The sequence below is a fragment of the Martelella sp. FLE1502 genome (assembly GCF_053484255.1).
Genome location: NZ_JBAKFQ010000002.1, coordinates 230,687 through 288,357, shown reverse-complemented (window position 1 = coordinate 288,357; position 57,671 = coordinate 230,687). Strand labels below are relative to the sequence as shown.

The window sequence follows — 57,671 nt, the reverse complement described above, 5'->3', positions numbered from 1 at the left end:
GCGTCGCCGCGCGTCTCGATGTCATGATCATTTCCGATGTCGTCGCCGTTCTCGACGCCGAGACCTTCGACAGGCCGATCTATGCCGGCAATGCGATCCAGACGGTGAAGTCGCGCGATCCGGTGCGGGTCGTGACTGTCCGCACGTCCGGTTTCGAAGCGGCGGGTGAGGGCAGTGCGGCACCCGTCGAGACGGTGAGCGCACCGGATGCGGCGCTTGCGTCCGAATGGGTTGCCGACAAGGTGGCCGAAAGCGACCGGCCGGAGCTGACCTCGGCCCGCATCGTGGTTTCCGGCGGGCGCGGCGTCGGTTCGTCCGAACAGTTCGCGATCATCGAAAAGCTGGCCGACAAGCTGGGTGCGGCCGTTGGCGCCTCGCGCGCCGCCGTCGACTCCGGCTATGCGCCAAACGACTGGCAGGTCGGTCAGACCGGCAAGGTGGTGGCCCCGGATCTCTATATCGCCTGCGGCATCTCCGGCGCGATCCAGCATCTGGCCGGCATGAAGGACAGCAAGGTGATCGTCGCGATCAACAAGGACGAGGAAGCGCCGATCTTCCAGATCGCGGATTACGGCCTCGTCGCCGATCTCTTCAGCGCGGTTCCGGAACTGACCGAAAAGCTCTGAGTTACGCCAGGCGGGGCCGGCTGGAACGATGGTTCCGGCCGGCTCTCAGAGCCGCGCGCAAGCAGTGCGATATTCAGCATCGAACCGGTCAACGAGCGCTGCCACCGTCGGGATGTCGTCAATCGCGCCAATCCCCTGGCCGGCAGACCATACCGCCTTCCAGGCCTTCGCCTCGGAGGCGAGGTTCATGGCCTTATGCGGCGGCAGATTGTCCGGGTCGAGCCCGGCGGCCATGATGCTGGGTCTCAGGAAATTGGCCGGAACGCCCGAGATCGCTGGCGTGTAGACGATATCGGCGGCGCGCCCTTCAACGATCATCTGCTTGTGCGCGTCTGGGGCCATCGCTTCGCTTGTCGCCAGAAAACGGGTGCCGATATAGGCGAAATCGGCCCCGAGCGCGCGCGCTGCCGCAATATGCGCGCCGGTCGAGATTGCGCCCGAGAGCGCCAGCGGGCCGGAAAAGAACGAGCGGATTTCCGACACCAGCGCAAACGGGCTCAGCGTGCCGGCATGACCGCCGGCCCCGGCCGCGACCGCGATGATGCCGTCGACGCCGGCCTCGACCGCCTTTTCCGCGTGCCTCCGATTCGTGACGTCATGGAAGACCAGCCCGCCATAGGAATGGACGGCGTCCACCACTGCCTTGACCGCGCCGAGCGAGGTGATCACCAGCGGCACTTTGTGCGCGACCACGATCTTCAGGTCGGCCTCAAGGCGGGCATTGCTCTTGTGAACGATCAGATTGACGCCGAAGGGGGCAGGGTTGTCGTCATCGGCGAGGTCCGCCTCGATCGCGCGCAGCCAGTCGGCGAAACCGTCGCTGGTGCGCTGGTTGAGGGCGGGAAAGGTGCCGCAGATGCCGGCGCGGCAGCAGGCGGTCACGAGCTCTGGTCCTGAGGCCAGAAACATCGGGGCGGCGATCACAGGCAGGCGCAGGCGCGCCGAAAGCGATGTCGGGTTCAGCATTGTTTCCTCCTCCTCGGACAGGTCATCCGACCCGCGTGTCTTGCGCGTTTACGCCCTCTGCGCTGCGCGCCCTTGCCCGTTCCTCCGGCGACATCAGCAGCGCGCAGGCTTCCGGTAGCGGCGGGCTTTCCGGCAGCGGGCCGAGCGGGGAGAGCATTTCCGTCGCGGGCAGCTTTCGGCCATCCTTCAGCATCACCGCGCGCACTGTCGCCGTCACCGCGACTTCACCCTTGTGCCGGCCGCTGAGAGGGATGATCTTGTGCTCCATGAACAGCGAGTTCTCCGTCCACCCGGCAACCCTGGTTTCGAGCCGGAACCGCTGAAACACGCCAAGCGAGCGCCGGTAACGGGCGTTCACCCCGGTCAGAACAGGCTGCCATTTCTCGCGCAAGACCTGTGCGCCGAGCCCGGATCGTGCCAGCAGATCGAACCGGCCGATATCCATGAAGGCCAGATATCTGCCATTGTTGACGTGCATATTGATGTCGAGGTCCTGGGGCCAGACCCTCAAAGTAATCGAGGAGATATCTTCAGGCGGGTGGATCGTCGGTGCGAATTTCGCTTTGATCATGGCCCTGATCAGTCGTCCCCAGACATACATGTTGTTCCCCAAACCCTTCTGGAACCATGGAAATACGCCGTTTTCCAGATCTCTGCCGGATCCGTCAACATCGGCCTTGAATAATATGACGTATACGTTTATAGGGTATCGTAATGGTCATGTCGAAGGAAAATTGTGCGGACAGAAGCCTTGAGGAGGGTGTTCGCGCAAGAAGGAGGAGGCGTGCAAGAGGATTTCGATACTGCAGTCCCGAGCGAGGGAGCAAAGCCGCTCAACAGCGCTGAGGCCGGCGCGGCCAACGACGCCATGAACCTGAGCGCTGGCACGCTAACGGCTTTTCTGGCTGAATCGGTCGCGCGCTTCGCCGATAAAACGGCCGTCGAATTCTTTGATCGAACCTGGACATATGGCGAGATCGATGCCCTGTCCGACCGGTTTGCCGCGGGGCTTGCCTCCATTGGCGTTCGCAAGGGCACGCGCGTCGGGCTCTGCCTTCCCAATTCTCCCTATTCGGTCATTGGTTTCTTCGCCGTGCTGAAGGCGGGCGGCATCGTCGTCAACTTCAACCCTCTCTACACCAGCCGCGAGATTCGCGATCAGATTCGTGATTCCGGAACCGAGTTCATGATCACGCTCGATCTGGAGGCGGTTTACAAGAATCTGGGGCCCATCATCGGCGAGACGGATCTGAAGCGGGTGATCGTCTGCCCGATGGCAAAGGTTCTGCCGCCGCTGAAGGGGTTGCTGTTCCGCCTGTTCAAGCGCTCCGACCTGGCGCGCATTCCCGAGGATCAGAAACATTTGCGGTTCGATGCGCTGATCCGGGATGCTGAAAACGCGCCCGTTCCGGCAATCGAAACCGTCCCCTCCGATATCGCCGTCCTGCAATATACCGGCGGCACGACCGGGGTGCCGAAAGGCGCGATGTTGTCGCATGGCGCGCTGGTCGCCAATGCGCGCCAGCTGGTTCACCAGGGCGACCAGTGCGGTCTGCTGGTGGAAGGCGAAGAGATGGTGATGTGCGTGCTGCCCTTCTTCCACGTCTTCGCCATGACCGTCTGCATGCTCTATGCGGTTGAGATCGGCGCCTCAATGCTTCTGGTGCCCCGTTTCAACCGCGATGAACTGATCCCGCTGATGGAGCGGCGCAAGCCGACGCTGTTCCCTGCCGTTCCGACAATCTATGGCGCGATCAATGCCGTTGCGCTGACGCGCAAGGTGAATCTCAGTTCGCTCAAACTGTGCATCTCGGGCGGCGCGCCGCTGCCCAACGAAGTGCGCGTCGATTTCGAAAAGCTGACCGGCTGCCGGCTCGCGGAAGGTTATGGCCTGACGGAATGCTCGCCGGTCGTCTCCGTCAATCCGCTGGACGGCAGTTCGGGCCGTCCGGGGTCCGCCGGTCTTCCCATGGCCGGGACGACGCTGGAAATCCGGGATTCCGAAAATCCGGCCGTGCTGCTGCCGAAAGGCGTCAAGGGCGAGCTCTGGGTGCGCGGTCCGCAGGTCATGTCGGGCTACTGGAACCGTCCGGATGAGACTGCCCATGTGCTGCGCGACGGGGCGCTTCGAACCGGCGATGTCGGCTATCTCGATGAGGACGGCTATCTCTATCTCGTCGACCGGCTGAAGGACCTGATCATCTGCTCGGGCTACAACGTCTATCCCCGCGTCATCGAGGAGGCGCTTTACGAGCATGATGCGGTGGCCGAAGCGATCGTCATCGGCGTTTATGACGCCTATCGTGGCGAGCGGCCGAAGGCTTTCGTTTCGTTGCGCAAGGATGCGCAGGTCACGGTCGAGGAACTGCATGAATTCCTGGTTCCGCGCCTCTCCAAGATCGAGTTGCCGCGCGACATCGAAATCCGCGACTCGCTGCCGCGAACCATGATCGGCAAGCTTTCGAAAAAGGAATTGATCGAGGAAGAACGTCGTGCCTCTCATGACGGCGAAAAGGCCAAGGCCGGGGAGGCAGACAGTCATGTTGACGCGTAGGTCAGGGGGCCGCTATGGTGAATCGTTCAAGAAAGAGAAAGTTTTACGTGGCGGATCAGTTTTTTACCGTGACCCAGTTGGCGGAAGAGCTCGGGCTCACGCCGCGGGCCTTGCGGTTCTACGAGACCAAGGGATTGATAACTCCGGGGCGAGCCGGCAAGACGCGCATCTATACGCAGCGCGACCGTGCGCGCCTGATCCTGATTCTGCGCGGCAAGCGGCTCGGCTTCTCGCTCGAGGAGATCAAGGAGTTTCTGGACCTTTACAAGGTCGATCATACCCAGCAGGAGCAACTGACGGCGCTTTTGCGGGCGGTGCACGAGCGCATCCAGCTTCTGGAAGAACAGAAGGTCGCGATCGATCTTACCCTGTCGGAGCTGAAGGCTGTGGTGAGCGAAACCGAAGAGCGGCTGTCGCAAAAGGCGGGCAAACTCGCCAGCTGATCGGCTCAGGCTGCGCCAGAGCGCCGGGCGGTCATATGGCCGCCGGTTCTTCCGTCCCTTTCAAACGGATGCCGGCGTTCCTGTTTTCTGAAATCACTGCCGCGGTTTCACGGCCGGTTGCCCGCTCATGGGGAACCGGCGGACACCGCATTGTGCCTGGCGGCCGAAAGGCGCGGGCTTTTGCGGATCGATTTTCAAATCAAAACATCACCTTTCTTGGGAGTATGCCATGACCAACGTCGTCATCGCGGGCTATCAGCGCTCGCCGTTTTCTCTTGCCACAAAGGGCGAACTGGCCCGTGTCCGTCCGGATGATCTGGCTGCCCAGGTGGTGCGCGGGCTGGTCGAAAAGACCGGGGTGAAGGTTGAGGATATCGAGGACCTGATTCTCGGTTGCGCCTTTCCGGAAGCCGAGCAGGGCTTCAACCTCGGCCGTCTCGTCGTGCTGATGGCGGACCTGCCGCAGACGGTCGGCGGCGTCACGGTCAACCGCTTCTGCGGCTCGTCGATGCAGTCGATCCATATGGCCGCCGGTCAGATCCAGCTCGGCGCCGGCGACGTGTTCATCTGCGCGGGCGTGGAAAGCATGAGCCGGGTGCCGATGACCGGCTTCAACCCGCTGCCGAACCCGGCACTCTATGCCAAGACCCCGGGCGCCTATATCGGCATGGGCGACACGGCGGAAAACGTGGCGACCAAATGGCAGATTTCGCGCGAGCAACAGGAAGCCTTTGCCGTGAAGAGCCAGGAAAAGGCCACGGCAGCCCGCAGCGAAGGCCGGCTGAAGGACGAGATCGTGCCGATCAGCGTGAAGGGCGGAACGGTTTCGGAAGACGGCTGCATCCGTCCCGAAACCACGGCCGAGGCGCTGGCCGGCCTGAAACCGGCCTTTTCGGCGGACGGCACTGTCACCGCCGGCACCTCCTCGCCGCTGACGGACGGCGCTTCGGCCGTTCTGGTGTGCTCGGAGGATTATGCGATGAAAAACGGCCTGACGCCGCTCGCCCGCCTGACCTCCGTCGGCATCAGCGGCTGCGCGCCGGAAATCATGGGCATCGGCCCGGTCGGCGCCAGCCGCAAGGCGCTGGAGCGCGCGGGCCTCGATGCCGGCGCCATGGATGTGATCGAACTCAACGAAGCCTTCGCCAGCCAGTCGCTGGCCTGCATCCGCGATCTCGGCCTTGCCGAAGACCGGATCAATATCGATGGCGGGGCGATCGCGCTTGGCCATCCGCTCGGCGCCACCGGCGCGCGCATTGTCGGCAAGGCGGCATCGCTGTTGCAGCGCGAGGGCGGCAAATATGCGCTTGCCACCCAGTGCATCGGCGGCGGCCAGGGCATCGCAACCATACTGGAGCGCATCTGATGTCTGATACCGAATTCAAGATCAACACGGTCGCCGTCATCGGCTCCGGCGTGATGGGATCGGGCATTGCCGCCCAGGTCGCCAATGCCGGTCACAAGGTGCTGCTGCTGGATATCGTGCCGGAGGGCGCGGCCAACCGTAACGTGATCGCGGAAACCGCGCTCGCCAGGATGAAGAAGGCCGATCCCGCGCCGTTCATGTCGAAACGGGCCGCGAAACTGGTGGAAACCGGCAATATCGAGGACGATCTCGAAAAGCTCGCTGGCGTCGACTGGATCATCGAGGTCGTGGTCGAGAAGCTCGACGTCAAACAGACGCTCTACCGGCGGATCGACGCCGTGCGCAAGCCGGGCACGGCGATTTCGTCGAACACCTCGACCATTCCGCTCGCCCGCCTTGTCGAGGGCATGCCGGAGGCATTCGTCCGTGATTTCATGATCACCCACTTCTTCAATCCGCCGCGCTACATGCGGCTGATGGAACTGGTGACGGGGCCTGATACGAACGAAGCGCTCGCCGCCGCCATGACCGATTTTGCAGACCGCAAGCTCGGCAAGAGCGTCGTCGTCTGCAACGACCGTCCCGGCTTCGTCGCCAACCGCCTCGGCGTCACCTGGATCCAGCTCGGCGTGCTGAAGGCGATCGAAGAGGGGCTGACGGTGGAGGAGGCCGACGCCGTGATGGGCAAGCCCTTCGGCATTCCCAAGACCGGCATTTTCGGCCTGATCGATCTCGTCGGCCTCGACCTGATGCCGCATATCGGCGCAAGTCTGAAGAGCGCGTTGCCGGAGGGCGACATGTTCCACGCGACCAATCGCGACCTGCCGCTGGTCAACCAGATGATCGCCGACGGCTATACCGGCCGCAAGGGCAAGGGCGGCTTCTACCGGCTGAACCGCGAGGGCGGCCGGAAGGTCAAGGAGGCGATCGATCTCGGCAGCGGCCGCTACAGCACGTCCGCAAAGGTCGAGAGCCCCGAACTGAAGGCGGCGCGCAAGCCGCGCCAGGTGATGGAGATCGACGGGCCGCTTGGCCGCTACGCCTTCGGCGTCATGGCCAACACGCTGTCCTATGCCGCAAGCCTTGTCGGCGACGCCGCCGATGATATCGCCGCGATCGACGAGGTCATGCGGCTTGGTTACAACTGGCGCTGGGGACCGTTCGAACTGATCGACATGATCGGCGCGCCGTGGCTCGTCTCTCGCATGCGTGAGGAAAATATTCCTGTCCCGGAACTCCTCGAAAAGGTCGGCGAGCGCACCTTCTACCGCATCGAGGACGGAAAGCGTCAGGCCCTCCAGCCGGACGGCAGCTATCGCGATATCGAGCGGCCCGAGGGCGTGTTGATGCTCGAGGATATCAAGCGCGTCAGCAAGCCGCTTCTGAAGAACGGTTCGGCATCGGCCTGGGATATCGGCGACGGCGTCGTCTGCTTCGAGTTCACCTCGAAGGCCAATGCCATGGACGATCAGATCATGACGCTGCTCGACAAGACCATCGGGCTTGTGAAGAAGAACTACAAGGCGCTGGTGATCTATAATGAGGGCACCAATTTTTCGGTCGGCGCCAATCTCGGCCTCGCGCTGTTTGCCGCCAATATCGCCGCCTGGGGCGAGATCGAGAAGCTGGTCAGCAACGGTCAGGCCACCTATCGCAAGATGAAATATGCGCCGTTCCCCGTGGTCGCCGCGCCCTCCGGCATGGCGCTTGGCGGCGGCTGCGAGATCGTGCTGCATTCCGATGCGGTGCAGGCGTATGCCGAAACCTATATCGGCCTCGTGGAATGCGGCGTCGGCCTGGTGCCGGCCTGGGGCGGATGCCGGGAAATGCTGACCCGGTGGCAGAACAATCCGGCAGCCCCGAAGGGCCCGATGCCGGCAACGGCCAAGGTCTTCGAAATGCTGTCGACCGCGACCGTCGCCAAGTCGGCCGAGGAGGCCCGCGAGCTCCTGTTCCTCGGCAAGGATGACGGCGTGACCATGAACCGCTACCGGCTTCTGGCCGATGCCAAGACAAGGGCGCTTGCCATGGTCGAAGGCTATCAGCCGCCGGAACCGCAGGAGATCGTTCTGCCCGGCCCATCTGGCAAGATCGCTCTGGAAATGGCCGCCGAGGGCTTTGCCCGGCGCGGGATCGCCACGCCGCACGACCTGACGGTGGCGCGCGAGCTTGCGACCGTCTTGACCGGCGGCGACACCGACATCATCGATCCGGTCGATGAGGACACAATTCTCGAACTGGAACTCGACAGTTTCATGCGTCTCGTGAAGACCAAGAAGACTCTCGACCGGTTCGAGAGCGTCATCGAAACCGGCAAACCCTTGAGAAACTAGGAAAGAGGACGAAAACCATGCAAGTCTATAATGCGCCCATCCGGGACATGCGTTTCGTTCTGCAGGAACTGATCGGCATCGGAGACTATCCCGATATCCCCGGTCTCGAAGAGGTCACGCCGGACCTGGCTGACGCGATCCTGGAAGAATCCGGCAAGTTCTGCACCGAAGTGCTGCTGCCGCTGAACGCGACCGGCGACGAGGAAGGCTGCGTGCTGGAAAACGGCGTCGTGCGCACGCCCAAGGGCTTCAAGGAAGCCTACAAGGCGTTTGCCGAAAGCGGCTGGACCGCGATGGCCTCGGCTCCGGAATGGGGCGGGCAGGGTCTGCCGGAATCCATCAACAAGCTGGTGGAGGAGATGAGCTGCGCGGCCAATCTCTCCTTCGGCCTCTATCCGGGCCTCACCCACGGCGCCTATCAGGCGATCGTCGATCATGCCAGCGAGGAACTGAAGCAGACCTATCTGCCGAAAATGGTCGAGGGCACATGGTCCGGCACGATGTGCCTGACGGAGGCCCATTGCGGTACCGATCTCGGCCTGCTGAGGACCCGTGCGGAGCCGCAGGATGACGGTTCCTACAAGGTCACCGGCTCCAAGATTTTCATCTCCGCCGGCGAGCATGACCTTACCGAAAACATCATCCATCTGGTGCTGGCGCGCCTTCCCGATGCGCCCAAGGGCGTCAAGGGCATCAGCCTGTTTCTGGTGCCGAAATTCCTGCCCAATGCCGATGGCACGCCGGGCCAGCGCAATGGCGTGACCTGCTCGGGCATCGAGCACAAGATGGGCATCAAGGCGTCCGCCACCTGCCAGATGTCGTTCGACGAGGCCACCGGCTGGCTGGTCGGCGAGCCGCACAAGGGCATGCGCGCCATGTTTACGATGATGAACAGCGAGCGGCTGTCGGTCGGCATCCAGGGTCTCGGTGCGGCGGAAGCGGCCTATCAGGGCGCCGTCGCCTATGCCAGGGAGCGGCTGCAGGGCCGCTCGCTTGCCGGCGCCAAACACCCCGACAAGCCCGCCGATCCGATCATCGTCCACCCCGATGTGCGCCGCATGCTGATGACCATGCGCGCCAATGTCGAAGGTTGCCGCGCGCTCGGCGGCTGGGTGGCGCGCAATCTCGACATGATGAAGCATCACCCCGATCCGGAAACGCGCAAGGAAGCGGAAGACTTCACCGCGCTGATGACCCCGATCGTCAAGGCGCTGTTCACCGATCTCGGTTTCGAGACCGCGTCGATCGGCATGCAGGTCTATGGCGGCCACGGCTTCATCCGCGATCACGGCATGGAGCAATATGTCCGCGACAGCCGCATCTCGATGATCTACGAGGGCACCAACGGCGTGCAGGCGCTCGATCTCGTCGGCCGCAAGATGCCGGCGCATATGGGCCGCTATCTGCGCGCGTTCTTCCATCCCGCACTCGCGGAAATCGATGCCGCGATCGATGACGACCGGCTTTCCGATCTGGTTCAGCCGCTCTCGAAGGCCTTTGGCGGGCTGCAGCTCTGCACCGCCGAGATCGCCCAGAAGAGCCTGAGGGACCCGGAGGAGGCCGGTGCGGCCGCGACCGAGTATCTGCGGCTCTTCGGCCTCGTCGCGCTCGGCGTGATGTGGCTGCGGACGGCCAAGGTCGCCCATGCCGCGCTTGACGGCGAATGCGACGATCCCGCGTTCTACAAGGCCAAGCTCGTCACCGCGGACTTCTACATGACCCGCATCCTGCCGCAGGCGGCCGGCCTCGTCGCCGCGATCCGCTCCGGCAAGTCCGCGATGATGGCGCTCGACGAGATGGCGTTTTGATGCGGCGGAGCGTCGAACAGGAAAGGAACGACAATGGCTGAGATCGGCGCGCTTATCGCTGCAATGGAAGCAAAGTCCAATGCGCTGGAGGAACTGGGCTACCGGGTCCGCTTCGACATGAAGGATGCCGGGTCGATTTTGCTCGATGCCAAGGACGGCGATGTCGAGATCGAAGAGGATGAGAGCGGAGAGGCCGAGGCCGACACCGTACTCATTCTCACGTCGGACAATCTCGAAAAGCTGATCAAGGGGAAGCTGAACCCGATGCTGGCCTTTTCCACCGGCCGCCTGAAGGTGCGAGGCTCGCAGGGCGTGGCGCTGAAACTCGCGGGGCTTCTGGAGGAGGCCTCCTAAGGCAGCCTGAAACACGAGAAGCAGCGCCTGTTCCGGGCGCTGCCTCCGGGTTGCTGACAAAGCCACAGCTTCGGAGATTGTCACGCACGCCAACCCACCCACTGGAGTCATGCTCGGACTTGATCCGAGCATCCAGGCGGCTTGGAGCGTCGGGCGAAAAAGTGGAATCCGGTTTTTCGTTAACCCGACGCGTCAAAAAAAGAATCTAGAGCATCAGGCGATGCCGACTAATCGTCTTCTGCTCTAAGTTACTGAATTTGCAAAGATTTATAACGAGACTTTGCCGGGCGGCCTGGATCCTCGGGTCAAGCCCGAGGATGACCCGGAATGTGGGGGACGTTTGTCAACAAACTAAAGGCAGCGTCTGTTTGGGGCGCTGCCTCGTTCTTGCTTGACCGGCATGCCATGTGCGGCCGGTCGCGTCTTTTCGATATATCCTACTTCGTCCGGCGCCAGGTCTGGCTCTTGCAAATCACGCCGCCCATGATGCAGCCGGAGAGCTTCAGCGTGTTGGGGTCTGTCAGCTCCATCTTGCCGGTATAGGTCTTGCCGTTCTCGAAATTGTAGAGCTTGCCTTTCCACGCATTGTCGCCATCGGCCGAAAGGCCTGAGAGCATCTCAGTCCCGACGAGTGGGCGGCTGCGCTTTGCGGCGTCGGGGTTCTTGACGTCGTTCGACGGCGTTTTCTGCCAGACGATTGTGCCGCAGTAATTGCCGCCGCAAGGCGTGATCTGAACTTGGGTCTTGCCGCTTTCCGTCAGCCATTTGCCCTCCGGCGAGGCGGCGGCGGCCATCGAGGCCGTCATCAGGCTTGCTGCGAGTGCAGCGCCGAGAACTTTTCTGATCATGAAACTCCTCCCGTTTCGTGTGTCCGGACCATCGGCCGGTGCGGCGCATTCCTCCTCAGGATCCGCCACAGGCCGTGCCGCCCCCGGTTTCAGCCGGGAGCGGCGCTATCTCTTTGTTTTTACGCAATTCCGGACGGGTGAAACGGTGTCCACTTCACCTGGAATTGCTGCAAGCCTCAGAAGCGATAGCGCAGGCTGGCCGATACGATATTGACGTTCGCATCTACGTCGCCGAAGAAGGCGAGGCCCGCGTAATGCGGATTGTTGGCGTCGAGCTGGATGTCGGTGTCGCCGGTTGTGAAGATGTGCTCATAGGCGAAGTCGAGCGAAAGCTTGTCGTTCCAGCTATAGGTGCCGCCGATCGAGGCATGAACGCGATCGCTGTCGGGCAGGCGCAGGTCGCGGTTGGTGGTCGAGATCGGCGACCATTCATAGCCGACGCCGCCGCGAACCGTGAACCGTTCGTTCATGGCATATTCGAGGCCGACGGAAAGGTAGTAGCCGTCATCATATTCGAACGGCAGGTCGGTAAGCTGCATGCCATTGGTGAAACCGGACGTGCCGTAGACCGGGAAATTGTCGAAGACGCTCCAGTGGGTCCACTCGAAGCCGGCATTCAGGGTCAACTGGTCGGTAAGCCTCTGGCTGAGGCCGACCGTGATCTGATCGGGCAGGGTGAGGTCGGACTTCACCGGATAGGAGCCGGGCGGAAGCGGCCCCATCATGGCGCCGAGATCGAGGTGACCTTCGAGGTTCTGCTTGATCTGCGAGCGATAGCCGACGCCGATCACCGTGCCGTCCATCGGCGTCAGCGTGAAGCCGAGCGTGAAGCCGACGCCCCAGGAATCGCCTTCAAGTTCGGCCGAGGGCGCGCCCGGGAACGGGCTCATCGCCTGCGTCAGCCGGGTCTTGAAATACATCGCCTCGATGCCGCCGCCGATCGCCAGCCAGTCATTGACCTGCCAGGCAATGGTCGGGTTGATGTCATAGCTGAGAACTTCCGAGGTGCGGGCGTAAATCTGGCCGGAATAGTTGAACGGATTCTTCGTCTCGAGACCGAAGGGCGTGTTGAGGCCCAGGCCTATCCAGACATCGTCGCTGACCTGATAGCTCACATAGCCGGCCGGAAGCGCCGCATCGAGCGCCATATCGCCGGTCGAACCGGTGCCGCCCAGCATCAGAAGCGTCGGCGCGGTCCCGCTTGTCGGGGTGATGTCGGAATAGGGGAAGATGCCCGAAAGGTCGACTTCGACCTGAAACCCTTCAAAAGCGGCCATCGTCGCCGGGTTCCAGTACATCGAGCCGAGGCCGGCCTGTCCGGCAGCGGCGCCTGCAAAGGCCTGTCCTTGGCCGACCGCGCTCTGTTCACGCAACGCGAACGAGCCGGCGGATGCCGTTCCCGCTATCAGTACCGTGGCTGCGCCCAGCATCAGAAAATGTATTCGGCTGGTTTTGTTCATCGCTTGCTCCTCCTCACGCTAAACCGGAACGCTCTTCGCTCCTCGTCCCAATGGAAAGATATATGACGTTAAGGTAATCTAGTATCCTAATAAGGAAGGGGGCGCGAAAATTTCCCAGCCTGTGGCCGAATCGTCACACATCAAATGAGATGCTTCCTGCCTTCGGTGGAGGAATCGGTCCCTGCGATGTTGGCGGCGAACGTGCTTATCGTTGCGCGGGCCCGGCATGCGTGTGAGAGACAGAAGAGGCGGCGGGAGCAAAGCTTGCGCGGATCATCGCCAGGTAGGGGGAAGAATACCGTCATCCGCGCAAACGGTCTCACTCCCTCCGGGCCTATAAATAATTCATCGGCACGGCGGTGGTGTATTTCAGCTCTTCCATGCCGATAAACGAAGAAATGTCGGTGAAATCGAGCCGGGCGATCAGCTGTTTGTAGACCGCGTCGTAGACCTCGACATCCGGCACCACCAGTCTGAGCAGGTAGTCCATGTCTCCGGTAAGGCGATAGGCCTCAACGATTTCGGGTATGTCGCTGATCGCGCGCCGAAAGCTCTCCAGCCAGTCCATGGAATGGCGCGAGGTTCGCACGGCGACAAAGACCGTCATGCCGACATTCGCCTTCCGGCGGTCGACGATCGCCACCTTGCGCGCGATCAGGCCGGTTTCCTCGAGATTCTTGATCCGGCGCCAGCATGCCGATGCCGATAGCCCGACGGTGTCGGCGATATCGGTGACCGGCATATCGGCATTCTGTTGAAGAAGGTCGACGATCTTGCGGTCGCGGTGATCAAGCATGAGATACCAATCGCGTGGAATTATCTTTGAATGAAAAATAATCGCATAAAATTGGGTCAATACAAGAAATTATGGCAGTTCTCGGCCGTTTTCCTGCGATCTTCGATCTCATTTTGCAGCGCAACTAAGCTATCTTGCTTCAAAAGCATGAGGAGCAAGACCTTGAGAAAGACAATAGGCCTGATCGGCGGCATGAGCTGGGAGTCGACCGCAGTTTACTATAAGGAGATCAATGAACTTGTGCGGAAGCGATTTGGCGGCCTGGTCTCGGCCGACATTCTTATGCACTCGGTGGATTTCTCGGAAATCGTGGCCTGGCAGAAGGCTGGACAATGGGGCAAGGCGAGCGCCTATCTCGGCGAGATCGGTCGCAACCTTCAAAGCGGCGGCGCGGATTGCGTGCTGATCTGCACAAATACGATGCACATGATTGCAAATGAAGTTTCTGCGCATTTTGATATTCCGCTCATCCACATCGTTGATGTGACCGGGCGCGCGCTGAACGCGGCGGGCATGAAGCGCCCGCTGCTGCTCGCCACCCGCTACACGATGGAAGAGGGGTTTTATCGGGATCGTCTTGAATCCGCCCACGGCATTTCGGCCATGGTACCGGACGCAGCGGACCGTCAGGCTGTGCACGATATCATTTTCGACGAGCTTTGCTGCGGCATCGTGCAGGATGCATCGCGAGAGGTCTATCGCGGTGCGATCGAAAAGGCGAAGGCTGCCGGCTGCGACAGCGTTATTCTGGGGTGCACGGAGATCGGACTGCTGATCGGGCCTGCCGATACCGATCTTCCGGTGTTCGACTCGACGAAGCTCCATGCCGCCGCGGCCGTCGATTTCGCCTGCGCGGAAGATCAGGACCGATTGCGTGAACCGGCCTGACGGCTAAACGCCAATGGCATGTAACTTGCTTTATCAATCCGTCAGGCAGGGTGCTGAACACGGCCTGCGATTTGGCAAAAGTTTCTAAAGAACGGAGGCATCGCGCAAACCGCTTTCTCATTTCAGGGGGCAAAGACTGCTAGCTGCTATCGACATCGCATCACAGCAAGGCAGGTGTCACTTGACCAACGATCTTTCACGAAAAAACAAAAGAAAGACCACAGAGGAGAACGACATGAATGGACTTCGAAAATCGGTACTGGCCCTTTCCGCCGGCATAGCGGCTTCGGCGCTTGCGACGGGATTTTCGTTTGCTGCAGACGGTGATCCGATCAAGGTCGGCTATCAACTGCCGCTGACGGGCTCTACCGCGCAATACGGCAAGGATTTCCAGACGGCTGCGGAAATCGCGCTGGAAAAATTCAATGCGTCCGGCGAACTGCCGGTGCCGGTGGAAATCATCTATGAGGACTCGCGTTCGGATGCCAAGGAAGGCGTGACGATCGCGCGCAAATTTGCCGACAATGACGAAATCGTCGCGGTGCTGGGGGATTTCACCTCGGGCGTTTCGATGGCATCGGCCCAGGTCTACCAGCGCGAAGGCGTGCCGCAGCTTTCCCAGACGGCATCGCATCCCGACTATACGAAGATCTCGCCCTATCAGTTCCGCAACATCACCACCCAGGCCCAGGAAGGCCCCTTCAACGCCGACTGGATGAATGAAGAAGGCTACAAGAAGATCGCCGTCATTTCCGAGCAGACGGATTGGGGTCAGACCGTGGTCGACAACTTCGCCGAAGAGGTGAAGGCCAACGGCGGCGAGATTGTCTTCTCGGAATATTTCAATCGCGGCCTGCCGGATTTCCGCTCGATCATCACCAAGATCGAGCGCGCCGAGCCCGACGCGATCTATACCGGCTTCTTCTACGAAGACGGCGCCAACTTCCTGAAGCAGGCCAAGCAGCTCGGCCTCGACATTCCGATCTTTTCCACCTCGGCGGCCTATAGCCCGCAGCTTATCGAGCTTGCCGGCACGGATGCCGACGGCCTGCACCTGACGGCGACCTTCATGCCGAACGACGATCGCCCGGAAGTGCAGGAGTTCGTGGCCGCCTGGGAAGAAGAGCGCGGCGACCTGCCGGGCCAGTTCCCAGCCCAGGCCTATGACGCCGTCAATATCATGCTCGACGCGATCGTCAGGGCCTATCCCGACGTCACCCGCGACAGCGTGCGCGATGCGCTTGCCGGAACGACCGATTTTCCGGGCGTGACGGGCGTGACGACCTTCGGCCCGGATCGCGAGCCGCAGAAGGAACTCACCAAGGCCGTTGTCGAAGGCGGTGAATTCACCCCGGTCTCCAACTGAGATCGACGGGGCCCGGCGGTCGCTTGATCCGCCGGGCGCTCCCGCTTTTCCGGAAACGCGCTATACCTGCGTTCTCCGGTCAGCGCCTCTGTGTCCGGACCGGCCCCTCATGCGGAGTTACGCATCTTGCTTGATCCATATTATCTGCAACAACTGCTCATCGGCCTCTCGCTCGGCGTCACCTACGCCTTGATGGCGATCGGGTTCACGCTGATCTTCGGCGTTCTCAACGTCGTCAACTTTGCCCATGGCGAGGTCTATACGATCGGAGCCTTCGCCGGGCTGCTGGTGATCACGGCGTTCGCGCCGCCACTGCTGATCGTGCTGTTCATAGCGCTTGCGGTCGGCGCGCTCGCCGGTTTCGGTCTCGAGCGGATCGCGTTTCGTCCGTTCCGGCGGTTTTCCGATGAGGCGTCGCTGAAATCGCGCGCCATGCGGGAAGCGACGCTGATGTCGTCGCTTGCGGTGTCGATCGTCGTGCGCGAAGCGCTCGAGCTGATCTTCGGGTCGCAGATGCAGGCGGTGCCGTTCGATTACATGATCAACAAGCCGATTCAGCTCGGAGCGGTGACGATTTCCAATGGCGATATCATCATTCTGGTAGTCGCGATCATCATGCTGGGCGGACTGCAATATGTCCTGAAGCGCACCCGGATTGGTCTCGCCATCCGTGCCGTATCCAACAACGCGCTGGGCGCGAAATATGTCGGCATCAACACCGACATGACGATTGTCTCGACCTTTGTCGTCGGCTCGATGATGGGCGCGGCCGCCGGTCTGCTTGTCGGGCTCTATTACGGCGCGATCTTCCCGGCCATGGGTTTTGTACCCGGCATCAAGGCGTTCGTCGCGATGATCATGGGCGGCCTGACATCGATCCCCGGGGCGGTGATCTGCGCCCTGCTGCTCGGCCTCTCGGAGGGACTTGCCACGACCTTCATCTCGTCCAACTGGTCGGACATGGTGGCCTATGGCTTCCTGATCGTCACCCTCATCTTCTTCCCGCGCGGCCTGTTCGGGGCAAGGAGGGAGCGTGTTTAAGCTACCGTCCTCCCACCTGTTCTCCGTCGGTCTGCCGCTCTTGCTGCTGTTCATCATCGTGCCGGCGGCTCTCTACGGCTTCGATCGCGGCTATTTCTATCAGATCGCGAGCCTTGTCCTGATCTTCGTTCTGCTGTCGGCGTCGCTCAACATGGTCTCCGGCACCTCCGGCCTGCTGCATCTCGGCCATGCCGCGTTTTACGGCGTCGGCGCCTATACCGCGGCCTTGCTCGGCTCCGACTACGGCGTGGGCTTTACCCTGGGGCTCCCGCTCGCCGGGCTTGTCGCCGCGCTGATCGCCTTTCTGGTGGCGCTGCCGACCATGCGGCTGGTGTCGATCTATTTCGCCGTGGCAACGCTTGCGATCGGGCAGATGCTCTATCTCATCATGCTGAACTGGGTCGGCTTCACCAAGGGGCCGAATGGCGTCATGCTGTTTGACGGCATGAGCGTGTTCGGCTTCTCCATCACCTCCGACACGGGAATCTATTTCGTCGTGGCGGTTGTCGTCACGGTTTCGATCTTCCTTATCCACCGTATCAGCCACTCCTATTACGGCAATGGGCTCAGGGCGCTGCGCGAGGATGACCAGTGCACCGATGCGATGGGCGTCAACACCGTGCGGCTGAAGATCGAGGTCTTCACGCTTTCGGCCTTTTTCGCGGGCCTTGCCGGTGCGCTCTGGGCCTATACGACGGGCTATATTTCGCCGAAGGACTTCGATTTCTCGGTGTCGATCCAGATCCTGGCGATGGTGGTCGTCGGCGGGCTCGGCTCGCTGCCGGGCGCGATCATCGGCGCGGCGCTGCTGATCCTGCTGCCGGAGGTGCTGCGCGATGTCGGCGACTTCCGCAACATCGCGGTCGGCCTCGTCATGTTCCTTGCCATCCTGTTCCTGCCCAAGGGGCTCTTCGGCGAGGTGCCGGCGCTTTCCCTGGTCCGCCGCCAGTTTGGCGACCGCTGGGCTGCGGCGCCGGACGACAAGAAGGTGGGCTGGCGATGAACGTGCTCGAAATTCAAAACCTCTCGCGCCATTTCGGCGGGCTGAAGGCGGTGGACGACATCACGACCCATGTCGGCGAAGGCGAACTCGTCGGCCTGATCGGGCCGAACGGCGCGGGCAAGACCACGCTGTTCAACCTGATCTCCGGCTTCACGCCGGTCTCGGGCGGAAAGGTCCGGTTCAAGGGCGAGGACATCACCGGCCAGAAGCCGTTTGCGATCGCCAAGCGCGGCATGTCGCGCACCTTCCAGAATTTGCGCATCTTTCCCAACATGACCGTGTTCGACAATGTTTCGGTCGGCGCGCTCGGCGCCACCGGCATGAATTTCTTCCAGTCGATTGCAGGCGGCAGGAAACGCGCCGAGACCATTTCGGAGGCAAGCTGGAAGGCGCTGGAGATGACGGGCCTGACCGAGGTCGCCGACGATCTTGCCGCCAACCTTTCCTATGGCCGCCGCAAATATCTGGAAATCGCCCGCGCGCTGGCGATGGATCCGCAATTCCTGATCCTCGACGAGCCGGCGGCGGGCCTGAACGACACGGAAACGGCGGAGCTCGCGACCTTCGTCAAGCAGCTCAACGCCGACGGCCTGCCGATCATGCTTGTCGAACACGACATGAACCTTGTCATGAGCATCTGCGAACGGGTCGTCGTCATCGCGTCGGGCCGCAAGATCGCGGATGATGTGCCTTCCGTGGTTCGCAGTGATCCGGTTGTTCTGGAAGCTTACCTTGGAGGTGACGAATGAGCGCGGTACTCGAAGTCGAAAACCTCACCGTTTCCATGGGCGTGCAGCAGATCCTCCATGGCGTTTCGCTGAGCGTCGAGGAGAAGGGCATTTATGGCGTGCTGGGCTCCAATGGCGTTGGCAAGACCACGCTGATGCGCGCCATTTCCGGCATCTACAAGCCGGATGGTGGCACGATCCGCTTCAAGGGCGAGGTGGTCAGCGGACTGCCGAGCCACGCCATCGTCAAGGCGGGGATTTCGCAGGCCCCGGAGGGCCGCCAGATTTTCTCCAACATGACGGTGCGCGAAAACCTGCTGATTGGCGGGGGGCGGCACGGCCTTTCCGAACTCGACCATGTCGCCAGCCTGTTTCCGATCCTGAAGGAGCGCCTCAACCAGGAGGCCGGCTCGCTTTCCGGCGGCGAGCAGCAGATGCTCTGCATCGGCCGGGCCCTGATGGGAAAACCGGAAATCCTGCTGCTGGACGAACCCTCGCTCGGCCTTGCGCCGAAAATCGTCAAGGCGATCTTCGATCTTATCGAGAGGATCCGGAGCGAAGGCCTGTCGATCCTGATCGTCGAGCAGAACGCCAAGTCGGTTCTGCGGATCGCGGATCAGGCCGCGGTGATGGAAGGCGGCAAGATCGTTCTGCAGGGCGACGCAAAGGAACTCGCCGCCGATCCCCGCGTCGCGGAGGCCTATCTCGGGGGGCACGCGCATGTCTGAGCCGCGCCGTATCCCGATCATCGAGCAGCGCCGCATTGAGGCCAATGTTCTGGCAAGCGTCTACGAGGAGCTGAAGGCGCGCCGGGGCGAGGCCGAGGCGCGTTCCGTGATTGACGATGCGGTGACGCGGGCGGCGATCCGGCAGGGCGAAAGCTTCGCCGACGAACTCGACCACCCTGCGGATTTCACCGATTTTTCCGCGATCCTTCCCAACTGGACGGCTGGCGGCGCGCTGGAAATGACGGTGCTGGAGGCGGGGCCGAAAACGCTCTCCTTCAACGTCACCCGCTGCCGGTATGCGGAAATGTATCGGGCAATGGGGCTCGGCGATATCGGCGATCTCCTGTCATGCAATCGCGACGGCGCGTTTTGCGAGGGCTTCAATCCGAAAATGAAGCTCAAACGCAGCCAGACGATCATGTCCGGCGCAAGCCACTGCGATTTTCGCTACTCCATGGAAGACGAGGCGGCGCAATGACGCCGGCCAACAGGGAAGCTGAACAGAGATGCCTACATCCTTGAAGATATCCGACGCGTCGCAGGAAGGGCGTGCTGGGCTTGCCTCACTTGAAGCGCGCGTGAAAGACGACCTTGCCGTCCTCAAGCTCCCGCCGGAGGACTGGACGGCCAGGAAGACCGCCGCAGATGGCGCGCCGCTTTATGACGTCATCATTGTCGGCGCCGGCATGTTCGGGCTTTCGGCCGCCGGAAGCCTGATGTTCAAGGGTATCCGCAACATCAAACTGCTGGATCGCGCGCCCGCGGGCAAGGAAGGGCCGTGGGTAACCTATGCGCGGATGCTGACGCTCCGGTCGAAAAAGGATCTGCCCGGCTCGCCCTTCGGCATCCCCACGCTCACCTTCCGCTCGTGGTATGTCGCTGCCTTCGGCGACGATGCCTGGGAGGCGCTCTATAAAATTCCGAACTCGGTGTGGCAGGACTATCTGATCTGGCTCAGAAACGTGCTGGAACTGCCGGTCGACAATGACTGCGATGTCGTCGGCATCGCTCCCTATCCGGACCATGTGGCGCTCACGGCCGCGGATGGACGGGTATTCAGGGCCAAGCGCGTTGTGATCGCCACCGGCCGTCCGGGGGCGGGCGGCTTCACCCGTCCTCCGGGCGTGGTGGGCGATCTCTGGCCGGATCTGGCGGCCCATACCTGCGAGACGATCGATTTCGGCCGCCTTCAGGGCAAGTCCGTCGCCGTCATCGGCGCGGGCTCATCGGCCTGGGATAACGCCGCGACGGCGCTGGAGACCGGGGCAGGGCGGGTCGACATGTTCTGCCGCCGAAAGGCACTACCGCAGTTGAACAAGGGGCGCGCCAACGCCAATCCCGGTTTCTTCGCCGGCTGGCGCGGTCTTTCCGATGCGAAACGCTGGGAAATGGCGGTCTATCTGGAACGCGTCCAGACCCCGCCGCCGCATGAAACCGTGCTCAGAACCATTGCACACGACAATTTCGAGGTGCATTTCGGCAAGCCGTTCAAAGCGATAACGCGCGCCGGCGAGCGGGTCGAGATCGCCTTTTCGGACGGCGAGATCAGGCAATTCGACTTCCTGATTCTTGGTACCGGTTTTTCCGTCGATCTTGCCCGGGAGCCGATGTTCTCCGCGCTGAAGGACCGCATCCTCACCTGGGGCGATCGCTACCAGCCGCCGCAGGAGATGGCCAATGCCGGTCTCGCCCGCATGCCTTATCTCGGCGAGGGTTTCGAGCTCATGGAACGCGGCGTTGAAAAAAGCGCGCTTGAACGCGTCCACATCTTCAACACCGGCTCATACCTAAGCTTCGGCACGCTCTCGCTCGATGTGCCGAGCGTCAATCCGGCCGGCGAGCACCTGGCCTCGCACATTGCCAGCCATCTCTTTGTCGACGACTTCGACGTTCTGTTCGAGCGTCTGAAAGACTGGGAAGAAGAACACGAACTGGCCCCGACGCCCTTCTATGCGCCGGATTATGTCAACCGCGCATAAAGGCAAAGCGCTGCCCAGGACGTTCGGCTCAGGCTCTACGAAGCGGATGCTCCAGTCGTGCCGGATAGGTTCGCGTTGACCACGCTTGACGGATTATGTACCGATCGGTATATTTCTGATCATGACGCAACCGATGCCCACAAGAGCCGTACTGCTCGACCGCGCCCTTCACCTCTTTTCCGCCTATGGTTATGAAGGCGTGGGGGTTCAGCAGATCTGTAATGATGCCGGCGTGGGAAAGCCGACGCTCTATCATTATTTCGGCTCGAAGCTCGGTCTTCTGGAAACCCTGCTGAGGGAACGGCTTGCGCCCCTGCATGAAGCGCTGGAGCGGGCCTGTGCGGTAACGCCGTTCGATCATGCGCTCGTTGCGCTTGCTGAGGCGACATTCGAATTCGCCCGGGAGGAGCCTCAGCTTTACCGCTTTTATCTGACGCTCTGGTTCGCGCCGGTCGAAAGCGAGGCGCGGCAGGCGGCCGAAGAGCATCACCAGCGCCATTTCGAGGCGTTCGACGCCTGTTTCCGCGCTCATGAGCAGGCTTCCGGTCACGGGCTGACGGGGCGACACAGGTTGCTGGCGGCCTCTTTCCTCGGCCTGGTCAACAATCATATCGGCATCGCACTCAACAGCTTCGCCACGCTGAATGCGCGCTCGGCCGCCGACACGGCTGCCATGTTCCTGAACGGCGCCCTGCCGCCGGCTTCTTCCGACGGAGAGTAATCGAGCAATGTACCATCCAGTACATAATGCGGGACGCGCCATGCCCCCATGGATCGAACACGCGGTTTTCTGGCACCTTTACCCGCTCGGCTTCACCGGCGCGCCCATCCGGCCGCAGACAGCCCCGCCGCTCGTCCACCGGCTGAATCACCTGACGGGATGGCTCGACTATGCCGTCGAACTTGGCGCCTCCGCCCTGTTGCTGGGTCCGATCTTTGCGTCCGCCACCCATGGCTACGACACCACCGACCATTTCCGCATCGATCCGCGGCTCGGCGATGCGACGGATTTCGACAGGCTGATCGAACAGGCGCGCGCACGCGGACTGCGGGTCGTGCTCGACGGCGTGTTCAATCATGTCGGGCGCAGCCACCCCTTTGTCCGCGACGTGCAGGCACACGGCGGATCGTCGCCGAAAGCATCATGGTTTCGCTACACCCCGGAGGGCGAGCTTGCCACCTTCGAGGGGCACCATGGTCTCGTGGCGCTCAACGGCGAAAATCCCGAGGTCGAGGCCTATGTCCGCACGATCATGCTGCACTGGCTCGATCGCGGCGCTTCCGGCTGGCGGCTCGATGCGGCCTATGCGATGGCGCCGGATTTCTGGGCGCGGGTTCTGCCCGGCGTTCGCCAGCGGCATCCCGATGCCTTCATTTTCGCGGAGCTCATCCATGGCGACTATGCCGGTTTCGTCCAGGCGAGCGGCGTCGACAGTGTGACCCAGTACGAACTCTGGAAAGCCATCTGGAGCGCGCTCAACGACCGCAATTTCTTCGAGCTGGGCTGGGCGCTCGACCGGCATAACGGCTTTCTCGATCGCTTCATTCCGCAGACCTTTGTTGGCAATCACGACGTCACCCGGCTGGCGAGCCGCCTTGAGGATGCCGACACGCTGGAGCACGCGCTTGCGGTGCTGTTTGCGGTCGGCGGCATCCCTTCGGTCTATGCCGGCGACGAGCAGGCCTTTCATGGCATCAAGACGGAAGGGGAGGGCGGCGACGACGCGGTTCGCCCGGCCTTTCCTGAAAGCCCGCAGGGGCTCTGGCCGGATGGCTGGCCGGTCTATCGCCGCCATCAGGAGCTGATCGGGGTGAGACGCCGCCACCCTTGGCTGGTGCGGGCACGCGCAAGGGCGCTTCGGCTTGAAAACACCCGGCTCCTCCTCGAACTGGCCGATCACGGGAAACGGCTCTTCCTGGCGCTCAATCTCGATGGGCCGGCATCCTTTGCCGTGCCGGATGCGAAGGCAGTGCTCGCGGGACGCGATGCGCATCTGACCGGCGAGGGATCCCTGCATCTGGGGGCAAAGGGCTGGGCCATTCTGTCCACCGCACAGTGTTGATGCGAAATGCGATTCACGAAAGATCAGAAAGTCAGAAGCCATGAAACCCACCGGCATTGCAACATGGACAGCCCTGGCGGTTGCCGCCTGCCTCTACGCGACGATGACACTCTGGACCTTGCCGGAAATCGCCCAGGCCGCCGGCGGGCTTCCGCCTTTCGACATGCGTCCGGGCGGCTATGATTTTGATGAAGCGCAAGCCTTCCTGTCGGCGCTTTCGGAAAAGGGACGGACGCTCTATCTCGGTCCGCAGCAGCGTCTCGATCTTGTCTTTCCGGCAGCGCTCGCCCTCGGGCTTGGCCTCGCGCTCTATCGCCTTGCGCCCCTCAACCGGTTCTGGAGGCTGTGCTTGGCAGCAATACCGTTGGCCGGCATGGTGTTCGACTATCTGGAAAACGCCGCTGTCAGGGCCATGCTTGTGACAGGCCCCTCGGCCCTTCAGCCCGAACAGGTCGAAACCGCCAGCCGATTTACGACGGCCAAGGCCGTATTCGACAGTGCCGCCTACGCTCTCCTTCTCCTGTTTTTAGTCCTGTGGGCGGTGCGACGATGGCGCAGCGCGTCTCAGCCGTAACGGAACAGGCGTAGCGGCCGGAGAGGGGTGCCGTCACGCTATGCCGGCATATTCGCCGATGGCGTTGGCTTTCAGATAGAAATCCTTCGGGCGGCGGATATGGCTTTCGATGATGCGCCACAGCCGGTCGGCGTCGCCGATGGCGAGCGCATCGATCATTTCGAAATGCTCGGCAATCGCCACCTCGCGGATCTCGCCGCTGGTAAAAGCGCGGGTGCGGATGGGATGGGTTGCGAAGGTGTAATGCTGAATGGCATCGGCAAGCTGGCGGTTACCGCATGCCCGGTAGAGCGTCTCGTGAAACCTGTTATTGAGTTCGAAAACCGCGCCGAACTGCTGCTTGCGGGATGCCTCGCGGTGGCGGCCGGCAATTTCGGTCAACGCTTCGATCGTGTCAGTGGAGGCCGGCTCGCTGAAGTGCCGGGCCGCCTGCCGCTCCAGGCATTCCCGGATTTCATATAGCTCCTCGATTTCGCGGATCGAATAGTCGCGCACATGCACTCCCTTGTTGCGCTCGCGTACCACGAGGCCGGTCTTTTCCAGCTCAGAGAAGGCGAGTCGGACGGCGTGGCGGGTGGCGCCGGTCCGCGCGATGATCTCATCCTCCACCAGCCGCTCGCGCGGATGGCGCTGACCGGAAATGATCTCGCGCTGCAGTTCGCGGTGCACATCCTCCCAGTTTTTTGCTTGTTCCGTCACGTTTTGCGCACTCCCGACCCGATTCACAGATTTGCCGCGACATTAGCATATCTCAAATGGAAGACAATTATCGTTGACATTATCGATAATAATGCCGATAAAGCCGGAAACGGGAGGACGATGTGTATCGGATAGGCAGTGGAGCGGGCTTTTCAGGCGATCGGGCGGATGCCGCCATCGCCGTCGTTGCGGCGATCGCCGCGGCGGGGGAGGGCGGCGCGATCATGTTCGAGACGCTCGGCGAACGCACGCTCGCGCTCGGCCAGATTGCCCGGCGCAAGGATGCCGCGCGCGGCTACGAGCCGCTGCTCGAAGACATGCTCGCTCCGATTCTGCGGCCGGCCTACGAAGCCGGCATCACCATCGTCGGCAATTTCGGCGCGGCCAATCCCCCCGCCGCCGCCGCCGCGATCCGCGCGCTCGCCGACAGGCAGGGCCTTGCCGGGTTGAAGATCGCCATCGTCACCGGCGACGATCTCCATGGCCGCATGGACATCGCCACCGCCGAACGCTGGGACGGCGACGGACGCCTTCGGGAATTCACCGGCGAGATCGTCGCCGTCAACGCCTATATCGGCGCCCGCGCCATCGCAGACGCGATCACATCCGGCGCCGATATGGTGGTTACCGGCCGTGTGGCCGATCCGGCGTTGGCGCTTGGGCCTCTCGTTGCCCATTTCGGCTGGGACTGGAACGACCTCGACCGGATCGCCGCCGGCACGCTCGCCGGCCACCTGCTGGAATGCGGCGCGCAGGTCACCGGCGGCTATTTTGCCGATCCGGGTTTCAAGGACGTGCCGCGTCCGGCCGAGATCGGCTTTCCGATCGCCGAGGTGGATGCCGATGGCGGCTTCGTCATCACCAAGCCCGCTGGCACCGGCGGTCTCGTCAGCGAGCGCACGGTCAAGGAACAGCTTCTCTATGAAATTCACGATCCGGCCGCCTATCTGACGCCCGATGTCACGCTCGACATCAGCGGGGTCACGGTGCGCCAGGTCGGTAACGACCGGGTCCGGGTCGAGGGCGCGCGGGGCAGGGCGGCGCCGGAAAAGCTCAAGGTGACGGTCAGCTATCACGGCGACTACTTCGGCGAGGCCGAGATTTCCTATGCCGGCCCCAACGCGCTCAATCGCGCGCGTTTGGCCCAACAGACGATCCGCGATCGGATCGATCTTCTGGAGCTCGATGTGCGGATGCGCTCGGACATTTTCGGCACGGTCAGCGCTTTCGACGCCGATTCCGGCGTGATGCTTTCACAGTTTGCCGGCGGACCGGATGGCGACTACCGCGTCCGCTTCGCCTTTGACGGCGAGGACCGCACGGCGGTCGAACGCGCCGTCGCCGACGTCAACGCGCTTTATTGCTGCGGTCCAGCCGGCGGTGGCGGCGTGCGCCAGAGCGTGCGCCCCCGCGTGCGCACGCTTTCCTATCTGGCACCGCGATCGCTGGTGACGCCGTCATTTTTCTTTCTCGGCGAGGAGACCGCATGACCCCCGGCAAGACGGTTCTGCTGCATCAGATCGCCCATGGCCGTTCCGGCGACAAAGGCAACCGGTTGAATGTTAACGTAATTGCCTATGAACCACGGCACTGGGACGTGCTTCTGGAACAGGTCACCGAGGAACGGGTTGCGGCCCTTTTCGCCCATCGCGGCGCAACCCGGGTAAAGCGTTACGAACTTCCGCGCCTCAACGCGCTGAACTTCGTCATCGACGATGCGCTGGAGGGCGGCGTCAATGCAAGCCTTTCGACAGACACGCACGGAAAATGCCTGTCGTTTCTGGTGCTGGGGCTCGAGATCCGGCTGCCGGCCGAAACGGCGCCGGCATAGCAATTTAACGGCCCGCGAAGGGCAAAGGGAGGAGAACCGAAATGGCATTCTGGACAAAAACCACCAAGACGCTGCTGCTGTGCGGCGTTGCCGCCGGCGTCGGCATTGCCGGCGCTAACGCTCAGGACTATCCGCAGGGCGGGACGCTGCGCGCCGCGATCTCGCAGATGGCGCCGTCGCCGGACCCCGTGGTCACCACTTTCGGCGTCAACTGGATGACCGCCACCATCGCATGCGAAGGGCTTTTCGCGATTGACGAGAGCTGGACGCCGCAGCCGATGCTGGCCGACAGTTTCGAATATAGCGACGACGGCAAGACGCTGACGGTTACGCTGCGTCCCGAGCTGAAGTTCCACTCCGGCGCGCCGGTCACATCGGCCGATGTCGTCGCCTCGCTCAATCGTTATCGTGACTCAGCCGGCATTGGCGCCGCCCTGAAGAACGCCACCGCATCGATCGAAGCAGTCGATGACATGACCATCCGCTTCAACCTCAACACCCCGACCGCCATCGTGCCCGGCCTGATCGCCAGCGCCCAGGCCGCGATCATGTCGGCGCAGTCGCTGGAAGGCGCGTCCGCCACGCAGGCAACCACCGGGCTCGATTGCACCGGCCCCTACGAACTGACGAGCTATCAGCCCGATCGCGGCGCGGTGCTGAACCGCTGGGATGACTACCAGGCGCGCGAGGAACCGTCCTCGGCCTTCACCGGCAAGAAGCACGCCTATGCCGACGAGATCGATCTGATGCTAATGCCGGAGCCATCGGTGCGCCGCGATGCGCTGCTGACCGGCCAGATCGACATCGCCTATGAACTGCCGACCGATTTCTATGACGCGCTGCAGGCCGATACCGGCACTGAGGCCGTGGTCGTGCCCAACAACCAGTCGCTCACCGTGGTGTTTAACACCAAGGAGGGGCCGGCGGCCGACATCAATCTGCGCCGCGCGATCTATTATGCGCTGGAAATGGACCCGATCATGCTCGCCTCGGTCGGCAATCCGGAATTCTACACGCTCGATCCGAGCTGGATCCCCGATCCGAACTCGTTCTGGTACACCAAGGCCGGCGTGCCCGACGGTTTCGGAACGCCGAAGCCGGATCTTGTGCAGCAGTATCTTGATGCGTCCGACTATGATGGCGAACCCATCCGCTGGCTGGTCGCCGCAGAGCAGTACCAGAAGCACTTTCTGACCGCCGTCGTCGCCCAGCAGCAGCTCGCCGATTACGGCATCAATGTCGAGCTCGTGGAAAGCCCGATGGCCAACTATATCCAGTCGCGCGCAAACCCGGAAGACATGGATGCGTTCTCGAGCTTCCTCCCCACCTATGTCGACCCGACCTCGATCGCCTATCTCAACCCGAGCTATCCGGGCTTCTGGACCGATCCGGAAAAGATGGAACTGATGGATGAGATCGCATCGACAATCGATCCCGATGAGCGCAAGGCGATCTTCGAGAAGATCCATACGCTGATCTATGATCAGTTCCCGTTCATCAAATACGGAACGGAAGCCAATATGTACGGCATCCGCAGCGGCGTCGGCAATGCGCCGGCCGTGCCGAGCCGCGGCTACGACCTCTACAACGTCGCACCGCCGCAGGGCTAAGATGAGCGTGACCGAGACCGATACCAACGGGCCGGGCATTGGCGAGCGTGAAACGTTCGCCAGCGCCAACAGGAGCGTGTGGCTGAGACTGGCAACCAACCCGACAGCGGTGATCTCGATCGCGCTTCTGGTGTTGATCAGCCTCAGCGCCATCCTCGCGCCTGTGATCGCGCCCGGCAATCCGATGCGCATCAATCCGGTGGACCGGTTCCAGCCGCCGGGTTTCGCCCATCCCTTCGGTACAGACAATCTCGGTCGCGACATGTTCAAGATGGTGCTTTACGGGGGGCGGACCTCGCTCCTCGTGGGCCTGATCGTCACCGCGATCTCGATGAGCATCGCGGTGATATTCGGCGCAATCTCCGGCTTCTATCACAAGGTCGACATGGTGCTCATGCGCTTTGTCGACGGGCTGATGGCGTTTCCGGGCATCGTGCTGGCAACGGCGGCCGCGGCGATCCTCGGGCCATCGAGCCGCACCGTCATTATCTCGCTGTCGATCGTGCTGATCGCGCCATCGCTGCGAGTGGTCAGGGGGCAGGTTCTGGTGGTGCGCGAATTACAGATGATAGAGGCGGCGCGGGCCGTGGGCGTTCCCACATTGCGGCTGTTCACCCGCTATATCCTGCCGGCCGTCAGTTCGCCGATCCTGGTGCAGGCGTCCTTCATCTTCTCCGCCGCCGTGCTCGGCGAGGCGGCGCTCAGCTTCATCGGCGTCGGTATCGGCCCGCGCGAGTTGAGTTGGGGCAACGCGCTGACGGAGGCCCGCAACTATATTGCCGCTGCGCCATGGATCGTGGTGTTTCCCGGGCTGGCGCTGATGCTGACGATCCTCGCGCTCAATCTTCTTGGCGACAGTCTGCGCGATATTCTCGACCCACGTCTGGCACGGAGGCGCTGACATGCTGCGATATCTGGCAAAACGCTTCCTGATGATCCTGCCGACGATCTTCGTGCCGTTGATCCTCGTCTTTCTTCTACTCCGGCTGTCGCCGGGCGATCCGGCAGGCATGATGCTCGGCGATCAGGCGACGCCCGAACAGATCGCGGCGCTGAGGGCCGAGCTCGGGCTCGACCAGCCGATCTGGACCCAGTTCTTTATCTGGCTGAAGGATATCCTGACGCTCAATCTCGGCGATTCCATCTTCTTCCGCAAACCGGTGATGGAGGTGATCCCGCCCTATGCCGCCGTGACCATCCAGCTTGCCGCGGTCGGTCTGGTACTGGCCATCATGTTCGGCGTCACGCTTGGCACGCTGTCGGCGATGAAGCGCAACAGGCCGGTCGATCGCGCCGTGGTCACCTCCGCCGTGCTCGGCATCTCGCTGCCGGAGTTCTGGTTCGCTCTGCTGTTGATCTTCGTCTTTGCGGTCACGTTGCGCTGGTTTCCGGTCGCGGGCTACAATCCGCCGTCGGCCGGGCTGATCGCCTTTGCCTCGACCATCTTCCTGCCGGCGTTGGCGCTCGGCATCCGCCAGTCGGCGTTGATGACCCGGATGATGCGCTCCTCCATGCTTGACGTTCTGAACGAGCCCTACATCACCACCGCCCGCGCCCAGGGCCTGCCGGAAAGCAAGGTCATCGGCCAGTATGCGATGCGCACGGCCTCGATCCCGGTGGTGACCGTTGCCGGGCTTTCGGCGGGTTACATGCTCGGCGGCGCGGTGGCGATCGAGATCATCTTCGCGCTGCCCGGCCTCGGGCGGATGCTGGTGGAGGCCGTGGGCCGGCGCGACTATCCGCTGGTCGAAGGCGGCGTGCTGACGATCTCGCTGGTGCTCGCCGTCCTCAACCTGGCGATCGACATCGTCTATGCCTGGCTCGACCCGCGGATACGCTACCAATGACCGAGACAACACCACCCGTCGTCCTCGATGTCGAGGGCCTCAACCTGTCCTTCCGCACCTCGAACGGCCTGCTGCCGATCATCACGGACGTTTCCTTCAATGTCCGTCAGGGCGAGGCGGTGGCGCTGGTCGGCGAATCCGGCTGCGGCAAATCGGTCACCGCCAGCGCGGTCATGGGGATCGCGCCCGACAATGCCGTGATCAGCGGCCGGATCACGCTCAACGGAAAGGTAATTTCCGACCTGCCGCCGAAGAAGCGCCGCGCGCTCTGCGGCCGGCATATGGGCTTTATCTTCCAGGAGCCGATGACGGCGCTGCATCCGACGCTCACCATCGGAAGGCAGATGACGGATTCCATCCGGCACAATCTCGGCCTTGGCCGTGCGGCCGCGACCGACCGTGCCGCCGAACTGCTGGACCGCGTCGGCATTCCCCGCCCGCGCGAAATCCTGAAGGGCTATGTCCACCAGCTTTCCGGCGGCATGCGCCAGCGGGTGATGATCGCACTGGCGATTTCCTGCGGGCCCTCGCTGGTAATCGCCGACGAGCCGACGACGGCGCTCGACGTCACCATCCAGGCGCAGGTGCTGGACCTGCTCGACGACATGCGCCGCGAGCTTTCGCTCGGCATGCTGTTCATCACCCACGACCTCGAAGTGGTGGGCGATTTCTGCGACCGGGCGGTGGTGATGTATGCCGGCGATGTTGCCGAGCGGGGCAGGGCGGCCGACATTGTCCGCCGGCCCGAGCATCCCTATACCAGCGGCCTGCTCGCCGCCGTGCCCGCCGATGACGATCTCCGCGACCGGCTGACGCCCATTCCCGGCAGTGTGCCGCCGGTCGGCCAGTGGCCGAAAGGCTGTCGCTTCGCGCCGCGCTGCGCGCGCGCCGACGCGGCCTGTCGCGATCGGCCCTTGCTTGAACCCAAACGACAGACCGAAGCCCGGTGCTGGCATCCGATGGAGGAACAGGCATGAGCGAACCTCTCCTGAACGTCACCGGCCTTTCGAAAAGTTTCAGCGCGGTTCAGGCTGTGCGCGGCGTTGACCTTGCCATCCCCAGGGGCAGCACCTTCGGCCTTGTCGGCGAATCCGGCTCCGGCAAGTCGACCACCGCCCGGCTGGTGCTCCGGCTGATCGAGCCGACGGCCGGCGAAATCCGCTTTCGCGGGCGCGACCTGTCGAAACTCGGCGCGGCCGCGCTGCGCGCCGAACGACGGCATATGCAGATGATCTTCCAGGATCCGTTTGGCTCGCTCAATCCGCGCATGTCGGTGCGCGAGACGCTGGTTGAGCCGCAGCTCGTCCACGGCGTCGGCACGCCGGCTGAACGCGTGCGCACTGCAGCCCGCCTGCTGGACGAGGTGAGCCTGCCACAGGCCGCCCTTGACCGGTTTCCGCACGAGTTTTCCGGGGGGCAGCGCCAGCGTATCGCGATCGCCCGCGCGCTTGCCACCAATCCCGAGCTGATCGTCGCCGACGAGCCGGTATCCGCGCTCGACGTTTCTGTTCAGGCGCAGGTGCTGAACCTGATGCGCGATCTTCAGGACCGCCACAACACCACCATGCTGTTCATCTCCCACGATCTGAGGGTGGTGCGCTTCATGTGCGACGAGATCGCGGTGATGTATCTCGGCGAGATCGTGGAACAGGGCCCGAGCGCTCGCATTTACAGCGCACCGGCGCATCCCTATACGAAGGCGCTGCTCGATTCCGTGCCCGGCAAGGGCCAGGAACGGCGTGCGCGGCTTTCCGGCGAGATTCCGAGCGCGCATGCCATTCCCTCGGGCTGCGCCTTTCGCACGCGCTGTCCGCTCGCCTTCGACCGCTGCGCCCGTGAAGCGCCGGCGATGCACGAAACCGGCGGCGGGCAGCGCGCGGCCTGTCATCTTCTGGAAGAGAGGGCGGCATGAGCGCTTTTGAGGAGATTGCCGCAAAGAGCCGAAAAGCGACCTATCACGGGCTTTCAGACGGGAAAACGGCGCGGTTCATGAATATCCGTTATGCCGCGCCGCCGCTTGGGCCCTTGCGATTCCGCCTGCCGCAACGCATCGAAAACGAGGGCGATATCGATGCACGAAAACCCGGCTTCGCTCCGCCGCAGCAGCGCAGTGATCCGCCCGCCTGGGCGCCGCGCGGCGCGGGTTTTGAAACCGGCGAGGATTGTCTCAACCTTAATATCTGGACGCCGGCGGTCGACGGGGCAAAGCGGCCGGTGATCGTCCACGCCTTCGGTGGCGGATTCCAGACGGGGTCAGGGCAGGGGACCTTTCATGACGAGCCCGGCTTCGTCGCCCGCGGCGATGTCGTTCTGGTGCGCCCCAATATGCGGGTCGGCGCGCCGGGCTTCCTGCATCTCGCCAAAGCCTTCGGCCCGGATTACGCGGCCGCCAATCGCGGCATGCTGGATTTCATCGCGGCTCTTGAATGGGTGCGCGACAACATCGCGACCTTTGGCGGCGATCCGGACAATGTCACGCTGGCCGGCATGTCGTCGGGAGCGTTCACCATTTCGGCGCTGTTCGGCGTCGATGGCGTAGCCGAACTGTTTCGCCGCGTCTGGGTGATGAGCGGACCGGCGAGCCGGATCATCGACGCGAACACCGCCACCGACATGGCCGCCGATTTCCTCGACCGGGCCGGCATTGCGCCGGGCGACGAAGCCGCCCTTGGGGCGATCGGCTTCGACGATATACTGCGCCTGCAGGGCGCGGTGTTGGCCACCCATCTCGGCGAGCGAAACGCGCCGGGCGGGCGGACATTCGGCATCGTGCTCGATGGCGCGAGTCTCGCTCGCCACCCGATGGACGGCCTCGCCACGGGCCGCTTCAAGGATTACGGCATCGTTGCCGGCTGGACCCGCGACGAGGCGCGGATGTGGTATGCCATGGGCGTGATGCCGGAGGTCAAGGATCGCGCCGGCGTGCTGCGCACCATCCGGCTGTTCTTTCCCGACGACGCAGACGCGAGGCTCGCCGCGCTGGAAAAGGAACAGCCGGGTAGAGGCTTTAGCGCATACGAGGAAGTCTTCCTGTCGCGCACCATCTACCGCGATCCGGCGCTCGCCATGCTCGCCGCCCACCGCGCCACCGGCGGAACCGGCTATGGCTACGAATTTCGCTGGTCCCCGCCCGGCGAAAACGCCCGCCTCGGCGCCGCCCACGGCTTCGACGAACCCTTTGCTTTCGATAGCATCGACCGTTTCCCGCTTGTTCGTGGGGACGAGGATGCCCCCGCTCTCGCCCGCGCCATGTCTCGCGCCCTTTTCAGCTATGCGCGCAACGGCGATCCGGGATGGCCATGTTTCGGCGCGGAGGCTTTCCGCAAATCATGGGACAGCCCATACGGCGACTGAACCACCGAACCACCGAACCGCCGCCAAGGAGGCCCGCCACACATTCTCTTGCGTGTGGCGGCGCACGCATGCTGGCCATCAGTCAGGCCGGTTCCGACCATTCGGACGGGAGCTCAATCACCAGACGCTGCCGGACATCGCCGGCATTGGCGGCCACGAGAAGCGCGTAGCGGCCGGCGGGCGCGATCCAGCTCTGGCGTTCGACATCGAAATAGGCGAGATCGCGCGGCGTGATCTGCAGACGGGCCTCCCCGCTCTCGCCCGGTTTGAGCGCGAGACGCGCGAAGGCGCGCAGTTCCTTTTCCGGGCGGGCGACGGGCACGTCTTCCACCATCGTCTCCGGATGCACATAGAGCTGCACAACCTCGACCCCATCCATCGATCCGGCATTCTCTAGCGGCACGGTGACCGCGATGCCTGTCTCCGTCATGATGCCGGTGTCGGCGCTTGCCTCGCCCCAGCCCATCTGCGTGTATCCGAGGCCGAAACCGAAGGGAAAGAGCGGCGGCACATCATGGCTGTCGTGATGGCGATAGCCGACGAAAACGCCTTCATCGTAGCGCACATGCCCGTCCTTGCCGGGATAGGTGAGCGCGTCGTCGCTCCAGGCTGAATTGTCCTTCATGCGCTTGGGGAAGGTTTGCGGCAGCCTTCCGCCGGGACAGGCGGCGCCGCTCAGCACATCGGCAATCGCATTGCCGACCTCCTGGCCCGGATACCAGAACTGGACGACCGACTTCACCTTGTCGAGCCAGGGCATCTCCACCGGCCCGCCGGTCTGCAGAACCACGACCGTGTTCGGGTTGACGGCGGCAACGGCCTCGATCAGCGCATTCTGCCGGCCGGGCAAGGCCATGTCCGGCAGATCGTACCCTTCGCTGTCCCATTCCTCCTGGCGGCCGACGAACAGCACCGCCATGTCCTGCTCGCCCGCAAGTCGGACGGCATCGTCGATTTCCCGCTGCCCCATCGTCTTCTCGATCCCGAACCGGAGCGCGCGAACGGTGATGCCGCGCTCGGCGGTTTCCGGAGAGCGGTATTCAATCACGAGCTGATAGGTGGTTCCGGCCTGAAGCTCGACCTCAGCCAGCCTTTCGTCATTGGCGGTCCCGAAGAAGTTCTGACCCGGCTTCCAGTCGCTCTCGCCGTCGACCAGCAGTTCGCCATCGAGATAGGCGCGCGCAAGACCGGCATTGGTCATCCCGGCGCGAAACGTCCCGCTTTCCTCTGCGGTGAAGCTGGCAACCGCGCGCACGGAAAAGTCGTTCGGGTCCAGCTCCGGGACGGGCAGGTCGAACCAGAAGCAGTCGAGCGTATCCTGGGTCTCGGTGTGGACGGGCGCGCCTTCAAGGCGGCGGCCATGGAAATAGCGGAGTTCGATATCGCCCTGCAAGGCCTGCGTCAGCCGGCTGTTTGTGCAGCCCTTGGCATGGGAAACACGATTGTCGCCGAAGGCGGTCTTCAGTCCTTCGACCGGCGTAACCCGATAGGGCGCGTTGATCTGCGCCGATCCGCCGCCCATCAGCCGCGCCACGGCCGCATTGGGGCCGAGGGCCGCAATCGACACGCTCTTGTCCAGCGGCAGCAGATTGCCTTCGTTCTTCAAGAGCACCGCGCCCTCCGCGCCAAGGCGGCGGATCAGCGCGCGGGTCTCGGGCGCATCCCGCGATCTTTCCGGCTCGGGTCCGTTGCTGTCGAAAGCGCCGACACGGTCGAACAGGACGAGCAGGCGGCGCGTGGCGGCGCGGATCGTTTCCGGGGCGACCGCGCCGGCCTTTACGGCTTCCAAAAGCTTGGCGCCGCGATAGCGCGTCGGCCCCGGCATTTCGAGATCATGTCCGGCATTCACAGAGTCCGCGACCGAGTTCGTGCCGAACCAGTCCGACATGAAGATGCCGTCATAGCCGAACTCACCGCGCATCACGTCCTGCAGCGCCCATTTGTGGCTGTCCATATGGACGCCGTTGAGACGGTTATAGCCGGTCATCACGGCCCAGACGCCCGCCTTTTTCACCGCGGCCTCGAATGGCGGCAGGTAGATTTCGCGCAGCGTCCGCTCATCGACATCGGACGAGATCGTCTGCCGGTCGATTTCGGAATCATTGGCGACGAAATGCTTGATCGTCGCCGCGACGCCATTGTCCTGCAGGCCCTTGATATAGGCGACCGCGAGCATGGAGGTCAGAAACGGGTCTTCCGAATAGCACTCGAAATTGCGCCCGTTCAGCCCCGAACGATGCATGTTGACCGTCGGCGCCAGCAGCACCCGCGCTCCTTTCGAGCGCGCCTCGGCAGCCAGCGTCGCCCCCATTTCATAAGCCGCGTCGCTGTTCCAGCTTGCGCCAAGCGAAATGGCGCAGGGAAAGGCGGCGGCCGGCGTTCCATTGGTCAGGCCTCCAGCGCCGCGCGCGCCATTCGGGCCATCTGAAACCTTCACGGCCGGGATGCCGAGGCGCGGGATCGGGACGGTGGTCCAGAAATCCGCGCCCGCCATCAGCGATACCTGCTCCTCCAGCGTCAATTCGTCCAGAAGCTGGTCGATATTGATGGCCGCGCCGCCAGTCTGATCGCTGTTCATACTCGCCTCCCTTGATTTCCGGCATGCTCGTTCTTGACCGACAACCGCCTGATCGGTTCGGCGTCGAGCACTGTCGCGACACGAAATCACAAAAAGCTACCAATTACTAGGTTTTTAAATCGGGCGCGTTTCATGTATTCTGGAAGCCGAATGGAGACGCCAGCGCATGCCTACGAAAGACCCGATGCAACCAGCCCCTCAAAAGACGGAGAGCCGTGCGCGCGGTCCCTATGGAAAGGGCCGGCAGCGGCGCGCGGAAATCGTGAAGGCGGCCGTTCGGGTGTTCAGCCGGTCGGGCTACCAGAATGCGGCCATTGCCACCGTCGCCGCGGAAGTGGGACTGACGCTTCCCGGCCTGCTGCATTATTTTCCAAGCAAGACCGATCTGCTGCTGGCGGTTCTGGAACAGCGGGATGCGATCACCGCCGACATGTTGCCGAATGAGGACGCCGGCTGGCGGGCTTTCCTTGGCTCGCTTGCGGATATCGTCCGGTATAACGAGACGATCCCGGGCGTGATCCGCGCCTTCGCGCTTCTCTCGGTGGAAAGCCTGTCGGCGGATCACCCGGCAGCAAGCTGGTTTGCGGAACGGTCGACAAAGACGCACGCCATGATCGCCGAAGCGCTCAGATCCGGCCAGGCCGAAGGCTCGTTCGATCCGGCAGCCGATGTCGACAAACTCGCTTTCGAGATCATCGCCATGATGGACGGCCTGCAGGAGCAATGGCTGCGCTCCGGTGAAACGCTCGACATGGCCGGCATTTTCGAGACCTATCTCGACCGCCTGGTGCGCCAGCACGGCCGGTAAAGGCGGTTGCGGCCACCACGGGCCGGTTCTCGGTCGAGTGCGTCTACAGCGAAGACACCAGATGACCGCCGTCGACCGGCAGGTCGATACCGGTGATGTGGCGGCCCGCGTCGGAGGCAAGCAGGAGCAGCGGGCCTTCGAGGTCGGAAATCCTGCCGATCTTCTTCATCGGCGTCCTTGCGATCAAGGCGAGGCCTTCGGGCGTCTCAAAGAAGCCCGCATTCATCTCCGTCTCGACATAGCCCGGACAAAGCGCGTTGACGCGAATGCCGTGAGCGGCCCAGTCGAGCGCCAGACATTTGGTGAGGTGCGAGGCGCCAGCCTTCGACGCCGAGTAGGCGGCCAGGCCGCGCGAGGCCCGAAGCGCGGTAATCGATGAGATATTCACGATCGACCCGCCGGTCCCTTCCCGTTCCATGCGGCGCGCGACGGCCTGGGCGACCAGAAACAGACCGCGCAGATTGGTATCAAGCGTCTTGTCCCAGTCGCTGGCGGAGATTTCAAGTGATCTGCCGAAGGTCGCCACGCCGGCGTTGTTCACCAGAATATCGATGCCGGGCGCGACGGCGTTGACCGCGGCCTCGACGGCGTTCTCGTCCGTGACATCGAGCTCGACGACCTGAACATCGGCGCCGCCTTCAATGAGCTTGCGCTTCAGAGCCTCGAGCTTTTCCACGCGCCGGGCGGCCAGCGCGAGCCTTGCCCCATGCCGCGCGAATATTTCTGCGAAGCCCGCGCCAAGGCCGCTCGATGCGCCCGTTATCAAGACTGTTTTGTGTTTCAGATCCTCAAACATTCCGTCCCCCCGGCCAGCCTCAGACGACAACCAAAATCAGCCATTCGCAGACCAGTGCCGGTTTGTCCTCGTGTTCGATATCGACGGCGACGTCGAGCGTCAGTTGCCACTGGCCCGGCTTTCGCGCGACAAGGTCCTTGAGAACAAAGCGGCCTCTTATTCTTGAGCCGGCCTTGACCGGCGAGACCATGCGCACCGCGTTGAAGCCGTAATTCACCGACATCGAGACCCCCTCGATGGTTCCGACGGCATCGTCGAAAAGGGCCGAGAGCAGGGAGAGCGACAGAAAACCATGCGCGATCGTCCCGCCAAACGGCGATTTGCGGGCGCGATCCGGGTCGACGTGGATAAACTGATGGTCGTCGGTCGCCTCCGCGAACCGATCGATGCGGTCTTGCGTGACCTCCCGCCAGTCGGAATACCCGATCTCGCGGCCGATTCTGGACCGCAGCGCGTCCAGACTGATCGATCCATGCGCCATCAAAGAACCTCGAACAGCCCGGCCGCGCCCATGCCGCCGCCGACGCACATGGTGACGACGACATATCTGACGCCGCGACGTTTGCCCTCGATCAGGGCATGGCCGACCATGCGCGCGCCCGACATGCCATAAGGGTGGCCGATGGAAATCGCGCCGCCATCGACATTGAGACGATCATCGGGAATGCCGAGCGTGTCGCGGCAATAAAGCACCTGAACGGCAAACGCCTCGTTGAGCTCCCAAAGGCCGATATCGTCGACCTTGAGATCAAAGCGTTCGAGCAGTTTGGGCACGGCGAAGACCGGGCCGATGCCCATTTCATCCGGCTTCGTGCCCGCGACCGCCATGCCCACATAGCGCCCGAGCGGCGAAAGACCGCGCCGTTCGGCAAGACCGGCCTCCATGACGATAGCGGCCGAGGCGCCATCGGAAAGCTGGCTGGCATTGCCCGCCGTGATGACGCCGTTGTCGCGCACGGTCTTCAGCCCCGCCAGGCCCTCGGCGGTGGTCTCCGGCCGGTTGCCTTCATCCTTTGTCAACGTCACCTGGCGCTGCGACACCGCGCCGGTCGCCTTGTCGACGACATTCATCACCGCTGTCACCGGGATGATTTCGGCGTCGTAGCGGCCCGCCGCCTGTGCTGTAGCCGTCCGTTGTTGGGATTGCAGCGCGTAGGCGTCCTGCGCCGCGCGGCCAATCCCGTAACGCTTGGTCACGATCTCGGCGGTATCGATCATCGGCATGAAGGTGTCGTCGTGCATGGCGACGAGCTCGGCATCCATATCGACCCGCTGGTGTTCGGTCTGCACCGTGGAAATGGATTCGACGCCGCCGGCGAGAACGACATCCATGCGGTCGATAATCACCTGCTTTGCCGCCGTGGCGATTGCCATCAGGCCGGAAGAGCACTGCCGGTCGATCGTCATGCCGGGCACCGTGACGGGCAATCCGGCCCTCAGCGCAGCGGTGCGGCCGATCGTGTGCTGATAGCCCTGCGGCAGAGCCGAGCCGATAATGCAATCGTCAATCTCGCCGGCGTCGACTTGAGCGCGCTCCACTGCCGCCTTGATGGCGTGCGCGGCGAGGCTGGGTGCCGGCAGATTGTTGAAAGCGCCACGATAGGCCTTGCCGATCGGCGTGCGCGCCGTGGAAACGATAACCGCGTCGCGCATTCAGGCCCCCTGCCCTGCCGAAAAACCGGCATTTTCCAATTCGAGCGCGCCCTGGGCCGATCCGTTTTCGGGCACCAGCATTTCGTCGGCATCGCCAAGCTCTTCCAGTCTGGCGAGGATCTGCTCGGCCACATCATCGCCGCTGCCAAGATAGCGCCCCTTGGACAGGGTGATCCGGGCCGTCTCAAAACTTCCGGCACCGGCGCACAGAATGGTCTTCGTCGGGGCTTCATTGGCCACGAGCGCCAGCACCGCGGGACTGACCCTGGCAGGATCGAGCGCGGCCAGCACATCATCCGGCATCAGGCCTTCGAGCATGCGCGTTCCGGCCGTCGGGGCCAGGCAATTGACCTTGACGTCGTATTTCGCGCCTTCGAGCGCCAGTGTGTTCATCAGACCGACCAGCGCGAGCTTGGCCGCGCCGTAATTGGCCTGACCGAAATTGCCGTAGAGACCGGTTGAGGACGTGGTCAGCACGATGCGGCCGAAACCGCGGCTGCGCATGCCGTCCCAGACGGCCTTCACGCAATTGACGGATCCCATCAGATGCACGTCCAGCACCAGCCGGAAGTCGGCGAGGTCCATCTTGGCAAAGGTCTTGTCCCGGAGGATCCCCGCATTCGCCACCAGAATGTCGACCTGGCCCCAACGCGCCTCGGCATCGGCGACCATCGCCTGCACCTGGCCGAAATCGGTGACATCGGCGCCATTGGCCACCGCCGCGCCGCCCGCGGCCGTAATTTCCTCGACAACCCTTGTCGCGGCCTCGGTCGAGCCGCCCGAGCCATCGACCGCGCCGCCGAAATCATTGACGACGACGCTTGCGCCGCGCCGCGCCAGCAACAGCGCGTGCTCCCGCCCGAGACCGCCGCCCGCGCCGGTCACGATTGCCACCTTGCCGGTCAAGTCAATTGCCATCTGCCACCTCCTCCAGAAATCCGAATATGGGCCACGCGGATGGTGGCCGAGGGATATTCACGATGGATCACAGATACCCGTCGCTCGGGGGAGTGTCAAATTTTTTGTTTATTTGTACTGTTTTCTGGAAGACTCCAGTGACGCCCCTCGACGAGAGCGGTCAGATCGCGACGGAACTCCTGGCTGACATGCGCCAGATCCGATGTCGCCGTTCCCATGCAGGTGATACGGATATGTTTGCCGATAAACAGAAATTGCGCCATGAACGCAGCCGGAGACGTTTGCTCGACCTGCATGATGGAGAAGATGCGCGTCCAGGCCTGCCCCTGATCGCGTATTGCCTCCCACACTCTGACGCGCAGTTCGGGCTCACGCGCGGCCTTGAGCCAGATGCCGTAGCTGGCGAGGTTGTAACGACCGAATTCGGTCACTTCTCGCAAAAACACCGCCGCTGTCAGGTCCACCAGACGCGGAAGATCGAGCGCCTTGAAGTCGACGCCTGTCATCACTGTCCGGTAGCGCTCTTTCGACTTCTCGAACAGTGCATTCTGGGCCTCGCGCAGCAGTTCGGACGGCTTTGAGAAATAGTAGGCCGGCGCCGCCGGCGTCAGGCCGGCCTCTCTTGCGACGCGTTTGTAGCTGACGGCGCCGGCGCCCTGCCTGATCAGGATATTGACCGTGGCGTCCAGAATGCGCTGACGCGTGGCGCGCGCTTTCGGGGTCAGCCTGGCGGCCCGCCTTTGGCTCTCCGGGTCATGACCAGCTTCAGAAGGCGACCATGCCACAAGCGGATCCTCGCCATGCAAAAGGACACGCTCGATTGATTGCGCGTCCACCCCCAGGGCGAGGACGACGATCTGGAGTCCGATGATCTGGTCGATGACGGTGCGCGCCGATATCCCGGCGTCTGCGCCGTCGTGCAAGGTCACGATCTCCGCCCAGACGTCTTCCAGCCGGCCTGCCCACAACCGCCGGAACGCCTGATCTTCCGGATGCCGGACGGATTCCAGCAAAAGCTCCATCCAGCACAGGGCAGCGGCACGGTTTTTGCTGACCGCATTGCACAGCAGCCGGCAGACCAGCTGACGAAGACCCATGGTGGAGCGGGGTGCGGGCCGGTAGCGATGAGCATAGTTCTCGAATGCCGACACATAATCGTTCAGCAGGGTGTTGGAGACATCCGCGACGATGTCGTCCTTGGTCTTGTAGTAATAGGTTGTGGCCGCAAGCCCCACCTCGGCCCGCTCGGCCACCAGACGGTGCGTGAGATCGGCAAGATCGCGCTCGGCGATAATGTCGATCGCCGCGCGGACGATTCTGCGTTTCGTTTCGACGGAGCGCGCTTGCCGGGCGGTTTTTCCGCGCACCTCCAAGTTCGGCAAGTCCCGGTCCATTCGAATCCCCGCGCACAGCAATAGAGGCTATATACACACAGATGCCGCGCGGATGAACCGTTCTGAAGGGCCGTTTTAGGCAACCGCGCCGAACTGCTCCGGATCAAAGTTGAAACAGGTGTCGTCCAGTGCGGCCACCAGTTCGAACTGCGCGAAAACCTTCGGCAATTCGTATCGGAAGAAATACCGGCAGGTCGATGTCTTGCCCCGGTAGAATGCGGCGTCGGCCTCGCTGGCTGCCGGCAGCGCTCTTGCCGCCACAACGGCCTGCCAGAGCCAGATCCAGGCGATAACGACATGGCCGAAGGCATCCAGATAGATCGTGGCGTTGGCGAGGCTGAGATTGACGTCGCTGGCCGATACCACGCCCTCCGTCACCTCGACCGCCACCGCCAGCGCGCGCTCCAGCGCTGCTGCCTCCGCGTCCAGTCCACCCGCGTCGCGGGCCTCGGCAATGGTATTGCGGATATGCCCGGCAAGCGACTTCAATGCGGCGCCATCCTGCATCCTGACCTTGCGCCCCAGGAGATCGATAGCCTGAATGCCATGGGTTCCCTCATGGATCGGGTTGAGGCGGTTGTCGCGATAAATCCGCTCCACCGGATAGTCGCGCGTATAGCCATAGCCGCCCAGGATCTGAATGGCGAGCTTGTTGGCTTCAAGGCAGAACTCGGACGGCCAGCTCTTGACCACCGGCGTCAGAATATCGAGCAGCAAGCCCAGTTCGGCCTTTTCGTCATGGTCCTCCGTCACTTTCTGCCGGTCGATCAGCATGGCCGAATAGGCGATCAGCGCGATCGCACCCTCGACGGAAGCCTTTTGCGCGATCAGCATGCGCCTGACGTCGGCATGTTCGATAATCGGCACCTGCGGTTCCAGCGGATTCTTGTTGTGCGGATGCCGGCCTTGCGCGCGCTCTTTGGCATAGCGCAGGGAATGCAGATAGCCCGCCAGGCCCAGCATGGCGGCCGACTGCCCGACGAAAATGCGCGCCTCATTCATCATGTGGAACATGTAGGCGAGGCCCTTACCCGGCTCGCCGACGATCTCGCCGACGCAATCGCCGCCCTCCCCGAAATTCAGCAGGCAATTGACGCAGCCGCGCTGGCCCATCTTGTGATTGAGGCCCGCCAGAGACACATTGTTCCACGCGCCTTTTGCGCCGTCCTCGCCGATCCGATAACGCGGCACCATGAAAAGCGATATGCCCTTCACGCCCGCAGGGCCGCCGGGAATTTTCGCCAGCACCAGATGAAGGATGTTGTCGGAAAGTTCGTGGTCGCCGCCCGAAATCCACATCTTGCTTCCCGAGATGTTATAGAGCTCGTCGGCGCGCGGCGTGGCCTTGGTCGTGATGTCGGACAGGGACGAGCCCGCCTGCGGCTCGGAAAGGCACATGGTGCCAAAACAGCTGCCATCGAGCATCGCGGGCAGATATTTGGCCTTCTGTTCAGGCGTGCAGAATACGCTCAGCAGGTTGGCATTTGCAATTGTCAGATTTGCGTAATTGGCGAGACTGACATTGGCCGCGGCGAATATCCCGTTGGCAAGCACAGAGATGACATAGGGCAGTTGCAGCCCGCCATCTTGCTCGCTGAAGCTCATGCCGAACAGGCCCGCATCGGCATAGGTCGCCAAAGCCGCCGCGGCCTCCCGCGGCATGACAACTTTTCCGTCGACGAATTGCGGCTCCTCAGCATCCAGAACCGGCGCCAGGGGCAGGAAATGATCTTCCGCGATCGCTTCGGCGGTATCCAGAACCGCGCTGACCGTTTCGCGGTCATGCGCGGCGAAATGGTCGTGCCCGAACAGGTCCTCGAGGCCGAGCATCTCAAACAGAACAAAATCAATATCCCTGCGCTGCACAATCTCCGACATGCGTTCCTCCCGCTGTTTAAGGCCGGAGAAATAAAGCAGACAGCATCACAAAGCAATAATTTTGTTTTTATGTACTGATTTAATCATGGAGAGAGGTGTCAGTCTAACGACGCCGTTTAAAAGCGCATAGGCCATGAACGCTGCCCATGGGACTGGCTTTATGAAATATATTTCACTCTATAAGAAAAATATCAAAGTTTGTTGACAGCATAACCGCCGGCCGCCTAACGTCCTCATGCGCAATAAATTGCGTTATGTGAGATTAATTTCGTGCGGTACCTTTTGCGTACCGATGATCTTGGATCATGGTCTTCTGGGAGGAGGAAATGATGAAACTTACTTTGGGCGGCGCGGTGACATCTCTGGCGCTTGCAGCTTTTGTCTCCGGCACAGCGCCGGCTCTAGCCGATACAATCAAATGCGAGCCGGGTGAAACCTATGTCATGAATGTCATGGTTTCGGCGCATCCTTACTGGGTGCCGGTCTATGAGGGGTTCAAGCAGGCGGCTGACGCCTTCGGCTGCGAGACAGTGTTTTCCGGAACGCCGGATTACGACATCACCAAGCAGATCGCCTCGTTCGAGCAGGATCTGGTGAAACAGCCGGCGGGCATTCTGCTGCATCCGATGCAGGCCGATCCCTTTATCGAGCCGATCAACCAGGCCATCGACAGCGGGGTCGCCGTGGTGACATTTGCCGCCGACTCGCCGAATTCCAAGCGGACGTCCTACATCACCTCCGACAATCTGGCCGAAGCCAAGTTCGCGGCGGAGGAGATCGTCAGCCAGATCGGCGAAAGCGGGGAATATGCGGTTCTGGAAAATCCGGGCCAATCCAACCACGATCTTCGCGTCACGGCGCTGATTTCCTACATGGAAGACCACTATCCGGACATGAAGCTGGTCGGTCGGCAGACGACCAATCAGGACAGCAATGCCGCCTATCGGGCGACGGCGTCCATTCTCCAGGCCAACCCCAATCTCGGTGCGATGTGGATCCCGGAAGCGGGTTCGGCGGAGGGCGCGGTCGCGGCCGTCAATGAAGCCGGCGCTGACGTGCTGATCATGCACGCCGATATCACGCCGGCGACGCTTGAGCAGATCAAGGCCGGCAATATTCACATGGCGCTGAGCCCGAATCAGGGCATGCAGGGCTTTCTCGGCTTCCTGGCGACGTTCTTCGCCGTGCACAGTGACGTGTTCGATCCGTTCAACGACTACAAGGTCTCGGGCTACAACCCGTTCCAGATTCCCTTTGCCGACAACGGCTTCGCCGTCATCACCAAGGAGAACGCCGACAGTTTCGACCTCAACGCATATATGGAAGGTCGCGACACGGACTGAGCCCCTAAACCGGGGTATCATGAGCGGTGGCGGTGGCCGCCACCGTTCGCAGCAATTGCAATCCGAGATGAAGGGCGCTCGCCATGATCGACGACGTGATCCTGAAAATTGCCAATGTGAGCAAATCCTTCGGAGCGATCCGGGCATTGAAGGGCGTGGATTTCGAGCTGCGCAGGGGCGAAATCCATGCGCTTGCCGGCGAAAACGGCGCGGGCAAGTCGACCCTGATGAACGTGATCGACGGCATTCTGCAGCCTGACAGCGGCGAGATCATTCTCGGCGGCGAGGCGGTTCGGATATCGTCTCCGGCGGTGGCGCAAGAGCTCGGCATCGGCCTGGTGCATCAGGAGATTGCACTGTGTCCAGACGTCTCGGTCGCGGAAAACATTTTCATGGCCGCCACCAATGTGAGCCGGTCCTTTCTGATGGACTATAATGCTCTGCGGAAGAAGGCGAAGATTGTTCTTGAGGAACTGGCCGACATCGATCCCGCCACGCTGGTGCGCGATCTGTCGATCTCCAGCCAGCAACTGGTCGAAATCGCCAAGGCCCTGACGCTGGATTGCCGGGTGCTGATCCTGGACGAGCCGACCGCGGCGCTGACGGAGACCGAGGCGCAGATATTGTTTGCGATCATGCGGCGTCTCGCCGATCGCGGGATATCGATCATCTATATCTCGCACCGCATGGCCGAAATCTTCGACAATTGTGATCGTGTTTCGGTGTTTCGCGACGGCCAGTATATCGTCACCTACAATGTCGCCGATATCGAGCCGGGCGATGTGGTCAACGCCATGGTCGGGCGGGTGATCGACAAGCTCTACCCGGAAAAACAGTCTGCCGCGGAGCGATCCGAAGAAATTATCCTCAAGGTCGACGGGCTGAACGAGGCCCGACGCTTCCACGATATATCCTTCGAACTGAAGAAAGGTGAAATCCTTGGTTTCGCCGGGCTTATCGGCTCCGGGCGCAGCGAGATCGTCAAGGGTATCTGTCGTCTCGAAGGGGACGTAACCGGCGAAGTATGGCTGAACGGCCAGAAGCTCGCGCTCGCCGAATATGCCGACAGCATTGCCGCCGGCATGGTCTATCTGAGCGAGGACCGCAAGGGCGACGGCGTTTTTCTCGATATGTCGATCGCGGAGAATGTTGCAGCGCTTGATCTCGACCAGGTCTCCGGTGTCGGCGGGCTGATCAGCGGCGGAAAGGAACGGGAACTGGCCGAACGGCTCGGTCGCACGCTCAACCTCAAATATGGCCGTCTCGGCGATCCGGTTTCGTCGCTATCGGGCGGTAATCAGCAGAAGGTGGCGCTCGCCAAGATGCTGTCGGTCAATCCGAAGCTGATCTTTCTGGATGAGCCGACGCGCGGCGTGGATGTCGGCGCCAAGTCCGAAATTCATCGCATTCTGCGCGATCTGGCGCGGGCCGGCGTCGGCATCGTGGCGATCTCGTCCGAACTGCCGGAGCTGATCGGTATCTCGGACCGTATCCTTGTGGTGCGCGAAGGCCGTATCAGCGGCGAGGTCACGGGTGATGCGATGACCGAAGAAAACATCATGCATCTGGCATCCGTGCTTGATCGTCAAGAACAGACTGCCTGAGGGAGGGGAAGGTGGACACTGCTATGGAAATGTCAGCGCCAAAGCCGGGACGCGGCGGCACAAGCCCGCTGAAAAGATTGTTCAGAATGCGCGAGACCGGTCTGATCGCGATCATTCTCATTTTGTTTGTCGTGATGTCGTTTGCCTCGCCCTATTTCCTGACCTGGGTGAATATGAGGGCGATGGCCATGGCCTTTGCCGTGGAGGGCATCGTGGTGGTGGGCATGACCATCCTGCTGATCTCGGGCGGCATCGATCTTTCCGTGGGCTCGGTAACGGCGCTGGCCATGGTGATCGGCGGCTGGCTTTATCTCCATGGGGTCGATCCCTGGGTCGCATCGGCGATATCGATCGCGGCCTGTGCCGGCATCGGCGCTTTCATGGGCTTTTTCGTCACGCGCGTCGGGCTTCATCACTTCATCGTGTCGCTGGCGGTGATGGTGATCGCGCGCGGCATATGCCTGCTGGCGACCGGCGGGCGCCCGCTCGGGCTCTATACCCTGCCGCCGGAGTTCAAGTTCATCGGCCAGGGTACGATCGGACCGGTGCCGCTGGTGATCGTCATCTTTCTGGTCGTCGTCGTCGCATTCGACTTCGCGCTGCGCCGGACCACGCTTTTCCGCAAGGTGTTCTACACCGGCAGCAACGAGAAGGCGGCCGCCTATTCCGGCATTCGCACCAAGCGGGTGATCTTCTCCACGACCACGCTGTGTTCGGCGCTTTGCGGGGTCGCCGGCGTCATCTACATGGCGCGCTTCGGCTCGGCCCAGCCGACCTTCGGCATCGGGATGGAACTCAATGTGATTGCCGCCGCCGTCATTGGCGGGGCAAGCCTCAGCGGCGGCTCTGGCACGATTTTCGGCGCGATCCTCGGCACGGTCCTGCTTTCGGTGGTTTCCAGTTCGCTGGCGCTCTTGGACGTATCGGTCTACTGGCAGGATATCATACGCGGCTCGATCCTGCTGTCGGCGGTTTCGATCGACCATTACCTCCACAAAGTGCGCGGATAGAAGGGGCACGGACATGCTCGACCACAATCTCGATTTTGAAACTGCCCGTCAGATGCACACCGTGCTCGTGCTGCATTTCCTGGAGGGGATGAAACAGTCGGAGATCGCGCAGCGGCTCAACCTGTCGCATTCCAAGGTCAACCGGCTGATCGCCCAGGGGCGCAGGCTCGGCATGGTCCGGATCGATATCGAGACGCCCTATCAGCGGCTTATGGAGCTTGAAGCCACGCTGGTGCAGGCGACGTCTCTCAGTTCGGCGGTGATCACGCCGACGGTGTCGGCGAATGCTGAAACCAATCTGCAGCAGGTCGGCAAGGCCGCGGCCAGCGTCATCCTCGAAAATGTCCGCGACGGCGACGTCATTGCCATTACCGGCGGCAAGGCCGTCAGCGCGACGGTCGACAATCTGGTCGCCGACCGCAGTTTCGATGTCACCGTGGTGCCGCTGACGGGCGGCGTTCAGGGCAAGTTCTATACCGACGTCAACAATCTGGCCTCAAGGCTTGCCGAACGGCTCGGGGGCAGGGCGCTGATGGTGCATGCGCCGCTTTTCGCCGAAAGCCGGGCGCAGTGCGAAATGCTCAAGGAGATGTCTTCCGTGCGCGAGGTGTTCGATCTGGCGCGCGCGGCCAATCTTGCGCTGACGGGCATCGGCTCCATCGAGCCGAGCGGATCGAGCTATTACGATCTGAACCCGGTCCCGGAAGAAGATCGGAAGATGATGGTCGGGCTCGGCGTGTCGGCGGAGTTCATGGCCCATCTGATCCTGGAGGGCGGAAGCCTTGCGAATTACGAACTGAACTCGCGGCTGGTGGCCGTCGCGCCCTCGGAGATTTCGGGTTGCCGGACGGTGATCGGCGTCGCCTCCGGCCCGCACAAGGTTCGCCCGATCCAGACGGTTCTGAACGGAAAATACCTGGATTCGCTGATCCTGGATGAGGGGACCGTGAATGCGGTCCTTGCAGAAATGGAAAGGTCTAAAAATGTCGCATGAAATGGCAAAGCGCCCGATCGGACACTCCGGCATCGAGGCCTCCGTGGTCGGTCTCGGCACCTGGGCAATCGGCGGCTGGATGTGGGGCGGCACGGACGAGGCGCGCTCGATCGAGGCCATTCACGCCGCCCTCGATGAGGGCATCACGTTGATCGATACTGCGCCCGCCTATGGTCAGGGCCTCGCCGAAGAGATCGTCGGCAAGGCGCTTGCCGGACGGCGCGACAAGGTGGTGCTGGCGACCAAATGCGGTCTGATCTGGCATATGCAGAAGGGCAATCACTTCTTCGATTACAACGGACAACCCGTTCATCGCTATCTCGGCAAGGATTCGATCGTCTACGAAATCGAGCAGAGCCTGAAGCGTCTCAAGACGGATTATATCGATCACTACATCACCCACTGGCAGGATCCGACAACGCCCGTCGATGAGACGATGGAGACGCTGGAGCAGTTGAAACGGCAAGGCAAGATCCGCTCGATCGGCGCCAGCAATACCTCTGCGGAGGATATCGCAGCCTATCTGGCGTCGGGCGAACTCGACGCGATCCAGGAAGAATACAGCATGGTCAAGCGGGATATCGAAACCACGCTGCTTCCGGTCTGCGTAGAAAACGGCGTTTCGGTGCTGAGCTATTCCTCGCTGGCGCTCGGCCTTCTGAGCGGAAAGATCGGCCCCGAGCGGACGTTCAGCGGCGATGACCAGCGCAAGGACAATCCCCGTTTCTCGCTCGAAAACCGGCGGAAGGTCGCCGCCCTGATGGACAGGATCGAACCGGTCGCCAGCGCTCACGACGCCAGTCTGGCGCAGGTGGTGATCGCATGGACGCTGGCCCAGCCGGGCATCACCTTTTCGCTGTGCGGCGCCAGAAATGCCCAGCAGGCGCGCGAGAACGCCGCGGCGGGTCGGCTCAGGCTTTCTGAGGAGGAAAAGAAGACGATCAGCAGCGCCGTTACGACCCATCTGAGCGAACTGGACGGTTAACCGACCGCAATGCTGGAATTTGAAAACGCCGGAGCCCACTCCGGCGCACGGAGCCCCTATGTCTGCGCAAAGAGCGAAAAGCTTTGAGAAACTGGCCGAAAACGGCGTCTTCGACGCCGTTGTGATCGGCGGCGGCATCAATGGTCTGGGGGTTTTCCGGGACCTTTCGCTGCAGGGTCTTCGCGTGCTGCTGGTCGAGCGCAACGACTTCTGCTCCGGCTGCAGCGCCGCTCCCTCGCGCATGATCCATGGCGGTCTTCGCTATCTGGAAAACGGCGAATTCGACCTGGTGCGCGAATCCCTTGCCGAGCGCGACGCCCTGCTTGCCAATGCGCCGCATATGGTCCGGCCGCTGCCGACCACCATCCCGATCACCTCCTATGTGTCCGGCCTGTTCAATTCGGCGGCAAGCCTGTTCGGCGGATCGGGCAAGCCGTCGAGCCGGGGCGCACTGCCGATCAAACTCGGCCTGACCCTCTATGACATGATCACGCGCGGGCGAAGCAGGCTGCCGAAACACACATTCCGGGGTGCTGCGAAGACCCGCAAGAACTGGCCGGAGCTCACCGGCAGGCTCTGTTGCTCGGCCACCTATTACGACGCCTGGATATCCTATCCCGAACGGCTGGGTGTGGAGCTGGTGCTGGATACGGAGCGCGCCGCCCCGGCTTCGATTGCGCTCAATTATGCCGAGATCAGCCCTCAGGGCGGTGGTTACGCGGTGACGGACAGGGAGACCGGCGACAGCTACGCGATATCCACCCGCGTCATCGTCAACGCCTCCGGCGCCTGGCTTGATGAGGTGAACGCCCAGATCGCGCCGCGCGGGGAAGGGGGTGGGCCGCTGGTCTCCGGCACCAAGGGGTCGCACCTGATCATCGACAATGACCGGCTGCTTTCAGCGCTCAACGGTCACATGATCTACTTCGAGAACACGGATGGCCGCGTCTGCATCGTCTTTCCCTATCTGGGCAAGGTGCTTGCCGGCTCGACGGATATCAGGGTGCAGCATGCCGGCCGCACGCGCTGCGAGGATGAGGAGCTTGAGTACATACTCGGCTCTCTGAAGCTGGTGTTTCCCGAAATCGCCATTCACAAGAGCGACGTGGTGTTCAGCTATAGCGGCATCCGACCACTGCCGGTCAGCGACCACGATTTCACCGGACGAATCTCGCGCGATCACAAGGTGCACCGCATGGGCGGACCCGTGCCGCAATTCTGCATGGTCGGCGGCAAATGGACATCGTTCAGGGCATTTTCGGAGCAGACCGCCAATGCCGTGCTCAGGGAACTCGGGCGGGCTCGGGTCACAAGCACCGAGGCGCTGCCGATCGGCGGCGGCCGCGATTACCCGGCAAAGCCCGAATTGCTGGTCGGCGAGCTGATGGACACCTTCGGCATCAGCCAGGCGCGCGCAACGCATATGGCAGACGCTTACGGAACGCGGGCGCGGGCGCTGTTGCCGGCGCTGGCGACCTGCCCGGATGATACGCCGATCGCGGGACTTGAGCTCACGGCGGCGGAAATCGCCTTGATCACCGCCGAAGAGCATGTCGAGCACCTGTCCGATATCATCCTGCGCCGGACCTCGCTCGCCATCACCGGCAGGATTGACCGCGAACAGATCGAGGCGATCGCGGCTGTCATGGCGCATGAGCTTGGCTGGGATGACGCCCGCAGGGCGCGCGAATGTCAGGCGGTCATCGAAGAGTTGCGGGACTATCACGGGGTTCCGCCGGAAATTCTGAAACAGAGAGCAGAGACAAGGAGCCCGCAATGCGTCTAAGCACGAAAGCCCGCATGAATCGATTGTTCACCAATGGCGGATGCCTGGATGTCGCCATCGACCACGGGGTCTGCAACGAGCCGAGCTTCCTGGTCGGCCTTGAGGACATGGCCGGCGTTGTCGACAGCCTGATCAAGGCGAAGCCTGACGCGATCCAGATGGCCTATGGCCCCGCTGACCTGTTGCAGGGCCGGCCGGAAAAGGACAAGCCGGCGCTGGTGATGCGCATCGACATGGGCAATCCCTATAACGACCAGCGCCATCGGGTGATGTGGTCGATGCTGCAGAATGCGGACGAGCCGATCATCGGCGCGCTGGAAATGGATGCCGCCTGCGTGGTGGTCAACCTGTTCATGCTGCCTGACGAGCCCGAGCTTTTCCGCCAATGCGTCGAAAACATCGCGCGCGTGCGCGCTACCTGCCACAAATACGGCATGCCGCTGATGATCGAGCCTCTGGTGATGCTGCCGAATGACGTGCACGGCGGCTATCAGGTCGATGGCGACGCCGAGAAGATCGTGACGCTGGTGCGGCTCGCAAGCGAGATGGGCGCCGACATCATCAAGGCCGATCCGACCGAAAACCCGGAGGATTTTCATCGCGTGGTCGAGGCGGCGCGCGTGCCGGTGCTGGTGCGCGGCGGCGGCAAGGAGGATCTGAAGGCGGTGCTCGCCAAATCCGCGGCCTTGATAGCGCAAGGCGCAAAGGGCATGGTCTATGGCCGCAACATCTATCAGCATGACAATCCGAAGGCGGTGGTTGCGGCCCTGATGGCGATCATCCATGACGGCGCCGGCGGCGATGAAGCGTGGGACCTCTATAATCGTGGCTGATCAGGCAAGATATCTGCTGGGGCTGGATGCCGGCAACACCGTGATCAAGGCGGTGCTGTTCGATCTCGAGGGGCGGCAGATCGCCGCTCACGCCATCGATGGCGCAACCTGCTCGCCGGCGCCCGGCATGGTCGAACGATCCGTCGCCGAGCTGTGGGACAATGCCCGCGTCGCAATCAGGGGCTGCCTTGAGGCCGGCGGCTGCCCGCCATCCGCAATCGCCGCCATCGGCATGGCAGGGCACGGAAACGGGCTCTATCTGCTGGACAGGGACGATGAAGCGCTGATTGGCATACAGTCGCTCGACACCAGGGCGGCAGCCCTTGCCGGTGAACTGGACGCCGCCAGAGGCGATGCGCTTCACGCCATCTGCCTTCAGCGGCCATGGCCATCGCAAACCCCGACGCTGCTTGCATGGCTCAAGGCCAACCGCCCGGAGATTTATGCTCGGGCGGGGACGCTGCTTTTTGCCAAGGATGTCATCGGCTGGCATCTGACCGGGAAAAAGGCCATCGAGATCTCGGATATGTCGGGCGCCGGCCTGCTTCGTTTGCCCGAGGCCGACTACGATAGCGAGTTGCTTGCGCTCTACGGTCTTGAAGACGCCGAAGGCCTGTTGCCAGAGCTTGTCGAGCCGACCAGCATTGTCGGCACTGTAACCAGAGCGGCGGCGGAGGCGACCGGACTTGCCGAGGGCACGCCGGTGGTCGCCGGCTATTTCGATGTGGTGGCCTCCGCGCTCGGCTCTGGCGCGGTCGGCAGCGGCGCGGCCTCGATTATCGTTGGAAGCTGGTCGATCAACCAGGTCTTTTCCGATGCCCCGGTGCGTGACGATCGCGTTTTCATGGTCTCGGCCTATGGCCGCAACCGGTTTGCCAACATGGAAAACAGCGCCACATCGGCGGCCAATCTTGAATGGTATGTGAGGTCCTTCGTAGAGCGCGGCGGCCATCACAACGATCCCTTCGGTTTCGCCAATGAGGCCGTCGGCAGCGTGACGCCGGGACCTGAAGACCCGATGTTTCACCCCTTTCTGTATGGCGGCCGCTTGGGCGCGCATCAGCGCGGGGGCTTTTTCGGGCTGGCCGGCTGGCATGGCGAAGGGCATCTGCTGCGCGCGCTCTACGAGGGCGTGATGTTCGAGCATCGCCGCCATATCGAGGTGCTGGCCGAAGCCGGGGTCACCTTCGACAGGGCGGCGCTTGCGGGCGGCGGGGCGCGGTCCCCGCACTGGCCGGCAATGTTCGCCGATGGGCTCGGCGTCCCGGTCACCGTGGCGCAGGCGCGCGAAACCGGCGCGCTGGGCGCGGTGATCGCCGCCTCCGTCGGCGTCGGCATCCATCAAGATGAGGCGGCGGCGGTGGCCGGCATGACCCGGCCTGCCTGCACTTTCGAGCCCGATCCGTACATGCGCGCCCATTATGACCGGCGCTATGAAATATGGCGTCGGGCAATGCGGGCCATGGATCCGGTGTGGCGTGATCTGGCGGCTTCGGAGACCGATGGATGAAACTTGAGGGCAGCTATGATTACATCATCGTCGGGGCGGGGACGGCGGGCTGCGTTCTCGCCAACCGGCTGACCGAGAACCCGGCCTGCCGCGTTCTGCTGCTGGAGGCCGGCGGCTCGGACAATTATCACTGGGTCCATATACCCGTCGGTTACCTCTATTGCATCGGCAATCCGCGCACCGACTGGATGATGAAGACCGCCGCCGAACCGGGTCTCAACGGGCGCAGCCTGGTCTATCCGCGCGGCAAGGTACTGGGCGGCTGCTCTTCGGTGAACGGCATGATCTACATGCGCGGCCAGTCCGCCGATTACGATCACTGGCGTCAGCTCGGTAATGTCGGCTGGGCGTGGGATGATGTTCTGCCCTATTTCCTGAAATCCGAAGATCATCATGCGGGCAAAAGCGCGATGCATGGCAGCGGTGGCGAATGGAAAGTCGCCCGGCAGCGCGGGCGCTGGGAAATTCTGAAAGCCTTTCAGGAGGGCGCGAAGGAGTTCGGCATCATGCCGCGCCCCGATTTCAACGATGGCAGCAATGAGGGCAGCGGTTTCTTCGAGGTGAACCAGAAGAGCGGCGTGCGCTGGAACACGGCCAAGGGCTTCCTCCGGCCCGCCCTGAAACGGCCAAACCTGCGCCTTGTCACCCACGCCGAGACCGAACGGCTGATCATCGAGGGCCGGCGGGTGACGGGCGTCCGGTTTCACCACAAGGGCGCGACCTTCACGGCCCGTGCAAACGCCGAAGTCCTGCTTTGCGCCGGGGCGATCAACTCGCCGAAGATCCTCGAACTCTCGGGCGTTGGCGACCCGGAGCGGCTTTCTGCGGTCGGGATAGATACCTGTTTTTCAAGACGGGGCGTGGGAGAGAACCTGCAGGACCATTTGCAGATCCGCACGGTCTACAAGGTGAAGAACGCAAAGACCCTCAACACCATGGTGCACTCTCTATACGGCAAGGCGGCGATCGCGCTCGAATACGGGCTGAAGCGATCGGGCCCCATGTCGATGGCGCCCAGCCAGTTCGGCATGTTCACGAAATCCGATCCGTCGCTGGAAATGCCCGACCTCGAATATCACGTCCAGCCGCTTTCGACTGAAAGGCTGGGGGAACCGCTGCACGCTTTCCCCGCGATCACGGTTTCGGTCTGCAATCTGAGGCCCGAAAGCGTCGGCGCCAGCCACATCACCACCGCTGACGCCAAGGCTCATCCCGAAATACGGCTGAACTATCTCTCCGCAGCAAGGGACAGGGACATTGCGGTCGCCTCCATCAGGCAGGCCCGCACGATCATGACGGCGAAGGCGCTGAAGCCTTATGCCCCGGAAGAAATTCTCCCCGGGCCGGCGGTCGAGGGCGATGACGCCCTGCTGTCGGCGGCCGGCAAAATCGCAACCACGATCTTCCATCCGGTCGGAACCTGCCGCATGGGCGTCGACGACGAGGCCGTCGTCGATCCGCAATTGCGTTTCAGGGGGCTTGATGGTCTGCGGATCGTCGATGCCTCGATCATGCCCAAAATCGTATCCGGCAACACCGCCTCGCCCGTGGTGATGATCGCCGAAAAGGCTGCGGATATGATCAGGAAGGGCTCCCGTTCCTGAGCGCGGGCTGGATCGGGTCGTTTTCTACAGGTGGGCCAAACGGGGGCTAGACTGGCCAGCCGCGGCCTGTCGCGGTAACCGGTGTGGCTATCGTGCCCCGATGCCTATGCCGCGCGGCGGATGTGCCCAGACTAAAAGACGCTTGCCGCGAGCTGCGTTTTCTTCTTTGCTGAAGCGGATCAATGGTGAGATGGCGGGGCCGTGGCATTTACGTTCAGACAGTTGCAGTATTTTGTTGCCGTGGCCGAACAGGGCACGGTTTCGGGCGCGGCCCATGTCATGTCGGTCTCGCAATCCTCGATCACGGGGGCGGTCAAGGAGCTGGAGCGTGATCTGGGGGTCAGCCTGTTCGAGCGCCATTCGCGCGGGTTGACCATCACCCAGCAGGGTCACCAGTTTCTCCGGCATGCGACGAAAATCCTGTCCGATGTCGCCGAGGCGCGCACGGTGTTCGATGCGGCGGCCGCCGAGACCACCGGCACGCTTCATCTGGGCGTGACCTCGCTGGTCGCCGGTTATGTTCTTTCCGATCTTCTCTCCCGCTATCGCCGCGCCTTTCCCGCCGTCACGGTGACCACGATGGAGGATGACGGCAGCTATCTCGAGCATCTTCTGGTCGGCGGCGAGGTCGATGTGGCGGTGATGTTCATCAACAATCTCAGGGACCAGCAGGCGCTGCGTTCGCAGGCGCTGGAAATGTCGCCCTTCAGTCTCTGGCTGCCGAGCGGACACCCGCTGGTCGGGCGCGAGTCGATTACCATGGCCGATATCGTCGAGGAGCCGCTGATCATGCTGACGGTCGACGAAATCGAGGAGGCGACCCGCAAGTTGCTCGCGGCCTTCGGCGCGCGACCGCGGGTCGCGTTTCGCACCCGTTCGGTAGAGGCCGTGCGCAGCCTCGTCGCCACCGGCGCCGGCGTGGCGATCCTGCCGGACATGATCTACCGGCCATGGTCGCTGGAAGGCGACCGGATCGAGGTGCGCGATATCTCCGCGAGCCTGCCGGCTGTCCATGTCGGGATGATCTGGCGGCGCGGCCTGTCGCTCTCGGAGCCGCTCAAACACTTTATTGAACTCGCCCAGGCGCAGCGCATCCCCAGACTACGATAGAAAATTTGAAATCCTTTCAGTGGTTTCCGCAGTGAATTCGGAAAAATCGAAATCACGGGAGAGATAAAAGAAATTGTGAAAGCGAAGTTTCCCGATACAGTTTCGCGGACAGGCCGAAAACGGCTGCGATCCAAAAAGGGGAACATTGATGAGAAAATTGTTGTGCCTTTCAACCGCGCTGACGCTGGTCTTCGGCGCCACTATGCCCGCCTTTTCCGCCGATATGAAAACCGAAATCGGACCCGGTGAGGGCGAAGTCGATATCGTCGCCTGGGCCGGCTATATCGAGAGCGGCGAAACCGATGCCGCCTATGACTGGGTCAGCGCTTTCGAAGAGGAGACCGGCTGCAAGGTCAACGTCAAGACCGCCGCGACCTCCGATGAAATGGTGGCGCTGATGAACGAGGGCGGTTTCGACCTCGTGACCGCCTCCGGCGACGCCTCGCTGCGGTTGATCGCGGGAAACAGGGTTCAGCCCATCAACACCGATCTGATCAAGGGCTGGGCCACGCTCGATGACCGGCTGAAGGATGCGGCCTGGTTCACGGTCGATGGCGTCCATTACGGCGTTCCCTACCAGTGGGGTCCGAACGTGCTGATGTACAACACCGATGTGTTCACCACGCCGCCGGACAGCTGGAACGTCGTTTTCGAGGAAATGACCCTGCCAGACGGACAGTCCAACAAGGGGCGCGTCGAGGCCTATGACGGGCCGATCCATATCGCCGATGCCGCCAACTATCTGATGAGCCACAAGCCCGAACTCGGCATCAAGGATCCCTACGAGCTGAACGAGGACCAGTATGCCGCCGCCCTCGATCTGCTGCGCCAGCAGCGCGATCTCGTCACCCGCTACTGGCACGATGCCTATGTGCAGATGGACGATTTCAAGAATGAGGGCGTTGTTGCGTCCGGCTCATGGCCGTTCCAGGTCAACATGCTTGCCTATGAGGAACAGCCCGTTGCCTCGGTGATCCCGAAGGAAGGCGCGACCGGCTGGGCGGATACGACGATGCTTCACGCGGATGCGGCTCATCCCAATTGCGCCTATATGTGGATGGAGCATTCGCTGTCGCCCAAGGTTCAGGGCGATGTCGCGGCCTGGTTCGGCTCCAACCCGGTGGTGCCGGCGGCCTGCAAGGGCAATGAACTGTTGACCGATGAAGGCTGCTCCACCAACGGATTTGACGATTTCGACAAGATCAAATTCTGGCGCACCCCGGTCACCAAGTGCGAAAGCCAGGAAAGCTGCGTTCCCTATTACCGCTGGGTCTCTGATTATATCGCGGTGCTGGGCGGCCGGTAGGCCGCTTCTCGCGAAGCTGAAACGCGCCTTACCCTCAGCAACCAATGGCCGGGCAAACCCGTGCCATTGCCGGCGGCATGATGCGTGCCGCCGGCGGTCGCCAAGCGGATGATCAAACTTATGAATGCCATCGAACTTGAAAATGTCAGCCGGGTTTTCGGCTCGGTTCGCGCCGTTGACGGCGTCGATCTGGCGGTGGGGGCAGGGGAGTTTTTTGCCCTGCTCGGGCCGTCGGGCTCCGGCAAGACAACCTGCCTGCGCATGATTGCCGGCTTTGAAAAGCCGAGCGCGGGGCG

52 protein-coding genes (2 of these 52 running past the window's edge) are annotated in these 57,671 nt (G+C 62.5%); 39 read left to right on the top strand and 13 right to left on the bottom strand.

Going from position 1 to position 57,671, the window contains the following annotated elements:
- Window positions 1-626 carry the 3' portion of an electron transfer flavoprotein subunit alpha/FixB family protein gene (locus tag V6767_RS03195; protein WP_448472096.1) on the top strand. Its footprint begins 301 nt before the window's first position, so only the last 626 of its 927 coding nucleotides appear in the window; its start codon lies off the left edge, out of view; it ends in the stop codon at window positions 624-626.
- Window positions 627-671: 45 nt separating this feature from the next.
- Here the strand turns inward: V6767_RS03195 and V6767_RS03190 are convergent, their stop codons facing one another.
- Window positions 672-1,592, bottom strand: a complete 921-nt coding sequence (locus V6767_RS03190; protein WP_448472095.1) for an NAD(P)H-dependent flavin oxidoreductase — start codon at window positions 1,590-1,592, stop codon at window positions 672-674.
- Window positions 1,593-1,614: 22 nt separating this feature from the next.
- Window positions 1,615-2,163: an acyl-CoA thioesterase gene (locus tag V6767_RS03185; RefSeq protein ID WP_448472094.1), complete on the bottom strand. Its 549-nt coding sequence runs from the start codon at window positions 2,161-2,163 to the stop codon at window positions 1,615-1,617.
- 213 nt (window positions 2,164-2,376) lie between these two features.
- On the opposite strand from V6767_RS03185, the gene V6767_RS03180 reads away from it, so the two are divergent.
- From V6767_RS03180 to V6767_RS03155, 6 genes are all read left to right on the top strand, one after another.
- The gene (locus V6767_RS03180) at window positions 2,377-4,146 is read left to right on the top strand and encodes a long-chain-fatty-acid--CoA ligase (protein WP_448472093.1); all 1,770 of its coding nucleotides are present in this window, start codon (window positions 2,377-2,379) and stop codon (window positions 4,144-4,146) included.
- A 47-nt stretch (window positions 4,147-4,193) separates the two neighbouring features.
- Window positions 4,194-4,589, top strand: a complete 396-nt coding sequence (locus V6767_RS03175; RefSeq protein WP_448472092.1) for a MerR family transcriptional regulator — start codon at window positions 4,194-4,196, stop codon at window positions 4,587-4,589.
- Window positions 4,590-4,818: 229 nt separating this feature from the next.
- Window positions 4,819-5,955, top strand: coding sequence for a thiolase family protein (locus V6767_RS03170; protein ID WP_448472091.1), 1,137 nt, complete (start codon window positions 4,819-4,821; stop codon window positions 5,953-5,955).
- A complete protein-coding gene (locus V6767_RS03165; RefSeq protein WP_448472090.1) occupies window positions 5,955-8,288 on the top strand; it encodes a 3-hydroxyacyl-CoA dehydrogenase/enoyl-CoA hydratase family protein in 2,334 nt (777 codons plus the stop codon). The genes V6767_RS03170 and V6767_RS03165 overlap by 1 nt, the downstream gene beginning before the upstream one ends.
- Before the next feature lie 17 nt (window positions 8,289-8,305).
- On the top strand, window positions 8,306-10,096 hold the full coding sequence (locus V6767_RS03160; protein WP_448472089.1) for an acyl-CoA dehydrogenase C-terminal domain-containing protein: 1,791 nt from the start codon (window positions 8,306-8,308) through the stop codon (window positions 10,094-10,096).
- A 33-nt stretch (window positions 10,097-10,129) separates the two neighbouring features.
- Window positions 10,130-10,450 (top strand): SCP2 sterol-binding domain-containing protein, encoded by a 321-nt coding sequence (locus tag V6767_RS03155; RefSeq protein ID WP_448472088.1) that lies wholly within the window; start codon window positions 10,130-10,132, stop codon window positions 10,448-10,450.
- A gap of 437 nt (window positions 10,451-10,887) precedes the next feature.
- Here the strand turns inward: V6767_RS03155 and V6767_RS03150 are convergent, their stop codons facing one another.
- The 3 genes from V6767_RS03150 to V6767_RS03140 form a co-directional block, all read right to left on the bottom strand.
- Window positions 10,888-11,298, bottom strand: a complete 411-nt coding sequence (locus tag V6767_RS03150; RefSeq protein ID WP_448472087.1) for a DUF2147 domain-containing protein — start codon at window positions 11,296-11,298, stop codon at window positions 10,888-10,890.
- Between the two features lie 176 nt (window positions 11,299-11,474).
- Window positions 11,475-12,758 carry an OmpP1/FadL family transporter gene (locus V6767_RS03145; RefSeq protein WP_448472086.1) on the bottom strand — a complete coding sequence of 428 codons (1,284 nt, stop codon included), beginning with the start codon at window positions 12,756-12,758 and terminating at the stop codon, window positions 11,475-11,477.
- 334 nt (window positions 12,759-13,092) lie between these two features.
- On the bottom strand, window positions 13,093-13,554 hold the full coding sequence (locus tag V6767_RS03140) for an Lrp/AsnC family transcriptional regulator (protein ID WP_448425735.1): 462 nt from the start codon (window positions 13,552-13,554) through the stop codon (window positions 13,093-13,095).
- 147 nt (window positions 13,555-13,701) lie between these two features.
- Here V6767_RS03140 and V6767_RS03135 point away from each other — a divergent pair, with 147 nt between their 5' ends.
- The 11 genes from V6767_RS03135 (at window position 13,702) to V6767_RS03085 (ending at window position 23,924) form a co-directional block, all read left to right on the top strand.
- On the top strand, window positions 13,702-14,442 hold the full coding sequence (locus V6767_RS03135) for an aspartate/glutamate racemase family protein (protein WP_448472125.1): 741 nt from the start codon (window positions 13,702-13,704) through the stop codon (window positions 14,440-14,442).
- A gap of 235 nt (window positions 14,443-14,677) precedes the next feature.
- Window positions 14,678-15,808: an ABC transporter substrate-binding protein gene (locus V6767_RS03130; protein ID WP_230722807.1), complete on the top strand. Its 1,131-nt coding sequence runs from the start codon at window positions 14,678-14,680 to the stop codon at window positions 15,806-15,808.
- A 126-nt stretch (window positions 15,809-15,934) separates the two neighbouring features.
- On the top strand, window positions 15,935-16,849 hold the full coding sequence (locus tag V6767_RS03125) for a branched-chain amino acid ABC transporter permease (protein WP_448472085.1): 915 nt from the start codon (window positions 15,935-15,937) through the stop codon (window positions 16,847-16,849).
- Entirely contained in the window at window positions 16,842-17,852 is a 1,011-nt protein-coding gene (locus V6767_RS03120) for a branched-chain amino acid ABC transporter permease (protein ID WP_448472084.1), read from the top strand. The genes V6767_RS03125 and V6767_RS03120 overlap by 8 nt, the downstream gene beginning before the upstream one ends.
- Complete coding sequence (locus V6767_RS03115; protein WP_448472083.1) at window positions 17,849-18,601, top strand: ABC transporter ATP-binding protein; 753 nt, start codon at window positions 17,849-17,851, stop codon at window positions 18,599-18,601. The genes V6767_RS03120 and V6767_RS03115 overlap by 4 nt, the downstream gene beginning before the upstream one ends.
- Complete coding sequence (locus V6767_RS03110; RefSeq protein WP_448472082.1) at window positions 18,598-19,308, top strand: ABC transporter ATP-binding protein; 711 nt, start codon at window positions 18,598-18,600, stop codon at window positions 19,306-19,308. The genes V6767_RS03115 and V6767_RS03110 overlap by 4 nt, the downstream gene beginning before the upstream one ends.
- Window positions 19,301-19,786: an L-2-amino-thiazoline-4-carboxylic acid hydrolase gene (locus V6767_RS03105; protein WP_448472081.1), complete on the top strand. Its 486-nt coding sequence runs from the start codon at window positions 19,301-19,303 to the stop codon at window positions 19,784-19,786. Before V6767_RS03110 ends, V6767_RS03105 begins: the two co-directional genes overlap by 8 nt.
- Window positions 19,787-19,886: 100 nt before the next feature.
- The gene (locus tag V6767_RS03100; protein WP_448472080.1) at window positions 19,887-21,287 is read left to right on the top strand and encodes an NAD(P)-binding domain-containing protein; all 1,401 of its coding nucleotides are present in this window, start codon (window positions 19,887-19,889) and stop codon (window positions 21,285-21,287) included.
- 133 nt (window positions 21,288-21,420) lie between these two features.
- Window positions 21,421-22,008, top strand: coding sequence for a TetR/AcrR family transcriptional regulator (locus tag V6767_RS03095; RefSeq protein ID WP_448472079.1), 588 nt, complete (start codon window positions 21,421-21,423; stop codon window positions 22,006-22,008).
- Window positions 22,009-22,048: 40 nt separating this feature from the next.
- Window positions 22,049-23,350 (top strand): alpha-amylase family protein, encoded by a 1,302-nt coding sequence (locus tag V6767_RS03090; RefSeq protein ID WP_448472078.1) that lies wholly within the window; start codon window positions 22,049-22,051, stop codon window positions 23,348-23,350.
- 40 nt (window positions 23,351-23,390) lie between these two features.
- Complete coding sequence (locus V6767_RS03085) at window positions 23,391-23,924, top strand: hypothetical protein (RefSeq protein ID WP_448472077.1); 534 nt, start codon at window positions 23,391-23,393, stop codon at window positions 23,922-23,924.
- A gap of 33 nt (window positions 23,925-23,957) precedes the next feature.
- On the opposite strand, the gene V6767_RS03080 is transcribed toward V6767_RS03085, so the two are convergent.
- Entirely contained in the window at window positions 23,958-24,623 is a 666-nt protein-coding gene (locus tag V6767_RS03080; RefSeq protein ID WP_448472076.1) for a GntR family transcriptional regulator, read from the bottom strand.
- A 122-nt stretch (window positions 24,624-24,745) separates the two neighbouring features.
- Here V6767_RS03080 and V6767_RS03075 point away from each other — a divergent pair, with 122 nt between their 5' ends.
- Genes V6767_RS03075 through V6767_RS03040 form a run of 8 tightly spaced genes read left to right on the top strand, consistent with a single transcriptional unit; the run spans window position 24,746 to window position 33,265 of the window.
- Entirely contained in the window at window positions 24,746-26,113 is a 1,368-nt protein-coding gene (locus V6767_RS03075) for an acyclic terpene utilization AtuA family protein (RefSeq protein WP_448472075.1), read from the top strand.
- The gene (locus V6767_RS03070; RefSeq protein ID WP_448472074.1) at window positions 26,110-26,454 is read left to right on the top strand and encodes an AtuA-related protein; all 345 of its coding nucleotides are present in this window, start codon (window positions 26,110-26,112) and stop codon (window positions 26,452-26,454) included. The genes V6767_RS03075 and V6767_RS03070 overlap by 4 nt, the downstream gene beginning before the upstream one ends.
- Window positions 26,455-26,495: 41 nt before the next feature.
- The gene (locus V6767_RS03065; protein ID WP_448472073.1) at window positions 26,496-28,064 is read left to right on the top strand and encodes an ABC transporter substrate-binding protein; all 1,569 of its coding nucleotides are present in this window, start codon (window positions 26,496-26,498) and stop codon (window positions 28,062-28,064) included.
- 1 nt (window position 28,065) lies between these two features.
- The gene (locus V6767_RS03060) at window positions 28,066-28,965 is read left to right on the top strand and encodes an ABC transporter permease (RefSeq protein WP_448472072.1); all 900 of its coding nucleotides are present in this window, start codon (window positions 28,066-28,068) and stop codon (window positions 28,963-28,965) included.
- Window position 28,966: 1 nt separating this feature from the next.
- A complete protein-coding gene (locus V6767_RS03055) occupies window positions 28,967-29,911 on the top strand; it encodes an ABC transporter permease (protein ID WP_448472071.1) in 945 nt (314 codons plus the stop codon).
- Window positions 29,908-30,888 (top strand): ABC transporter ATP-binding protein, encoded by a 981-nt coding sequence (locus V6767_RS03050; RefSeq protein WP_448472070.1) that lies wholly within the window; start codon window positions 29,908-29,910, stop codon window positions 30,886-30,888. Before V6767_RS03055 ends, V6767_RS03050 begins: the two co-directional genes overlap by 4 nt.
- Window positions 30,885-31,823, top strand: coding sequence for an ABC transporter ATP-binding protein (locus V6767_RS03045; protein ID WP_448472069.1), 939 nt, complete (start codon window positions 30,885-30,887; stop codon window positions 31,821-31,823). Before V6767_RS03050 ends, V6767_RS03045 begins: the two co-directional genes overlap by 4 nt.
- Complete coding sequence (locus V6767_RS03040) at window positions 31,820-33,265, top strand: carboxylesterase/lipase family protein (protein ID WP_448472068.1); 1,446 nt, start codon at window positions 31,820-31,822, stop codon at window positions 33,263-33,265. The genes V6767_RS03045 and V6767_RS03040 overlap by 4 nt, the downstream gene beginning before the upstream one ends.
- An 82-nt stretch (window positions 33,266-33,347) precedes the next feature.
- Here V6767_RS03040 and V6767_RS03035 read toward each other — a convergent pair whose 3' ends face one another.
- The gene (locus tag V6767_RS03035) at window positions 33,348-35,843 is read right to left on the bottom strand and encodes a beta-glucosidase H (protein ID WP_448472067.1); all 2,496 of its coding nucleotides are present in this window, start codon (window positions 35,841-35,843) and stop codon (window positions 33,348-33,350) included.
- A 166-nt stretch (window positions 35,844-36,009) separates the two neighbouring features.
- Here V6767_RS03035 and V6767_RS03030 point away from each other — a divergent pair, with 166 nt between their 5' ends.
- Complete coding sequence (locus tag V6767_RS03030) at window positions 36,010-36,651, top strand: TetR/AcrR family transcriptional regulator (RefSeq protein ID WP_448472066.1); 642 nt, start codon at window positions 36,010-36,012, stop codon at window positions 36,649-36,651.
- A 43-nt stretch (window positions 36,652-36,694) separates the two neighbouring features.
- On the opposite strand, the gene V6767_RS03025 is transcribed toward V6767_RS03030, so the two are convergent.
- From V6767_RS03025 to V6767_RS03000, 6 genes are all read right to left on the bottom strand, one after another.
- Window positions 36,695-37,447, bottom strand: a complete 753-nt coding sequence (locus V6767_RS03025) for an SDR family NAD(P)-dependent oxidoreductase (RefSeq protein ID WP_448472065.1) — start codon at window positions 37,445-37,447, stop codon at window positions 36,695-36,697.
- Window positions 37,448-37,466: 19 nt separating this feature from the next.
- Window positions 37,467-37,928 carry a MaoC family dehydratase gene (locus tag V6767_RS03020; RefSeq protein ID WP_448472064.1) on the bottom strand — a complete coding sequence of 154 codons (462 nt, stop codon included), beginning with the start codon at window positions 37,926-37,928 and terminating at the stop codon, window positions 37,467-37,469.
- Complete coding sequence (locus tag V6767_RS03015; protein ID WP_448472063.1) at window positions 37,928-39,100, bottom strand: acetyl-CoA C-acyltransferase; 1,173 nt, start codon at window positions 39,098-39,100, stop codon at window positions 37,928-37,930. Before V6767_RS03015 ends, V6767_RS03020 begins: the two co-directional genes overlap by 1 nt.
- Window positions 39,101-40,018, bottom strand: coding sequence for an SDR family NAD(P)-dependent oxidoreductase (locus tag V6767_RS03010; protein WP_448472062.1), 918 nt, complete (start codon window positions 40,016-40,018; stop codon window positions 39,101-39,103).
- Between the two features lie 95 nt (window positions 40,019-40,113).
- Entirely contained in the window at window positions 40,114-41,412 is a 1,299-nt protein-coding gene (locus V6767_RS03005; protein ID WP_448472061.1) for a TetR/AcrR family transcriptional regulator, read from the bottom strand.
- A 75-nt stretch (window positions 41,413-41,487) separates the two neighbouring features.
- Entirely contained in the window at window positions 41,488-43,290 is a 1,803-nt protein-coding gene (locus V6767_RS03000; protein ID WP_448472060.1) for an acyl-CoA dehydrogenase, read from the bottom strand.
- A 329-nt stretch (window positions 43,291-43,619) separates the two neighbouring features.
- Between V6767_RS03000 and V6767_RS02995 the strand changes: the two genes are divergently transcribed.
- From V6767_RS02995 to V6767_RS02940, 12 genes are all read left to right on the top strand, one after another.
- On the top strand, window positions 43,620-44,633 hold the full coding sequence (locus V6767_RS02995; RefSeq protein WP_448472059.1) for a substrate-binding domain-containing protein: 1,014 nt from the start codon (window positions 43,620-43,622) through the stop codon (window positions 44,631-44,633).
- An 83-nt stretch (window positions 44,634-44,716) separates the two neighbouring features.
- Entirely contained in the window at window positions 44,717-46,237 is a 1,521-nt protein-coding gene (locus V6767_RS02990) for a sugar ABC transporter ATP-binding protein (RefSeq protein ID WP_448472058.1), read from the top strand.
- 23 nt (window positions 46,238-46,260) lie between these two features.
- Entirely contained in the window at window positions 46,261-47,247 is a 987-nt protein-coding gene (locus tag V6767_RS02985) for an ABC transporter permease (RefSeq protein ID WP_448472124.1), read from the top strand.
- 13 nt (window positions 47,248-47,260) lie between these two features.
- On the top strand, window positions 47,261-48,241 hold the full coding sequence (locus tag V6767_RS02980; protein ID WP_448472057.1) for a sugar-binding transcriptional regulator: 981 nt from the start codon (window positions 47,261-47,263) through the stop codon (window positions 48,239-48,241).
- Window positions 48,231-49,226, top strand: a complete 996-nt coding sequence (locus V6767_RS02975) for an aldo/keto reductase (protein ID WP_448472056.1) — start codon at window positions 48,231-48,233, stop codon at window positions 49,224-49,226. The genes V6767_RS02980 and V6767_RS02975 overlap by 11 nt, the downstream gene beginning before the upstream one ends.
- 58 nt (window positions 49,227-49,284) lie before the next feature.
- Window positions 49,285-51,012: an FAD-dependent oxidoreductase gene (locus V6767_RS02970; RefSeq protein ID WP_448472055.1), complete on the top strand. Its 1,728-nt coding sequence runs from the start codon at window positions 49,285-49,287 to the stop codon at window positions 51,010-51,012.
- On the top strand, window positions 51,003-51,845 hold the full coding sequence (locus V6767_RS02965; RefSeq protein WP_448472054.1) for a class I fructose-bisphosphate aldolase: 843 nt from the start codon (window positions 51,003-51,005) through the stop codon (window positions 51,843-51,845). Before V6767_RS02970 ends, V6767_RS02965 begins: the two co-directional genes overlap by 10 nt.
- Complete coding sequence (locus tag V6767_RS02960) at window positions 51,838-53,355, top strand: FGGY-family carbohydrate kinase (protein ID WP_448472053.1); 1,518 nt, start codon at window positions 51,838-51,840, stop codon at window positions 53,353-53,355. Before V6767_RS02965 ends, V6767_RS02960 begins: the two co-directional genes overlap by 8 nt.
- Window positions 53,352-54,959 carry a GMC family oxidoreductase gene (locus V6767_RS02955; RefSeq protein WP_448472052.1) on the top strand — a complete coding sequence of 536 codons (1,608 nt, stop codon included), beginning with the start codon at window positions 53,352-53,354 and terminating at the stop codon, window positions 54,957-54,959. The genes V6767_RS02960 and V6767_RS02955 overlap by 4 nt, the downstream gene beginning before the upstream one ends.
- Before the next feature lie 201 nt (window positions 54,960-55,160).
- Window positions 55,161-56,069, top strand: a complete 909-nt coding sequence (locus tag V6767_RS02950; RefSeq protein WP_448472051.1) for a LysR family transcriptional regulator — start codon at window positions 55,161-55,163, stop codon at window positions 56,067-56,069.
- A gap of 148 nt (window positions 56,070-56,217) precedes the next feature.
- On the top strand, window positions 56,218-57,375 hold the full coding sequence (locus V6767_RS02945) for an ABC transporter substrate-binding protein (RefSeq protein WP_448472050.1): 1,158 nt from the start codon (window positions 56,218-56,220) through the stop codon (window positions 57,373-57,375).
- Between the two features lie 120 nt (window positions 57,376-57,495).
- Window positions 57,496-57,671, top strand: partial view of an ABC transporter ATP-binding protein gene (locus V6767_RS02940; RefSeq protein WP_448472049.1) — the 5' portion only. The gene runs 814 nt beyond the window's last position; 176 of the gene's 990 nt are visible here — the first part of the coding sequence; its start codon is at window positions 57,496-57,498; the stop codon falls past the right edge of the window.

Excerpts from the sequence above, each read along its gene's own strand:
- V6767_RS03190 (WP_448472095.1), bottom strand. The coding sequence starts at position 1,592 with ATGCTGAACCCGACATCGCTTTCGGCGCGCCTGCGCCTGCCTGTGATC.
- V6767_RS03170 (WP_448472091.1), top strand. The coding sequence starts at position 4,819 with ATGACCAACGTCGTCATCGCGGGCTATCAGCGCTCGCCGTTTTCTCTT.
- V6767_RS03155 (WP_448472088.1), top strand. The coding sequence starts at position 10,130 with ATGGCTGAGATCGGCGCGCTTATCGCTGCAATGGAAGCAAAGTCCAAT.
- V6767_RS03060 (WP_448472072.1), top strand. The coding sequence starts at position 28,066 with ATGAGCGTGACCGAGACCGATACCAACGGGCCGGGCATTGGCGAGCGT.
- V6767_RS03050 (WP_448472070.1), top strand. The coding sequence starts at position 29,908 with ATGACCGAGACAACACCACCCGTCGTCCTCGATGTCGAGGGCCTCAAC.
- V6767_RS03165 (WP_448472090.1), top strand. The coding sequence starts at position 5,955 with ATGTCTGATACCGAATTCAAGATCAACACGGTCGCCGTCATCGGCTCC.
- V6767_RS03015 (WP_448472063.1), bottom strand. The coding sequence starts at position 39,100 with ATGCGCGACGCGGTTATCGTTTCCACGGCGCGCACGCCGATCGGCAAG.
- V6767_RS03045 (WP_448472069.1), top strand. The coding sequence starts at position 30,885 with ATGAGCGAACCTCTCCTGAACGTCACCGGCCTTTCGAAAAGTTTCAGC.
- V6767_RS03160 (WP_448472089.1), top strand. The coding sequence starts at position 8,306 with ATGCAAGTCTATAATGCGCCCATCCGGGACATGCGTTTCGTTCTGCAG.
- V6767_RS03095 (WP_448472079.1), top strand. The coding sequence starts at position 21,421 with ATGCCCACAAGAGCCGTACTGCTCGACCGCGCCCTTCACCTCTTTTCC.
- V6767_RS02980 (WP_448472057.1), top strand. The coding sequence starts at position 47,261 with ATGCTCGACCACAATCTCGATTTTGAAACTGCCCGTCAGATGCACACC.
- V6767_RS03005 (WP_448472061.1), bottom strand. The coding sequence starts at position 41,412 with ATGGACCGGGACTTGCCGAACTTGGAGGTGCGCGGAAAAACCGCCCGG.
- V6767_RS03025 (WP_448472065.1), bottom strand. The coding sequence starts at position 37,447 with ATGTTTGAGGATCTGAAACACAAAACAGTCTTGATAACGGGCGCATCG.
- V6767_RS02970 (WP_448472055.1), top strand. The coding sequence starts at position 49,285 with ATGTCTGCGCAAAGAGCGAAAAGCTTTGAGAAACTGGCCGAAAACGGC.
- V6767_RS03185 (WP_448472094.1), bottom strand. The coding sequence starts at position 2,163 with ATGATCAAAGCGAAATTCGCACCGACGATCCACCCGCCTGAAGATATC.
- V6767_RS03065 (WP_448472073.1), top strand. The coding sequence starts at position 26,496 with ATGGCATTCTGGACAAAAACCACCAAGACGCTGCTGCTGTGCGGCGTT.
- V6767_RS03140 (WP_448425735.1), bottom strand. The coding sequence starts at position 13,554 with ATGCTTGATCACCGCGACCGCAAGATCGTCGACCTTCTTCAACAGAAT.
- V6767_RS02995 (WP_448472059.1), top strand. The coding sequence starts at position 43,620 with ATGAAACTTACTTTGGGCGGCGCGGTGACATCTCTGGCGCTTGCAGCT.
- V6767_RS03040 (WP_448472068.1), top strand. The coding sequence starts at position 31,820 with ATGAGCGCTTTTGAGGAGATTGCCGCAAAGAGCCGAAAAGCGACCTAT.
- V6767_RS03010 (WP_448472062.1), bottom strand. The coding sequence starts at position 40,018 with ATGGCAATTGACTTGACCGGCAAGGTGGCAATCGTGACCGGCGCGGGC.
- V6767_RS03115 (WP_448472083.1), top strand. The coding sequence starts at position 17,849 with ATGAACGTGCTCGAAATTCAAAACCTCTCGCGCCATTTCGGCGGGCTG.
- V6767_RS02945 (WP_448472050.1), top strand. The coding sequence starts at position 56,218 with ATGAGAAAATTGTTGTGCCTTTCAACCGCGCTGACGCTGGTCTTCGGC.
- V6767_RS03020 (WP_448472064.1), bottom strand. The coding sequence starts at position 37,928 with ATGGCGCATGGATCGATCAGTCTGGACGCGCTGCGGTCCAGAATCGGC.
- V6767_RS03145 (WP_448472086.1), bottom strand. The coding sequence starts at position 12,758 with ATGAACAAAACCAGCCGAATACATTTTCTGATGCTGGGCGCAGCCACG.
- V6767_RS03070 (WP_448472074.1), top strand. The coding sequence starts at position 26,110 with ATGACCCCCGGCAAGACGGTTCTGCTGCATCAGATCGCCCATGGCCGT.
- V6767_RS03000 (WP_448472060.1), bottom strand. The coding sequence starts at position 43,290 with ATGTCGGAGATTGTGCAGCGCAGGGATATTGATTTTGTTCTGTTTGAG.
- V6767_RS03030 (WP_448472066.1), top strand. The coding sequence starts at position 36,010 with ATGCCTACGAAAGACCCGATGCAACCAGCCCCTCAAAAGACGGAGAGC.
- V6767_RS02955 (WP_448472052.1), top strand. The coding sequence starts at position 53,352 with ATGAAACTTGAGGGCAGCTATGATTACATCATCGTCGGGGCGGGGACG.
- V6767_RS02965 (WP_448472054.1), top strand. The coding sequence starts at position 51,003 with ATGCGTCTAAGCACGAAAGCCCGCATGAATCGATTGTTCACCAATGGC.
- V6767_RS03035 (WP_448472067.1), bottom strand. The coding sequence starts at position 35,843 with ATGAACAGCGATCAGACTGGCGGCGCGGCCATCAATATCGACCAGCTT.
- V6767_RS02975 (WP_448472056.1), top strand. The coding sequence starts at position 48,231 with ATGTCGCATGAAATGGCAAAGCGCCCGATCGGACACTCCGGCATCGAG.
- V6767_RS03105 (WP_448472081.1), top strand. The coding sequence starts at position 19,301 with ATGTCTGAGCCGCGCCGTATCCCGATCATCGAGCAGCGCCGCATTGAG.
- V6767_RS03150 (WP_448472087.1), bottom strand. The coding sequence starts at position 11,298 with ATGATCAGAAAAGTTCTCGGCGCTGCACTCGCAGCAAGCCTGATGACG.
- V6767_RS03085 (WP_448472077.1), top strand. The coding sequence starts at position 23,391 with ATGAAACCCACCGGCATTGCAACATGGACAGCCCTGGCGGTTGCCGCC.
- V6767_RS02990 (WP_448472058.1), top strand. The coding sequence starts at position 44,717 with ATGATCGACGACGTGATCCTGAAAATTGCCAATGTGAGCAAATCCTTC.
- V6767_RS02985 (WP_448472124.1), top strand. The coding sequence starts at position 46,261 with ATGGAAATGTCAGCGCCAAAGCCGGGACGCGGCGGCACAAGCCCGCTG.
- V6767_RS03110 (WP_448472082.1), top strand. The coding sequence starts at position 18,598 with ATGAGCGCGGTACTCGAAGTCGAAAACCTCACCGTTTCCATGGGCGTG.
- V6767_RS03090 (WP_448472078.1), top strand. The coding sequence starts at position 22,049 with ATGCCCCCATGGATCGAACACGCGGTTTTCTGGCACCTTTACCCGCTC.
- V6767_RS03055 (WP_448472071.1), top strand. The coding sequence starts at position 28,967 with ATGCTGCGATATCTGGCAAAACGCTTCCTGATGATCCTGCCGACGATC.
- V6767_RS03130 (WP_230722807.1), top strand. The coding sequence starts at position 14,678 with ATGAATGGACTTCGAAAATCGGTACTGGCCCTTTCCGCCGGCATAGCG.
- V6767_RS03135 (WP_448472125.1), top strand. The coding sequence starts at position 13,702 with ATGAGGAGCAAGACCTTGAGAAAGACAATAGGCCTGATCGGCGGCATG.